The 57,671-nt window shown below is 65.5% G+C and carries 50 protein-coding genes (1 of these 50 running past the window's edge); 15 read left to right on the forward strand and 35 right to left on the reverse strand.

Going from position 1 to position 57,671, the window contains the following annotated elements:
- Window positions 1–84: 84 nt before the first annotated feature.
- The 3 genes from A5740_RS20310 to A5740_RS20320 all read right to left on the reverse strand — a co-directional run bounded on the left by A5740_RS20310 (window position 85) and on the right by A5740_RS20320 (window position 10,961).
- Window positions 85–477 carry a holo-ACP synthase gene (locus A5740_RS20310; protein ID WP_076196988.1) on the reverse strand — a complete coding sequence of 131 codons (393 nt, stop codon included), beginning with the start codon at window positions 475–477 and terminating at the stop codon, window positions 85–87.
- A 9-nt stretch (window positions 478–486) separates the two neighbouring features.
- Window positions 487–9,765 (reverse strand): type I polyketide synthase, encoded by a 9,279-nt coding sequence (locus A5740_RS20315; protein WP_076196990.1) that lies wholly within the window; start codon window positions 9,763–9,765, stop codon window positions 487–489.
- Window positions 9,766–10,334: 569 nt separating this feature from the next.
- Window positions 10,335–10,961, reverse strand: a complete 627-nt coding sequence (locus tag A5740_RS20320; protein ID WP_254849265.1) for a MerR family transcriptional regulator — start codon at window positions 10,959–10,961, stop codon at window positions 10,335–10,337.
- Window positions 10,962–11,262: 301 nt separating this feature from the next.
- Here A5740_RS20320 and A5740_RS20325 point away from each other — a divergent pair, with 301 nt between their 5' ends.
- Entirely contained in the window at window positions 11,263–12,531 is a 1,269-nt protein-coding gene (locus A5740_RS20325; protein WP_076197068.1) for a nitrate/nitrite transporter, read from the forward strand.
- On the opposite strand, the gene A5740_RS20330 is transcribed toward A5740_RS20325, so the two are convergent.
- The gene (locus tag A5740_RS20330; RefSeq protein WP_139335261.1) at window positions 12,516–13,736 is read right to left on the reverse strand and encodes a low temperature requirement protein A; all 1,221 of its coding nucleotides are present in this window, start codon (window positions 13,734–13,736) and stop codon (window positions 12,516–12,518) included. The genes A5740_RS20325 and A5740_RS20330 overlap by 16 nt on opposite strands.
- A 170-nt stretch (window positions 13,737–13,906) precedes the next feature.
- On the opposite strand from A5740_RS20330, the gene A5740_RS20335 reads away from it, so the two are divergent.
- Window positions 13,907–14,473: a transcriptional regulator gene (locus A5740_RS20335; RefSeq protein WP_076196994.1), complete on the forward strand. Its 567-nt coding sequence runs from the start codon at window positions 13,907–13,909 to the stop codon at window positions 14,471–14,473.
- 118 nt (window positions 14,474–14,591) lie between these two features.
- Here A5740_RS20335 and A5740_RS20340 read toward each other — a convergent pair whose 3' ends face one another.
- From A5740_RS20340 to A5740_RS20360, 5 genes are all read right to left on the reverse strand, one after another.
- A complete protein-coding gene (locus tag A5740_RS20340; protein ID WP_371454779.1) occupies window positions 14,592–15,248 on the reverse strand; it encodes a twin-arginine translocation pathway signal in 657 nt (218 codons plus the stop codon).
- Window positions 15,249–15,250: 2 nt separating this feature from the next.
- The gene (locus A5740_RS20345; protein WP_371454778.1) at window positions 15,251–15,961 is read right to left on the reverse strand and encodes a hypothetical protein; all 711 of its coding nucleotides are present in this window, start codon (window positions 15,959–15,961) and stop codon (window positions 15,251–15,253) included.
- Window positions 15,962–16,260: 299 nt separating this feature from the next.
- Complete coding sequence (locus A5740_RS20350; protein ID WP_217696704.1) at window positions 16,261–17,793, reverse strand: FadD3 family acyl-CoA ligase; 1,533 nt, start codon at window positions 17,791–17,793, stop codon at window positions 16,261–16,263.
- A gap of 30 nt (window positions 17,794–17,823) precedes the next feature.
- Window positions 17,824–19,014 carry an amidohydrolase family protein gene (locus A5740_RS20355; RefSeq protein WP_076197000.1) on the reverse strand — a complete coding sequence of 397 codons (1,191 nt, stop codon included), beginning with the start codon at window positions 19,012–19,014 and terminating at the stop codon, window positions 17,824–17,826.
- 79 nt (window positions 19,015–19,093) lie between these two features.
- A complete protein-coding gene (locus A5740_RS20360; RefSeq protein WP_076197002.1) occupies window positions 19,094–20,635 on the reverse strand; it encodes an AMP-binding protein in 1,542 nt (513 codons plus the stop codon).
- A gap of 58 nt (window positions 20,636–20,693) precedes the next feature.
- Here A5740_RS20360 and A5740_RS20365 point away from each other — a divergent pair, with 58 nt between their 5' ends.
- The gene (locus A5740_RS20365; protein ID WP_076197072.1) at window positions 20,694–21,410 is read left to right on the forward strand and encodes an enoyl-CoA hydratase/isomerase family protein; all 717 of its coding nucleotides are present in this window, start codon (window positions 20,694–20,696) and stop codon (window positions 21,408–21,410) included.
- Window positions 21,411–21,480: 70 nt separating this feature from the next.
- On the opposite strand, the gene A5740_RS20370 is transcribed toward A5740_RS20365, so the two are convergent.
- Window positions 21,481–21,999: a VOC family protein gene (locus A5740_RS20370; protein WP_076197004.1), complete on the reverse strand. Its 519-nt coding sequence runs from the start codon at window positions 21,997–21,999 to the stop codon at window positions 21,481–21,483.
- 66 nt (window positions 22,000–22,065) lie between these two features.
- On the opposite strand from A5740_RS20370, the gene A5740_RS20375 reads away from it, so the two are divergent.
- Complete coding sequence (locus A5740_RS20375) at window positions 22,066–22,497, forward strand: OB-fold domain-containing protein (protein ID WP_139335258.1); 432 nt, start codon at window positions 22,066–22,068, stop codon at window positions 22,495–22,497.
- 15 nt (window positions 22,498–22,512) lie between these two features.
- Window positions 22,513–23,658 carry a thiolase family protein gene (locus A5740_RS20380; RefSeq protein ID WP_076197008.1) on the forward strand — a complete coding sequence of 382 codons (1,146 nt, stop codon included), beginning with the start codon at window positions 22,513–22,515 and terminating at the stop codon, window positions 23,656–23,658.
- 80 nt (window positions 23,659–23,738) lie between these two features.
- Here A5740_RS20380 and A5740_RS20385 read toward each other — a convergent pair whose 3' ends face one another.
- Window positions 23,739–24,344 (reverse strand): TetR/AcrR family transcriptional regulator, encoded by a 606-nt coding sequence (locus A5740_RS20385; protein WP_076197010.1) that lies wholly within the window; start codon window positions 24,342–24,344, stop codon window positions 23,739–23,741.
- 187 nt (window positions 24,345–24,531) lie between these two features.
- Between A5740_RS20385 and A5740_RS20390 the strand changes: the two genes are divergently transcribed.
- From A5740_RS20390 to A5740_RS20400, 3 genes are all read left to right on the forward strand, one after another.
- Window positions 24,532–25,824 carry a cytochrome P450 gene (locus A5740_RS20390; protein ID WP_076197012.1) on the forward strand — a complete coding sequence of 431 codons (1,293 nt, stop codon included), beginning with the start codon at window positions 24,532–24,534 and terminating at the stop codon, window positions 25,822–25,824.
- A gap of 194 nt (window positions 25,825–26,018) precedes the next feature.
- Window positions 26,019–26,462 carry a hypothetical protein gene (locus tag A5740_RS20395; RefSeq protein WP_076197014.1) on the forward strand — a complete coding sequence of 148 codons (444 nt, stop codon included), beginning with the start codon at window positions 26,019–26,021 and terminating at the stop codon, window positions 26,460–26,462.
- 3 nt (window positions 26,463–26,465) lie between these two features.
- Window positions 26,466–26,894: a hypothetical protein gene (locus tag A5740_RS20400; RefSeq protein ID WP_076197016.1), complete on the forward strand. Its 429-nt coding sequence runs from the start codon at window positions 26,466–26,468 to the stop codon at window positions 26,892–26,894.
- Between the two features lie 65 nt (window positions 26,895–26,959).
- On the opposite strand, the gene A5740_RS20405 is transcribed toward A5740_RS20400, so the two are convergent.
- Window positions 26,960–27,349, reverse strand: a complete 390-nt coding sequence (locus A5740_RS20405; protein ID WP_076197074.1) for a hypothetical protein — start codon at window positions 27,347–27,349, stop codon at window positions 26,960–26,962.
- A 196-nt stretch (window positions 27,350–27,545) separates the two neighbouring features.
- On the opposite strand from A5740_RS20405, the gene A5740_RS20410 reads away from it, so the two are divergent.
- The gene (locus A5740_RS20410) at window positions 27,546–28,052 is read left to right on the forward strand and encodes a hypothetical protein (RefSeq protein ID WP_076197018.1); all 507 of its coding nucleotides are present in this window, start codon (window positions 27,546–27,548) and stop codon (window positions 28,050–28,052) included.
- Window positions 28,053–28,122: 70 nt separating this feature from the next.
- Here the strand turns inward: A5740_RS20410 and A5740_RS20415 are convergent, their stop codons facing one another.
- The 11 genes from A5740_RS20415 to A5740_RS20465 all read right to left on the reverse strand — a co-directional run bounded on the left by A5740_RS20415 (window position 28,123) and on the right by A5740_RS20465 (window position 41,047).
- Window positions 28,123–29,862 (reverse strand): MCE family protein, encoded by a 1,740-nt coding sequence (locus A5740_RS20415; protein WP_076197020.1) that lies wholly within the window; start codon window positions 29,860–29,862, stop codon window positions 28,123–28,125.
- Complete coding sequence (locus tag A5740_RS20420) at window positions 29,863–31,236, reverse strand: MCE family protein (RefSeq protein WP_076197022.1); 1,374 nt, start codon at window positions 31,234–31,236, stop codon at window positions 29,863–29,865.
- Window positions 31,233–32,732, reverse strand: a complete 1,500-nt coding sequence (locus A5740_RS20425) for an MCE family protein (protein ID WP_076197024.1) — start codon at window positions 32,730–32,732, stop codon at window positions 31,233–31,235. The genes A5740_RS20420 and A5740_RS20425 overlap by 4 nt, the downstream gene beginning before the upstream one ends.
- On the reverse strand, window positions 32,732–33,817 hold the full coding sequence (locus A5740_RS20430) for an MCE family protein (protein ID WP_076197076.1): 1,086 nt from the start codon (window positions 33,815–33,817) through the stop codon (window positions 32,732–32,734). The genes A5740_RS20425 and A5740_RS20430 overlap by 1 nt, the downstream gene beginning before the upstream one ends.
- Window positions 33,817–34,842: an MCE family protein gene (locus A5740_RS20435; protein ID WP_076197026.1), complete on the reverse strand. Its 1,026-nt coding sequence runs from the start codon at window positions 34,840–34,842 to the stop codon at window positions 33,817–33,819. Before A5740_RS20435 ends, A5740_RS20430 begins: the two co-directional genes overlap by 1 nt.
- Window positions 34,839–36,113, reverse strand: coding sequence for an MCE family protein (locus A5740_RS20440; RefSeq protein ID WP_076197028.1), 1,275 nt, complete (start codon window positions 36,111–36,113; stop codon window positions 34,839–34,841). Before A5740_RS20440 ends, A5740_RS20435 begins: the two co-directional genes overlap by 4 nt.
- A gap of 9 nt (window positions 36,114–36,122) precedes the next feature.
- Window positions 36,123–36,980: an ABC transporter permease gene (locus tag A5740_RS20445; protein ID WP_076197030.1), complete on the reverse strand. Its 858-nt coding sequence runs from the start codon at window positions 36,978–36,980 to the stop codon at window positions 36,123–36,125.
- 9 nt (window positions 36,981–36,989) lie between these two features.
- A complete protein-coding gene (locus A5740_RS20450) occupies window positions 36,990–37,787 on the reverse strand; it encodes an ABC transporter permease (RefSeq protein WP_076197032.1) in 798 nt (265 codons plus the stop codon).
- Between the two features lie 126 nt (window positions 37,788–37,913).
- Window positions 37,914–38,078, reverse strand: coding sequence for a hypothetical protein (locus A5740_RS28785; protein WP_175616303.1), 165 nt, complete (start codon window positions 38,076–38,078; stop codon window positions 37,914–37,916).
- A 282-nt stretch (window positions 38,079–38,360) separates the two neighbouring features.
- Complete coding sequence (locus tag A5740_RS20460) at window positions 38,361–39,578, reverse strand: CaiB/BaiF CoA-transferase family protein (protein WP_076197036.1); 1,218 nt, start codon at window positions 39,576–39,578, stop codon at window positions 38,361–38,363.
- Window positions 39,575–41,047: an aldehyde dehydrogenase family protein gene (locus tag A5740_RS20465; RefSeq protein ID WP_076197078.1), complete on the reverse strand. Its 1,473-nt coding sequence runs from the start codon at window positions 41,045–41,047 to the stop codon at window positions 39,575–39,577. The genes A5740_RS20460 and A5740_RS20465 overlap by 4 nt, the downstream gene beginning before the upstream one ends.
- A gap of 266 nt (window positions 41,048–41,313) precedes the next feature.
- On the opposite strand from A5740_RS20465, the gene A5740_RS20470 reads away from it, so the two are divergent.
- The 5 genes from A5740_RS20470 (at window position 41,314) to A5740_RS20490 (ending at window position 45,015) form a co-directional block, all read left to right on the forward strand.
- Window positions 41,314–42,015, forward strand: a complete 702-nt coding sequence (locus A5740_RS20470) for an SDR family NAD(P)-dependent oxidoreductase (RefSeq protein ID WP_076197038.1) — start codon at window positions 41,314–41,316, stop codon at window positions 42,013–42,015.
- 41 nt (window positions 42,016–42,056) lie between these two features.
- Window positions 42,057–42,929, forward strand: coding sequence for a mycofactocin-coupled SDR family oxidoreductase (locus tag A5740_RS20475; protein ID WP_076197040.1), 873 nt, complete (start codon window positions 42,057–42,059; stop codon window positions 42,927–42,929).
- A 34-nt stretch (window positions 42,930–42,963) separates the two neighbouring features.
- A complete protein-coding gene (locus A5740_RS20480; protein WP_067764761.1) occupies window positions 42,964–43,158 on the forward strand; it encodes a ferredoxin in 195 nt (64 codons plus the stop codon).
- Between the two features lie 31 nt (window positions 43,159–43,189).
- Window positions 43,190–44,551 carry a cytochrome P450 gene (locus tag A5740_RS20485; protein WP_076197042.1) on the forward strand — a complete coding sequence of 454 codons (1,362 nt, stop codon included), beginning with the start codon at window positions 43,190–43,192 and terminating at the stop codon, window positions 44,549–44,551.
- 125 nt (window positions 44,552–44,676) lie between these two features.
- Complete coding sequence (locus tag A5740_RS20490) at window positions 44,677–45,015, forward strand: hemophore-related protein (RefSeq protein ID WP_076197044.1); 339 nt, start codon at window positions 44,677–44,679, stop codon at window positions 45,013–45,015.
- Between the two features lie 26 nt (window positions 45,016–45,041).
- Here A5740_RS20490 and A5740_RS20495 read toward each other — a convergent pair whose 3' ends face one another.
- The 3 genes from A5740_RS20495 to A5740_RS28790 form a co-directional block, all read right to left on the reverse strand.
- The gene (locus A5740_RS20495; protein WP_371454780.1) at window positions 45,042–46,214 is read right to left on the reverse strand and encodes a cytochrome P450; all 1,173 of its coding nucleotides are present in this window, start codon (window positions 46,212–46,214) and stop codon (window positions 45,042–45,044) included.
- Between the two features lie 73 nt (window positions 46,215–46,287).
- Window positions 46,288–47,070 (reverse strand): spirocyclase AveC family protein, encoded by a 783-nt coding sequence (locus A5740_RS20500; protein WP_076197048.1) that lies wholly within the window; start codon window positions 47,068–47,070, stop codon window positions 46,288–46,290.
- Window positions 47,067–47,204: a hypothetical protein gene (locus tag A5740_RS28790; protein WP_175616302.1), complete on the reverse strand. Its 138-nt coding sequence runs from the start codon at window positions 47,202–47,204 to the stop codon at window positions 47,067–47,069. The genes A5740_RS20500 and A5740_RS28790 overlap by 4 nt, the downstream gene beginning before the upstream one ends.
- Window positions 47,205–47,329: 125 nt before the next feature.
- On the opposite strand from A5740_RS28790, the gene A5740_RS20505 reads away from it, so the two are divergent.
- Window positions 47,330–47,971 (forward strand): TetR/AcrR family transcriptional regulator, encoded by a 642-nt coding sequence (locus A5740_RS20505; RefSeq protein ID WP_076197080.1) that lies wholly within the window; start codon window positions 47,330–47,332, stop codon window positions 47,969–47,971.
- On the opposite strand, the gene A5740_RS20510 is transcribed toward A5740_RS20505, so the two are convergent.
- From A5740_RS20510 to A5740_RS20550, 9 genes are all read right to left on the reverse strand, one after another.
- Window positions 47,965–48,840 (reverse strand): mycofactocin-coupled SDR family oxidoreductase, encoded by an 876-nt coding sequence (locus tag A5740_RS20510; protein ID WP_076197050.1) that lies wholly within the window; start codon window positions 48,838–48,840, stop codon window positions 47,965–47,967. The two genes, A5740_RS20505 and A5740_RS20510, sit on opposite strands and share 7 nt — an antisense overlap.
- Before the next feature lie 31 nt (window positions 48,841–48,871).
- On the reverse strand, window positions 48,872–50,140 hold the full coding sequence (locus tag A5740_RS20515; RefSeq protein ID WP_076197052.1) for a cytochrome P450: 1,269 nt from the start codon (window positions 50,138–50,140) through the stop codon (window positions 48,872–48,874).
- Between the two features lies 1 nt (window position 50,141).
- Window positions 50,142–51,362, reverse strand: a complete 1,221-nt coding sequence (locus tag A5740_RS20520; protein ID WP_076197054.1) for a cytochrome P450 — start codon at window positions 51,360–51,362, stop codon at window positions 50,142–50,144.
- Between the two features lie 22 nt (window positions 51,363–51,384).
- Window positions 51,385–52,878 carry an aldehyde dehydrogenase family protein gene (locus tag A5740_RS20525; protein WP_076197082.1) on the reverse strand — a complete coding sequence of 498 codons (1,494 nt, stop codon included), beginning with the start codon at window positions 52,876–52,878 and terminating at the stop codon, window positions 51,385–51,387.
- Window positions 52,871–53,923 (reverse strand): SDR family oxidoreductase, encoded by a 1,053-nt coding sequence (locus tag A5740_RS20530; RefSeq protein WP_076197056.1) that lies wholly within the window; start codon window positions 53,921–53,923, stop codon window positions 52,871–52,873. The genes A5740_RS20525 and A5740_RS20530 overlap by 8 nt, the downstream gene beginning before the upstream one ends.
- Entirely contained in the window at window positions 53,916–55,058 is a 1,143-nt protein-coding gene (locus A5740_RS20535) for a spirocyclase AveC family protein (RefSeq protein WP_076197058.1), read from the reverse strand. Before A5740_RS20535 ends, A5740_RS20530 begins: the two co-directional genes overlap by 8 nt.
- Window position 55,059: 1 nt before the next feature.
- Window positions 55,060–56,175, reverse strand: coding sequence for an ABC transporter substrate-binding protein (locus tag A5740_RS20540; RefSeq protein WP_076197084.1), 1,116 nt, complete (start codon window positions 56,173–56,175; stop codon window positions 55,060–55,062).
- A gap of 89 nt (window positions 56,176–56,264) precedes the next feature.
- Entirely contained in the window at window positions 56,265–57,113 is an 849-nt protein-coding gene (locus A5740_RS20545) for a CbbQ/NirQ/NorQ/GpvN family protein (protein WP_076197060.1), read from the reverse strand.
- 149 nt (window positions 57,114–57,262) lie between these two features.
- Window positions 57,263–57,671, reverse strand: partial view of a nitric oxide reductase activation protein NorD gene (locus A5740_RS20550; protein WP_076197062.1) — the final stretch only. Its footprint extends 1,286 nt past the window's final position; the window shows 409 of its 1,695 coding nt (coding positions 1,287–1,695); the start codon falls outside the window, past its right edge; the stop codon is at window positions 57,263–57,265.

Consider the following 57,671-nt stretch of genomic DNA (forward strand, 5'->3'; position numbering starts at 1 on the left):
TACGACGAACACACCGCCTGGGCACACCGCGCACAAGCCGCCGCTTGACACTTAGCTCCCAGGGATGTCTCGCGGTGCAGGGGGTTAGAGCTCCTCGATGATCGCGACGGCGGCCGCGGTGTCGGCCTCGTGGGTCAACGACACATGGATGGTCACCGTCTCCAGATGCTTGGCGATGTCACCGGACAGTCGCACCTTGGGTCGGCCCCACATGTCGGTGACCACCTCGATGTCGCGGTGGATTCCCTCGGGCAGGGCCGGGCGCTTGGAGAACCGGGAACTCGACCAGGCCTTGATCACGGCCTCCTTGGCCGCCCACCGGGCCGCCAGGTGCCGGGCCGCCGACGAACTCTTGTCCGCGGCGTCCCGGCGCTCACCTGGTGTGAACGTCTCGGCGAACACCGTTCCCGGCCGGTCTACCTGCTCGGCAAAATCCGGAATGGAAACCAGATCGATACCTACGCCCACAATCGCCACGCCGCGACCTTAGCGGACGTAGAGATCGTCATCACCGAGCCGGGCGTCCGCGTTCAGCAACATCGCGGCTTCCTGACGCTTCTCCGGCGCGTCGTGATCGAACCGGCGGTCGGCAGGCTTCTCGTACATCGGCCGGCCACCGGCGATCGCCCCGGCCAGTCGACGCTGACCGGCCAGCGTGCGCTGTTCGGCACGCTTGCGGTACTCGTCGCGCTCGGCCGGATCCAGCGCCGCGATGAACGCCTCCGGGTGCACCAGGGCAACCAGACCCGACACGTGACCGAACCCGAGGCTGGTGACCAGACCGGCCTTGAGCGGGAACTTCCCACGCAGGTCGAGGGTTTCGCGCACCCAGACGAAGTGGCCGGAGGTGGCCAGCTCGTCGTCGACGCAGTCCAGGCTGCGGTTCGGCGGGATGACGCCGTCACGCAGAATCTGGCACAGACCCATCATCTGGAACACCGCCGCGCCGCCCTTGGCGTGCCCGGTCAGCGTCTTCTGGCTGACGATGAACAGCGGCGCGCCCGGTGAACGTCCCATCGAGTCGGCCAGCCGCTCGTGCAACTCGGTCTCGTTGGGATCGTTGGCCAGCGTCGAGGTGTCGTGCTTGGAGATCACCGCGATGTCGTCGGCGCCGACACCCAGCTTGGCCAGCGATCGGGCCAGCTGCGAATCCTTGCCGCCGCGCCCGGCGCCCAGGGCACCGAGGCCCGGAGCCGGGATCGAGGTGTGCACACCGTCGGCGAAGCTCTGCGCGTAACCGACGACCGCCAGCACCGGCAAGCCCATCTTGGCGGCGAGGTCACCGCGGGCCAGCAGGATCGTGCCACCGCCCTGAGCTTCCAGGAAGCCGAGACGACGACGGTCGTTGGCGCGGGAGAACTTCGAGTCGCTGATGCCCTTGGCACGCATCATCTCGGTGTCGGCGGTGGCCGCCATGTCACCGAAGCCGATGATGGCTTCCAGGGTCAGGTCGTCGAAGCCGCCGGCGATCACCAGGTCGGCCTTGCCGAGCCGGATCTTGTCCACGCCCTCCTCGACCGAGACGGCCGCGGTGGCGCAGGCGCCGACCGGGTGGACCATCGCGCCGTAGCCGCCGACGTAGCTCTGCATGACGTGTGCCGCAACAACGTTCGGCAACACCTCCTGCAGGATGTCGTTCGGCTTGGCCCGACCGAGCAGGTTGCCGTGGTACATGGTCTGCATCGAGGTCATGCCGCCCATGCCGGTGCCCTGCGTCGAGGCCACCAGGCTCGGGTGCACCCAACGCATCAGCTCGGTCGGGGTGAAGCCCGAGGACAGGAACGCATCCACCGTGGCGACGATGTTCCACAGCGCCACCCGGTCGATGGAATTGGCCATGTCCGGGGTGATGCCCCACACCGTCGGGTCGAAGCCCGTCGGGATCTGGGCGCCGACCGTGCGCGACAGCTTGGTCTTGCGCGGCACCCGAATTTCGGTGCCCGCCTTGCGGATCACCTGCCAGTCGGACGAGTCCGGCACCGGCCGGGCCACGGTGTGCTCCGGATCGAAGGACACGAACGCCCGGGCATCGGCCTCGCTGGACACCACGAAGCTGAAGTCCTTGTCCAGGAACACACTGACCAGCAGGGGCGAGGCGTGATCGGGGTCGATCGCGCCGTCGTCGACGAACTCCCTAATGCCACAGCGCTCCACCACGGCGTCGTGGTAGCGCTCCACGATCTCCGATTCGGGCACCAGCTCACCGGTCTGGGTGTCGTACCAGCCGGCCTTGGGATCGTCTTCCCACTTGACCAGCCCGGTGGTCCAGGCCAGCTCCAGCACACCGGCCGCCGACAGCTCGCCGGAGACCTCCATCTCGAAGCGGGTGCGCGACGAGCCGTACGGCCCGAGTTCGGCCCCACCGACGATGACCACCAGGTCGGCCGGATCGACGTCGAGGTCGGCCCACTCCGGCGCCGGTGCCGGGTTGTATCCCCGCGGCGGGGACGGCAGCGCGGCAACGGTGTTTCTGCCGCCGTCCTCCTCCTCGTCTTCTGATGCGGCGCTTGCCATGTCCTCACGCGCCTTCGCGGCCAGCTCGGCCATGTCGAGCTTGATGTCACCCAGACCACCGGTCAGGTCCACCTTGATCGGCGCGTTGGCCGCGGCCACCTTGGACTCCACCGTGCACAGGTTCAGCAGCATGGCTGCCATCTCCGCGGTGCTGTAGGTGGTGACGCCGGCCTCCTCGACCGCGCTGACGATCGCGTCGTTGTGCCCCATCAGCCCGGTGCCCTTGGTCCAGCCGATCAGGGCGTGCGCCAGGCTGACGCGCTCGGCCCACGAGGCTTCCGCACTCCAGCGGTTCACCAACGCGTCGAGCGCGGACTTGGATTCGCCGTACGCGCCGTCGCCGCCGAACATGCCTCGATTGGGCGAGCCCGGCAGCACCACGTGCAGCCGCGAGGCGATGTCACGCTCGGCGCCGATCGTCGACAGGCCGCCGATGAGCCGCTGCACGGCCCACAACAACACCTTCATCTCCATCTCGGAGCGCGAACCGGCCTCCGACAGGTCCCCGGCCACGCGCGGCGCGGCGAACGGGAACAGCAGCGTCGGTGTCTGCGCGTCCTTGAGGTGGATGGATTGCGGCCCAAGGCTTTCGATCTGCTCGCTGCCCACCCACTCGACCAGCTTGTCGATGTCGGAGTAGGACGCCATGTTGGCCGGGATCACCCACAGGGTGGCGCCGAAGCGGGCATTGTCGCGGTAGAGCGCCTTGTAGAACGCCAACCGGTCGTCGTCCAGACGCGAGGTGGTGGCGATGACGGTGGCACCGCCGTCGAGCAGCTGCCCGACGACCGACGAAGCGATCGAACCCTTCGACGCCCCGGTCACCACGGCAACCTCGCCGGAATACCGACCCGTTCCGGGATTTTCGGCACCGGCCGCGATGCGACCGAACAGCGAAGCGTGGATGGTGCGACCGGCCGCCAGCGCCTTGCCCTGCCACCAGTTCGCCTGCGTGGCAACGACATGGCCGGCGCCTTCGAAGCGCTCGGACAGCCGCGGCCAATCGGCGTCGATCTCACCCTCGTCGGCGAGCCACAGCTTGACCAGGTCCTCACGGGCGCTGGCCCAGCGGTCGTCGAATACGACGGCCTTCTTCGCGTCGAACGCCGGGGCGACCAATCGCGGCCAGTCCGAACCGAGTTCGGTGGTGACCAGGTCGATCAGCTCGGCGTCGGTCGCGACCTCGGGGGCACCCACCGGTGCGTCCAGTCCGAGCTGGCCCAGGATCGTGCGCGCGGCCGAGGCCAGCACACCGTCGGGTCCGGTGACCTTCTCGGCGAATTCACCGAGTGCAGCCGAATCCACCACTCCCCCACCGGCTCCGCCGGCCGAGGGCAGCGACACGGCCACGCCTTGACGGGCAGCGACCGCGGCGACCGCGGCGTCGATGACCTTGTCCACGCCGGCGGCGTCGGCCAGAGCCCCGGGATGCAGGCTGCCCAGATCACCACCGCGCACGCTGCTGCCCTCACGGGTGCCCAGCGCCACCTCGACGGTGACGTGCTTGGCCCAGCCCGGACCCAGCTCCCAGGTCTTGGTGACCCGCTCGGTGATGTACGCCGGGCGCTTGCCCGACGGCCCGAACACCGTGCGCAGCTGATCGTTGATGGCGTCCGAGAGCACCGGACCGAACGGCTTGTAGGTGCGGGCCAACTTGCTGACCTGTCCCTTGAGCGCACCGAGATCGGCCTCGGCGGCGCCGTCGATGGCACCCAGGTTCAGCTCTGAACCGAGGTCGACCAGCAGTTGGTTGCGCCGCGAGGATGCACCGTCGGTGATGGACTCGATGGAGTCCAACGCCTCGATCTGATCTATACGCATCTTGGCGCTCAGGGCGATGAGACCCACCGTGGCGTCGGCCGCGTCGAACGTGATGTCCTCGGGGCGCGGGCCACCCGACGGAGCGGCCGGCGCTGCCGGGGCGGCCGGTGCAGCCGGGGCGGCCGGTGCAGCCTCAGCCGCGGGCGCGGCTTCAGCGGCAGGAGCCGACGCGGGACTTTCCTCCGCCTCCGGCTCCGGCTCCGGATCGGTATCGCTGGCGAACAGCACCGCGGCATCACGCTCGGCGTTGAGCACCTCGACCGTGCTGTGGGCGTACTCGGGCAGCTTGAGGGTGTTGGTGGCCAGGCCGGCGACGGTCGGCGCGTTCTTCACGCCGATCTCGACGAACCGCTCGACACCGAGTCCGCCGGCGGCTTCTTCGATGAACAGCAGGTCCTGGGTCTCGATCCAGCGCACCGGGCTGGCGAACTGCCAGGCCAGCAACTCGATGACGATCTTGCGGCACAACTCGATCGGCCGCTCGTTACGCCACGTGTCGTAGTCGGCGAGGATCTCGTCGAGCGGCTCGGCCGGCACCAGGTCGCGGATCTCCTGGATGAAGTCGCGGTCCAGCGTGAACGGCCGGGGCACCAGGTTCGGAATGTAGCGTCCGACAACCAGTTCCGGGTCGCGGTCGCGCGGCAGCACCCGCTCCAGGCTGCGCCGGAAGTCGTCCACCCCCACCCGCAGCACGCTGGAATGGAACGGCACGTCGATGCCGGGCACCAGGATGAACGACCGCTTGCCGCCGCTGATCTCGCGACGACGCTCGACCTCTTCCTCCAACGCCTCCAGACCGCGCACGGTGCCGGCGATCGCGTACTGCGAACCACGCAGGTTGAAGTTCACGATCTGAAGAAATTCTCCAGTATTCGCCGCGATCTCGGCGACGAAGCTCTCGACGTCTTCGTCGGCCAGGTCGATCTGCGACGGCCGGATTGCTGCCAGTCGATAGTTGGACCGGCCCCGCTCGTCGCGCGGCACGATGTCGTGCATCTTGGAACCGCGGTGGAACACCGCCTCCAGCAGACCTTCGAGTTCGATCACGCCGGAAACGCATGCCAGCGCGGTGTATTCGCCGACGGAGTGACCGCACGCGATCGCGCCTTCGACGAACGCACCCTGCTCACGCATCTCGGCGACCTGGGCAGCGGCCGTGGTGGCCATGGCGACCTGGGTGAACTGGGTCAGGTACAGCACGCCTTCGGGATGCTCGTAGTGCACACCGGAGGCGATCAGCGACGTCGGGTTGTCCCGGACCACGTGCAGCACCGAGAAGCCCAGCGTCTCGCGGGTGAACTTGTCGGCGGTATCCCACACCTTGCGGGCGGCCTTGGACCGAGCACGGACCTCCATGCCCATGCCCTTGGACTGAATGCCCTGGCCGGGGAACGCATAGACGGTCTTGGGCGCAGCCAGTCGCGCGGTCGCGGCCATCACCAGCTCCGAGCCGATACGGGCCTGAACCTCGACAACCTCTGCGCCGACGTCGATTCCGACGCGGTCGACGCGGAAGTCGACCTCGTCGCCCGGCTTGACCATGCCCAGGAAACGGGCGGTCCAACCGACCAGCTTGGCCGGTGGGACCGGCTTGCCGTCGGTGGCGGTGACGACGTGCTGGGCGGCGGCCGACAGCCACATGCCGTGCACGATCGGACCTTCCAGACCGGCCAGCAACGCCGCCGCCCGGTCGGTGTGGATCGGGTTGTGGTCACCGGACACCACGGCGAACGGCCGCATGTCCACCGGGGCACCGATCGTGACATCGCGCCGACGTCGGCGCGGGGTGTCGGTGGCGTTGTCCGAGATCGCGCCACCGGCCCGGACCGGGTCGGTCAGTTCGGCGGCACCGGTGCGGCCTCGGATCGCGAACCGCTCCTCCAACTTGGCCAGCTCCGTACCGTCGGCAGAGCGAACGGTCACCGAGACCGGGACCACCCGGCCCACCTCGGTGTCGGTGGCGGCCGAAGCCGTTGCGGTGACGGTCAATTCAGCCGGATCGGTCGGCAACGGGGCCAACAGCGCAGCGGCGTGGTCGAGGTGCACCAGGCTCAGCAGGCCCTCCACGACCGGGAAACCGGAATCGGTGGCGGCGCTGCCGATCGCGGCGAACACGGCCGGCCAGCACCGGCCGACCAGAGCATCGGGAACGACGGTCAGCGTCGGCGCCAGCGGGGCACCGAAGGTGGCGGTGACACCGGTGTGATCGGCCACCTGCTCGGGGTTCCAGGCGACGGTGACCGTGGCGGTCCCGTCGACGACAGGCGGCAACGCGTCGGGACCGTCGACACCGGCGGCGATGGCGAGCACCGAACGCATGGCGGTCGCGGCGTCGGCGACCTCGACCACCGGGGCTCCGCCACTGCGGATGGCCTCGGTCAGCGTGAACCGGATCTCGATCCAGGTTCCCGACAGCGGCACCGACAGCACCACATGCCGATCGTCGGCGACCTCGAGCCGGGCGCCGGTGGACGGGTGAGAAGCCGAACGCTTTGCAGATCCTTCGCGGACCAACCACTCCGCGGCGGGAGCGATCCGGTGCACCGGGTTGACCGAGGTGCGTCCGGCCCACAACACGTCGGGCGCGTCCAGCAGCACGGCCAGTGGACCGGTGACGTCGCTGCGGCCCTGCCGGCGCGACAGGACAGCCTGCGGCTGCGCGCCCGACGCGAGCACCTCGTCGACGGCGGCCTGCTCGAACCGGTCGAGCAGCTCACCGACGGGCTCGTCGACCCGGGTGATGCCGGCCACCGCGGCGGTGCCGGGGATGATGCACACCTGATCGGCGTCGTAACGGGCATCGTGGGCCTGCCACAGCGAGTCGCTGCGCCACCAGCGGCGCACGTCCTTGTCGATCACCGGCACGAAGTTGACCGGCTTGCCCAGCGTCTTGCAGAGCTCGATGAAGAACGGGACGTCGGCCGGGTGCAGCTGCACCGAAGCAGCGTCCGGGTAGGCCGAGACCAGCGCGGTCAGCGCGGCCTTCGGGTCCTCCAACAGCTGCGAGCCGTCCGAACCGGAATCGAACACGGTCTCGATCGGGCCGAAATCCTTTGCGTGCAAACGGGCTTCGGCACGCTTGAGCATCTGCTCGAAGCGGTCGCGCCAGGTGATGTCCAGCCACGGCGAGTCGTCACGCTTGGAGTCGGCGGTGCTGTTGCCCTCACCGATGGCCAGCTCGATGTAGCGGCGCAGCCACTGCAGGTAGGTCATCTCGGCAACATCGCCGAAGTACGGCTTGGCGGTGTTGGCCATCGCGGCGATGATCTCGTCGCGACGGGCGGCCACCGCGTCGGCGTCACCGGCCACCTCGTCGAGCAACCGGCCGCAACGCGATGCCGTGTTGTCGATCTCGTGGATGTCGGCGCCGAGCTGGCTGCGCCCGGAGGCCATGCCGCCCGAGGCCTTGCCGGCGCCCACCCAGGCCTCGGTGCCCTTGGTGTCCACCAGCAGCTGCTTGACCTGTGGGCTGGTGGTGGCCTCGAGGGTGGCCATGGCAGCGGTGCCGACCAGGATGCCGTCGACCGGCATCAGCGGGTAACCGTGCGCGGCGGACCACCGGCCGGACAGGTACTCGGCCGACCGCTCCGGGGTGCCGATGCCGCCGCCGACGCAGATGGTGATGTTCGACCGACTGCGCAGCTCGGAGTACGTCGCCAACAGCAGATCGTCCAGGTCTTCCCAGGAGTGGTGGCCACCGGCGCGGCCGCCCTCGATGTGGGCGATGACCGGCTTGGTGGGCACCTCCGCGGCGATCCGGATGACCGAGCGGATCTGCTCGACGGTGCCCGGCTTGAACACCACGTGGCTGATGCCGAGGTCGTTGAGCTCCTCGATCAGCTCGACGGCCTCTTCCAGGTCGGGGATGCCGGCGGTGACCACCAGGCCGTCGATCGGCGCACCGGACTGACGGGCACGCTGCACCAGCCGCTTGCCGCCGACCTGAAGCTTCCACAGGTAGGGATCGAGGAACAACGAGTTGAACTGGATCGCCCGGCCGGGCTCGAGCAGCTCGCCCAACTCGGCGATGCGGTCGTTGAAGATGGGCTCGGTGACCTGCCCGCCGCCGGCGAGTTCGGCCCAGTGGCCGGCGTTTGCTGCGGCAGCGACGATCTTGGCGTCCACTGTGGTGGGCGTCATACCGGCCAACAGGATCGGGGATCGTCCGGTGAGCCGGGTGAACTTGGTCGAGAGTTTGACCGAGCCGTCGGACAGGCTCACCACGCTCGGGGCGTAGCTGGACCATGGCCGGGCCACCTCGGGCACCGCGCCGATGGTGAACAGGTTGCGTTGGCCACCGCGGGTGGCGGCAGGCACGATCCCGATACCCAGTCCGCGTACCACCGGAGCGGTCAGGCGGGTCAGGATGTCGCCGGGGCCCAGGTCCAGAATCCAGCGGGCGCCGGCTTCGTGAAGGTCGGTGATCTCGTCGACCCAGTCCACCTGGCTGACCAGGATGGCCTCGGTCATCTCGCGCGCGAGCTCGACGTCGATTCCGACGGCCTCGGCCCAGCGGCCGACGATGTCGATCCCGTCGGCCAGACGCGGGGTGTGGAAACCGACCTCGACCTGCACCGGGTCGAAGACCGGCGCGAAGACCGCGCCACCGCGGACTTTGCTCTTACGCTCGGCTTCTTCCTTCTCAGCGATCTGGTTGCAGTACAGCTCGAAGCGCGACAACTGCTCGGGCGTGCCGGTGATCACCACAGAACGCCGGCCGTTGCGGATGGACAGCACCGGGGGCAGCACCGTGCGGACGTCCTGGCTGAACTCCTCGAGCAGCTCATAGATGCGCTCGGGCTCGGCGTTGGTCACCGACACCATGGGCGGCCGGTCACCCAGCACGGTGATGCCGCGGCGACGCGCCACCAGCGTGCCCGCCGCGCCGATCAGCTGTGCCAGGGCCAGCAGCTGCACGTCCTTGGCGCCCTTTGCCGCCAACGCCTCGACGGCGAGCACGCCCTGGGAGTGACCGGCGACGGCGACCGGAGGGGTCGCCGCGAGGTCCATGCCCTGGCGGGCCAGCGCGCGCACGGCCGCAATCTGGGTGAGCAGCACACCGGGCACCGATACCGCGGCCGAGGTCAGCTGTTTGCCGGACGGCACGGGCTCTTCGGCAGCCAGCGCGCGGACCCACTGCAGCGGCTCGAACCCGATGGGCCGAACCACGAGGAGCTCAGCGGCAACCGGCTCGAGCAGCAACTCGGCCTCGCCGGCCAGCGTGGCGAGTTCGGACTCGATACCGGCCGAGGACACCAGCTCTTCGAGCGTTTCCAGCCAGGCGCTGCCCTGGCCCCCGAAAGCGACCGCGTAGGGCTCGCCGGCGCTGAGCCGGTCGACGAGGGCATGGGTGGAGTCGGCCTGCCGATCGTCGGATCCGGAGTCGTCGTTGCGTCCGGCGGAAACCCGGTCGTGTTCGTAGATCGTCACTGGCGCTATCTCCTCGGTGCTGCTGCGGTTCTGCGGTGAAGTTCTCGCGGGTGGCTGTCGCGGTGGTTATGCGTGTCTGTCTGGGGCGGTGTGGCTGCCCGGGCGACAGGCCAACGGCGATTCAGCGTCGAATCAGGTGCGGAACGCGGTTACACCGGACCTCTCGGGACCGTGTCTCTCGCATTCCTGCCCTACTAAGAGTGTCATAAGAGGAGGCCCGTGTTTTCCGTCCAGATTGGTTACTGGTGAGTTCTACGCATGGGTAACCGGCGGTAACGTCACGCGGTGTTCAACGGGGGCTCAACGCATTCGGGACAAACGTCCTGTTGGCAGGTGGTTACGGTCGAGTAGGCACAACTGCGCAGATCAAGGCAGTATTGTTATCGAATCGTTATCTAAATTTCTCGCCACATCTGCCGCCGCGAACGCATTGTGAACCAGCAGACAATCGGGCTGTTTCTGTCTAGCGAATCCCAACCGGCCGCGCGAAAAGTTTGCTGGATTATCTTACTTCTCGGTAACTTTTTGCCCGCGCGCATCGTCGAACGGATGGCGGTCGCGGCGCGGGGCTACTCGGCGGTGGCGAGCCCGGACCGCAATGCCCCCCGCATTCTGGCCGAGACCACCGCCTCTACCAACTCAGCCATGCCGGCACAGGATGAGCTGACCTGGCATTCGGCGAGCAGCGCAGCGGTCGACTCGGCGAGGTGGTCGATTGCCGGCGTTGTCGACCTCACGAGGTGAGCCATGATCCGGACGCAGCCCCGAGGATCGTCGGCGCCGTCGACGAACGCAGCCAAGGCCGGGTCGGTCAGCTCCACGGCGCCGTCGACGATGCGCGCCAACCCACAGGCGACGAGCGTCCGCACGTCCCCATCGCCGGGATCCAGACTCAGAGGGCGTGCACGGCGCTGCCACGCCGAGACGTGAAGCCCCAGCGCGTCCGCCAGATCCTGCCCGCGCCGCAGGCTGTCGAAAAAGTCGGCGATATGCGCCGAGTTGAAGCCCTTCGTCAATAGCTGCGTGATCGCCGCCAGCTGGGCCACGTGCCGCTCGTCGTAATAGGCCGAACGCCCGACACGACGCGGCGAGTCCAGCAGCCCGCGTTCCCGGTAGGCCCGGATATTGCGAGCGCTGACGCCGGATATGCGGGCCAGATCCTCTAGGCGGTACTCAACCAAGCCGACGTCCTCCACATCGGATCGAACAGCGATTCATGTCGCCACCCTACCCTGGGTTCAATATCACGAGCGAATTACGGACACACGCGTCGAGGTACCGGCAAATCTCAGTTCTGACGCTGCCAACTGCGGATATGCCGGATCGGACACCTCCAACTGGACGTAGCTATGCAGTTTCAGCCAACTACTTCAACCGAAGAATCCCGGCCCGAGGATCAAATTCACAACGGCGACAAAGGAGTCCGTTCGCTTCGACGCTTGCGGTGCGGGAGCATGGATGTCTGCCGACCGAGACAATTCGACGAAAGGTGCCCGCGTGCGACCCTGGATCGTCTGGGCGACCGGGCTACTCGCTTACATCATCGCGGTGCTCGACCGCACCACCCTTGGCGTCTCGGGGCTACAGGCCGCGGACAGATTTGCCGCCAGCCCCGGCGTGCTGTCCACGTTCGTCGTGCTGCAGGTCATCGTCTACGCCGCTGCCCAGGTGCCCGCCGGGCTGCTCCTGGACCGCTTCGGTTCCCGCGTGCTCATCGTCTGCGGCGCCGCCCTGATGACCAGCGGTCAGCTCGTCCTCGCGCTCAGCGAATCACTGCCCGCGGCCATCGGGGCTCGGGCCGTCGTCGGCCTGGGCGACGCACTCACGTTCATCTCGGTTCTGCGCCTGGTGCCGTACTGGTTCGAGCCGGTGCGAGTCCCGTTGGTGTCCCAGCTCACCGGTATCTGCGGTCAGCTGGGGCAGGTTCTCTCGGCGGTCCCCTTCCTGGCGATCCTCACCGGCGCCGGCTGGACGCCGGCGTATCTGTCGGTCGCGGCCTTCGGACTCCTGGTGATCGTGCTGGTGTTGGCACTGGTGCGGAACACACCGCATGGATCGACCCTCACAACCGAACCGATCTCACTGCGCGCCACCTTGTCTCGCACGAAAGCCGTCTGGCTTCGGCCGGGCACCCGACTCGGCTTCTTCACCCACATGGGCACCCAGTTCTCGGTGACGGTGTTCGCGTTGATGTGGGGGGTCCCGTATCTCACGGAGGCACAGGGTCTTTCCGAGGCCGCCGCGGGATCACTGCTGACCATCTCGGTGGTGGCGGCCATCACCGCCGGGATCATGATCGGCATCGTCACGGGCCGTCACCCTCACCGCCGGTCGCGCCTGGTGCTGTGGATCATCGCCAGTAACGCGCTGGTGTGGACCGTGGTGCTGGCCCTGCCCGGCCCGGCGCCGATGTGGCTGTTGGTCGTCCTCATCGTCGTCATCTCGGTAGGGGGCCCCGGTTCGATGGTCGGCTTCGACTTCGCGCGAACCTTCAACCCGAGCCACAACCTGGGCACTGCACAGGGCATGGTCAACATGGGTGGCTTCCTGGCGGCTCTGCTGGTGATGCAGGCCATGGGCCTGATCCTGTCCGGCGAGGACAGCTATTCCTTTGCGTCGTTCCGCCTGGCCTGGTCGGTGCAGTACGCGGTGTGGCTCTTGGCGACGATCGGAATCTTGATCACCCGCCATAAGACGCGCCGGCTGCTCGCCGCCGAACAGGAACGAATGCTGTTGGAGAGCTTCGAAACTCACCCGGGCGGGTGAGTCCCGAGACGCCGGCCGACGATCGCAGCGGCATGCCGGTGCCCGACCGCCTCGAAGCCGCCGACGACCACCACGGGCGCCGCGGTGATCACCAACAGGCACACCGTCATCGATGTGCCCTGCGCGGCCAGCACCACCGCGGCCACCAACGCCGCCGAAGCCACCACCAGCAACAGGAGGTGGACGACATCGACCTGACCGATCAGCAGCGAGTAGATGACGAACATCGACACCAGATAGATGCCGACCGGAATCGCCACCGCGAGAACGGTCCCGGTCGAACTCAGCTGCGATTCGCCGTCGACGAAGTAGGCCGCCACGTGTAACCCGGCACCGGTGGCCACGATGGCACCGAACACCGCCAGGTGCAGATAGCCATACCAGAATGACAGCGCGCGCCGCGCATGCAACAGATCACCGGCCGGCACCAGGAAGTACACCCACCACATCCCGAACGTCAGCCCGATACCCGCGGCCACCAACGCGATCGCATCAGTGGACCAACCATGCTCGCCGACCGCGGCCGTCAGGGACGCCACCGTGCCGACGACGCCTTCGCCCAGCGCGATGATCGCCAGCAACCCGTACCGCTCGGCCACATGATGGGCATGCCACGGGGTGCCGCCCATCCGCCGCTCGGCCAGAACGGGCCCGCTCACCTCCACGACCATCAGCACCAGAGCAGTACAGAAGAACACCGTGACCGAGGTCTGCACGAAGATCTGGAGCACCCACCCGATCTGGGCGACGACGACGGCGCAGGCGTAGGTCAGGCAGGCCGCACGCCGTGCCGGATCCTGGCCGGCTGCCCGTAACCACTGCCCCACCAACGCAATTCGCATCACCACATAACCGGCCACCATCACCGCGTTGTCGACGTGCCCACCGTGTTCGATCGAGCTGAACACCGGAGGGATGCCGAGCGCCAGGACGATCACGCCGACCATCTGCACCATGGTCATCACGCGGTAGATCCAGTCGTCGGTGTCGTAGGCAGAGGCGAACCAGGTGAAGTTCATCCATGCCCACCAGATCGCGAACGCGGAGAACCCGAAGCCCGCCAGCCCCGCAGATACGTGCCCGTCGGCCATCAGATGGGCGAGCTGCGAGGCAGCCACCCCGAAAGCGATCACGAACGTGAGGTCGAAGAGCAGTTCCAACGGTGTGGCCACCCGGTGCTGCTCGTGCGGGTCACGGCCGGACATCCGGCTCAGCCGGTGGGCCCGTACCTGGTGCGGGATCTCGTCGTTCAACCTGAATCGTCCCTTCGTCGCCGCCGTCGATGCATTCCATCGCATCAGAACGGACCACGTCGTCGAAACACAGGTAGTGCACTACTGATGTCACCGCCGCACCGACCGCCGACCATGAGTGTGTGTCCAAGCAATTCAGCCTGAACCTTCTCGGCGAATTCGCCGTATACCGAGACATGGAGCCGTTGGTGTTACCGCCCTCATGTCGCCGGCTGGTCGCGCTGGCCGCGGTCAAGCGCCGCGAACTACACCGTGGCTGGGTCTGCGACCTGCTGTGGCCGGACAGCCCGCCCGACAAGGCGGTGTCCTCACTGCGCTCGGCGCTGTGGCGGTTACGCCCGGTGGGCGCCGACGCGCTGCTCGTCGTGCGACACCAATACGTCAGTCTGGCACCCGAGGTGAAGGTCGACTGGCATGAGGCGATCGCACTGCACGACGCGATGGCCCCGGTCGAGGGACGCCCGGTACCGGCGATCACCCACCCGACGCTGCACCGGCTGTTGCGCAGCAGGGACCTGCTCGAAGGCTGGAGCGAACCCTGGTGCAGCGCCGAGCGCGACCGCTATCGGGCCATCCAGCGGTCCTTGTCGAACACCACCGACAGCACGACTCCGAGGCAGCTCAGCCCCCGTGCCGGACGGACACATGGCAGTAGGCACCACAACGACAGCGCGGGGTGCCGGCCGTGAGCGGCTTACTGCTCAGCCTCGCCGCGGCATGCGCGATCGTCACCGCACTTGGTGTGCATCAACTGCAGAACTGGCTGGAACGGTGGGCATATGAACGTCACGCCCAGGACTGAGTGCCCTACACCGGATCGAACGACGAGATCAGCCAGTTACCGTCGATCTTGTTCATCCCGACCTTGACGGCACTCACCGCGAATGAGCCATCCGGGAGTTCCTGACTCGTGGTGGTCTGGTTGATGAACAACAAGACCACCGCAGACTCCGGCTTCACGTCCATCGCCGCTCCCTGGACGACTTTGGCGGTCGTCTTCACCTTCTTCTGCTGCGCAGCCGGCGTGACGACCTTCGTCGTGAAGTCGGTGTAGTACGAGAGGAAATCGCCCGTGAGGTGCGACTTGGCCTTGCCGAAATCCTGATCCAGCGTTTCTGGGGCGTAGGACAACAGCGCCACGGTGCCATCGGAAGCGGCCTGTACCACTGCGTCGGCAGCCTGGGTGTCCGTCTGCTGGTCCGATTTGTACATCGTGAAGTACAAAACCAACGCCAATGCGGCCGACGCGATCAGCGCCACACCGAGGACGACTGGGACAACTCTGCGCTTCAGTGCTTGGAGAGCACCACCGAGCAGGCCGCCTGACTCGGCCGGTTCAACCTTGGTCTCGGCCTCGTCGACACCGATTTCGTCGGCGGACTGAACTGTTTCTTCGATCGTGTCCCGCTCGTCTTCGAACGTGGCGGTCGGCGACTCATCGGCCACGCCGGTGTCTTCGTCCAACGTCACGGCACAAACTCAACTTTCGACAGCTTCATCTGGTCACCATCTCTGTTCAGGGTCACGCTGAGGCGCCAGTTCCGCGGATCCTGCTTTGCGCCCGCGGCATTGGTGACCCGCGACGTCGCTGCGACCAGGACAACGGCAGAGTCGTCGGTCATCGAATCGATCGCGGTGGCATTCACCGTGGTTTCGGTGACGGCCTTCGATGATTCGGCCACCTTGATGAAATCGTCAGCTGTCGCCTGGAAGTCCTCTTTGAACTGACCGGTGGAGCTGTCGATGATGCGTTGGACGTCGTCTTTGGCGTGATTGAAGTCCAGCGACATCAAGGTGACCACACCTTGCCGGGCCGCCGCTGAGAATTCCGCTGCGCGCCGCTGATCAGCCAACGCATTGCGGTGGTGCCAGAACATGAAACCGCTGGCGGCCAGCAGCGCCAGGATGAGCACAATGGAAACGCCGAACGCCAGGAATTTCCAGATGCGGCGACTCGGCCACGAAAGACCTCGACGTGCCTTCCCGTCAGAAGCTTCTGCGGCCGGTAACTCAGATTCTTCGGCGGTCAGAAGCTCCGCTTCGGATGAGTCCACATCATCGACCGCCGACCCGGCCTCGGCGTCGTCGGGGGCTTCAGCATCATCGGGCTCGACAACTTCCGCCGCCGATCGGCCTTCGGACTCTCGTCGCGCGAGCTGGTCGGCCTCGTTGCGCAACCGGATGGCCCGAGCCCTGGCGCGCGCAGCGACCGCCACGGCCTCGGCCTCGGCGGCCTCGGCTTCAGCCTGCTCGGCCAGATCGAGGGCATCGCCATGCGATGCGTCATCTTCGCTAGTATCGATCACCGGCGACGAAGGCTTGCGGGACGGCATGCCGACCTCCTCTCCGTTCAGCAGCCTGCTTAACGAGAATTACGTTATCAGTTTGCGGTAGTGACCCGAGGGTACATCATTGACAGCGGCCCTTTAAATGTCGATTTAGCTGCGGAAATGATGTTTACGGGCTGTGCGTGCGATTAACCCGGACCGGCCGAGATCCGCGCCTCAAGCTGATTCTTCATCACCTTGCCGGTCGCATTGAGCGGCAGCTCGTCCAAAAACTCCACATAGCGGGGCACCTTGTAACCGGCCATGCGCTCGCGGCTCCAGGCGATCAGCTCCTCGGCACCGATCCCGGAAACATCCGGCTCGTCGCGTAACACCACGAACGCCTTGCCGACCTGGCCCATCCGCTCGTCGGCCACGCCGATCACCGCGATCTGCGCGATCGCCGGATGCTCCAGCAGGAACCCCTCGATCTCGGCGGGGTATGCATTGAATCCGCCGACGATGAACATGTCTTTCTTCCGGCCGACGATCCGCAGGCGGCCCGAATCGGTGAACTCGCCAAGATCTCCGGTGTGCAGCCAACCGTCATCGTCGATCGCCTCGGCGGTCGCGGCCGCATCGTCCAGGTAGCCCTGCATCACGTTGTATCCCCGGACCAACACTTCGTGATCGTCGGCAATCCGCACCTCGACGTCGGCACACGGCAGGCCGGCGGTGGTCGCGACCTCCTCGGCACTGTCACCGGGCCGGGACAACGTCACGTTGCCCGCTTCGGTGAGGCCGTAGCCGGTCATCAAGGTCTGGAACGGCAATTCGTCACGGATGCGTCGGATCAACTCCACCGGGATGTCGGCGGCCCCGGTCACGGCCGCCCGCAGCGTCGCCAGGCGGTCGCGGTCGGGAACGGCCAACAGCGAGTGATACAGCGTCGGAGGTCCCGGCAGCATGGTGATGCGCTCACGCTCGATCAGTTTCACGACGTTGTCGACGTCGAACACCGCGACCGGAAGCATCGTCGCGCCCCGCAGGAACGATGCCACCAAACCGGCCTTCAACCCGAAGGTGTGGAAATACGGGTTGATCATCAGATAGCGGTCACCCTCGCGCAGATCCGCCAGCGTGGCCCATTCCTCGTAGGCCCGCAGCGTCTGGCGATGGTTCATCATCGCCCCCTTGGGCCGGCCGGTGGTACCCGAGGTGAAGATGACATCGGCGATGTCGGTGGACTCGACCTCCCGCATGAACGGGTTGCCGCTGTCGAGGAAGTCCGACTTCAGATCGATGACCGGCACATCGAGATCGAACCCCGAGAACGCGAAATCCTGTCCCAGGAACCCTTTTTGGACCAGCACGGCTTTCGCACCGCTGCGGGCCACCACGTCGGCGGCCTCGTCGGCCTTGAATCGGGTGTTGACCGGGACCAGGATGCCGCCGGCAGCCATGATCCCGAAGGCGGAAATGATCCATTCAGCTGAATTGGGAGCCCAGACCGCAACCCGGTCCCCTTTGTCGACGCCCAACTCGGCGAATGCACCCGCGGCTTTCCGGATGCGTTCGCCGAGTTCGGTGAAAGACAGGCGCAGCGGACCGCCGACCCCGGCCACATTGTCGCCATGGCCGACCCCGGCCGAATTGTCGCCATAGTCGACCCCGGCCGAATTGTCGCCATAGTCGACGACAGCCTCCGTGTCGCCGAAGCGGTCCGCTGCACTCAAGACCATCTCGGGGATGGTCTGCCAGTTCGACACCCGTTAGGTGGTGACGAGGCGACCGAGGTTTCCACCCATGATCTTGGCCTGATCTTCGACGGCCAGATGCTCGAGCGCGGTCACGTAGTGCGTCGGCTCGGCCAAGCCCTCCGGATGCGGCCAGTCGGAGCCGTACAGCACCTGGTCCACGCCGATCAGGTTGATCAGGTCATCGATGCCCTCTTCGTAGAAGGGGCTGACGTAGATGCGGTTCTTGATCTCCTCGATCGGGTTGCCCATGAAGGCCTCGGGAGCCTTCTTGTACACCTCGGCCATCGAATCCAGCAGCGGGAACATCCATTTCGAACCGGCCTCGACGATGCCGACCTTGAGCTTCGGGTGGCGGAACAGCGCGCCGTGAATGACCCACGACGCCACGGCATCCTGGATCGGACGCCACTCGTTGAGGATCGACATGGCGTTGGTCTGGAACGGCAGCATCTCCTGCACCGTGCCGTCCCATTCCGAGGTGTAGCGCGAGTAGCCGCTGTCGGAGGAGTGCATGCCGACGAACACGTCGTACTCGACGCAGCGCTCCCAGAACGGGTCGAACTCGGGCAGCGCGAACGAGCGCGGGCCGCGGAACCCGGGCACCGGGGCCGGGCGGACCAGGATGGCGCGGGCGCCACGCTTCACACACCACTCCAGCTCTTCGATCGCCTTGTCGACGATCGGCAGAGTGATCACCGGGGTGGTGAAGATGCGGTTCTGGTAGTTGAAGCCCCACACCTCGTCCAGCCACTGGTTGAGCGAGTGGATGATGACGTGGATGGCGACCGGGTTGTCGCGCAGCCGCTCCTCGATCAGGCTGGCCAGCGTCGGGAACATCAGGCTGCGGTCGACGCCGAGCTCGTTCATCAGCTCCAGGCGCGGAGCCGGCTCGAAGAAGGCCGGGATGGACCGCATCGGCTCACCGAACAGCTCGCGCTTGCTCTTGCCGTCCGGGTTGCCGAACTTGAAGTACTCCTCCCACGCACCCGGCTTGGCGACATGCGAGAACGTCGGGTTCGGGATGTAGTTGCTGATGTGTCCGTCGATCGCAATCTTGGTGCGGCCGTTGACCTCGACGTACTGGACGATGTCCTTGTACTCCTTGGGAAGGTACTTGGTCATCGCCTCCGGCGGCTCGTACAGGTGGTTGTCCGCGTCGAACAGCGGAAACGGAATGTCGACCCTATGCGACAGTTGTCCCATGGAAAACTCCTTTGCAATTCGAGAGAATCATATTCTCACTTGGTAGCAGTCGCAATGCCCAGCTGGCCCTGAGGCCTGCCTACCGGGCGATTGCAGCAATCTGTTGACGGATGACGAACTTCTGCACCTTCCCGCTGGCCGTGCGGGGAAAGTCCTCGGCCAGATGCAACTCCTCCGGCCACTTCTGTCGGGCAACTCCGGTGGATTCGAAGTGGGCCCGCACCTGATCGAGGGTGGGCATGGTGCCGCCGTCGCGCACTCGAAGCACCGCGGCCACGCGCTCACCCAGGCGTGCGTCCGGAGCGGCCACCACGATTGCCTCGATCACGTCGGGAAGAGCCAGCAGCACCTCTTCCACCTCGAGCGCGCTGATGTTCTCGCCGCCGCGGATGATGAGATCGGTGGTGCGGTCGGTGATGGTCAGATATCCATCCTCGTCGAGAACTCCGATGTCACCGGTGCGATACCAGCCGTCGGCGTCGAAATGCTTTGCGGTCAGGGCGTCGTCGGTATAGCCGAGGCACAGGTCTGGCCCGCGACTGAAGATTTCTCCGTCCGGACCGAGCCGGATTTCCACGCCCGGACGCACGTTGCCGTCGGTGAACAGGCGCTTGGCCTCCGGCGCCCCGGCGCCCGACCCCGTGATGGACGGGTGCTCGGTGCTGCCGTAGGACCGGAACACGAACAGGCCCAGATCGGCGAGTCTGCGGGTGACCGCAGAAGGCACGGTCGAGCCACCCAGACCAACCGTGGTGAACCGGGCCAGATGCCGATCGTTGAAATTCGGATGGTCCATCAGGCTGGTGACGAAGTAGGGCGGCCCACCGCCGATCGAGAGCTCGTCGGCCTCGATCAGCTCGAGCACCTTGCCGGGATCCCAGACGTCACACAGGTCGATGGGGGCACCTTCGAGCACCGGGATGAGGAAGGCCCCGACCATGCCGATGAAGTGTCCGACGGGCGTGGCGGTGAGCTGGCGGCCCCGGTTCGGCGGGTAGTTCTCGAGCAGCTGGCGGGTTTCGAAGCCCAGCGTCTGATGACTGTGGATGACGCCTTTGGGCTCGCGGGTGGTTCCGGAGGTGAACGCGATCAGGGCCGGCGCCGCCGGATCCGTGGTCAGCGTGCCGCTCATCGGCTCGTCGGCGAGAAGCTCGGTGAAGGAAGGTTGACCGACCAGCCCGACGATCGGCACCTCGGCACACAGGTCGGGCTGGTACGTCATCCGGCCGAACTGTTCGGTGGTGATGAACACCTTCGGCTTCGCCGTGGCCATGATGTGGCCGAGTTCCCGTGGCCCGTAGAAGTGCACGATCGGCACGGTCACCGCGCCGAGGAACGCCGACGCCCAGAACGTGACGGCAGCCTCCATCCAGTTCGGCAGCTGCATGGCCAGAACGTCGCCGGGCCCGACTCCGCGGGCCTGCAGCCCGGCGGCCAGCCGCCGCGCGGCGCGCTCGACCTCGCCGAAGGTGCCCGCATACGGACGCGTTGCCGAGTGCACGTGGAAGCCGGCATCGGGGCTGGCCGCGAGCCCGTCGGCCAGCATCTGGCCCAGGGTTTCGGGCCGCCACCACCCGTTTTCGACGTACCGTTTGGTCAGCTCAACCGGGATGTCGCGCACATTGGTGATGGTATTCTCACGAAACGAGAATGCCAATCCCGAAACTGGAGAACGTTTGATGGTCGACCTCGAAATCGACGGCGAACTGGCGATCATCACGATCGACCGGCCACAGGCACGCAATGCCATCTCGCTGGACACCATGGATGCGCTCAACAAAGCGCTCGACGGTGCCGCCGGCGCGTCGGCACTGGCCATCACCGGCGGTGGCGATCGCGCGTTCGTCTCCGGGGGCGACCTCAAGGAGCTGGCCGCGCTGCGGACCGAACTGGAGGCCTCCGAGATGGCCTGGCGCATGCGCACGATCTGTGACCGCATCGCAGCTTTCGACGGACCGGTCATCGCCGCGCTCAACGGGCACGCCCTCGGCGGCGGGGCCGAGGTGGCCGTGGCCGCAGACATCCGGATCGCCGCCGACGACATCAAGATCGGCTTCAACCAGGTGGCGCTGGCGATCATGCCGGCCTGGGGCGGCGCCGAGCGGCTGGCCACACTCGTCGGACGCAGCCGCGCGCTGCTGCTGGCCGGCACCGGCCGGATTCTCGGCGCGCGGGAAGCCGAGCAGGTGGGTCTGATCGACCAGGTGGTCCCCCGCTCCGAGTTCGCCGAGACCTGGCGCTCGACGGCGCAACTCCTGGCCCGACGTCAGGCCGGTGAGGTCAAGCGGGTCATCAACGGGGTCTCCACCACCGAGGCGGTCGCGGCCTTCGCCCGGCTGTGGTGCTCGGAGGAGCACTGGACCGCCGCGGACAAGGTGATGAACAAGGGCAAGTAGCCGCCGAGTGGCCACTTGTGACACGTCATGTGCGCGAAAAGGCGTGTCACAACTGGCCATTCGACCAACATCAGCCGCTCAGTTCCCGAACGGGATCGCTGCCGTCCCAACGTTCGCTCGCCTGACGCACGAAGGCGGCCATACCGCCCGAGGCGTCCGTGAGCTCCATGATCTCGACGATGGCAGCGCCGATCGGCGGTTCGAAGTAGGAAAAGCGCACTCCCTCATCACCGCCGGCCCACACCTGCGGCCACCCGGCCTCGGCGAGGGCGGCCATGGCGTGGTCGTAATCGTCTGCCCAGTAGGCAAGTTGGTGGAATCCGCCGCCGGTGGCGGTGACGAACTCGGTGAAGATGCTCGGGCTTTCGTCGAGCTGCTGGATCAACTCGATCTGGAGGTCGCCGTTGTTGGACAGTGCCAGCGACAGTCGGACCTCACACGGTTCGCCGCGGTAGGTGACCCGCTGCGGCAGGTCGCGGATGACGAACCAGGGACCGACGCCCATCTGCAGCCAGCGTGAGATCGCATCGTCCAGATCGGTGACCACGTATCCGATCTGACGGATTTCACCGGGCAGTACATCAGCCATACCGCAAGCCTACCGAGAGCTGATTCTCACTAGACGAGAATTGCATTTCCGGTTATCGTCAGCGACGTGTCAACACAGATCGCTCTGGCGCCCGAGATCTCCACCTGGCCCGACGAGAATCCGCAGCTGATCGGCAGCAAGTGCGGCAACTGCGGGGCCGCCGTCTTCCCGGTGCAGGACCACTGCCCCAAATGCAGCAGCGCCGATACGTCCGACCTCCTGCTGCCCCGTCGGGGCACCGTCGTCGCATGGACGACGCAGGGCTTTCCGCCCGGCGCGCCGTATGCCGGTCCGACCGGCAAGGACTTCGTGCCCTTCGGCGTCGGCCTGGTCGAACTCGCCGACGACAGCGGCCCGGTCATCCGCGTCGAGGGCCGGTTGACCGAGAACGACCCGGCCAAGCTGCAGTTCGGCATGGACGCCGAGCTGACCATGATCCCGTTCACGACCGATGAAGACGGCAACCAGGTTGTCACCTTCGCCTTCCAGCCGGTGTAGAGAGAGGCCAACGACATGACCAACGACGTAGCCATCATCGGCGTCGGCCTGCATCCGTTCGGCCGGTTCGACAAGCCCGCGGTGCAGATGGGTGCCGAAGCCATCCGGTTGGCGCTGGCCGACGCCGGCGTGGAGTGGACGGACATCCAGTTCGGATTCGGCGGTAGCTATGAGGTGTCCAATCCCGACTCGGTGACCCGTCTGGTCGGGCTGACCGGCATCACCTTCACCAACGTGTTCAACGCGTGCGCCACCTCGGCCAGCGCCATCCAGCAGACCGCCGACACGATCCGGTTGGGCAAGTACGACATCGGCGTGGCCGTCGGCCTCGACAAGCATCCCCGCGGCGCGTTCACCGACGACCCGGCCAAGCTGGCCTTGCCGCAGTGGTACGCCCAGAACGGGCAGTTCGTCACCACCAAGTTCTTCGGCATGAAGGCCAACAAGTACCTCCATGACCACAACATCAGCCAGGAAACCCTGGCCCGGGTGGCCAACAAGAACTTCCGCAACGGTGCGAAGAACCCGAATGCGTTCCGGCGCAAGGAGATCTCGGTCGAGGAAATCCTGAACTCACCGGCGCTGAACTACCCGCTGACGCAGTACATGTTCTGCGCACCCGACGAGGGCGCCGCCGCGGTGATCATGTGCCGCGCCGACATCGCGCACAAATACACCGACAAGCCGGTTTTCGTGCGCGCCAGCGAGATTCGTACGCGGACGTTCGGCGCCTACGAGGTGCATGCCACCTCGGCACCGCCCGAGGCCGACGTGGCACCGACCGTGTACGCGGCGAAGGCCGCCTACGAGATCGCCGGGATCGGCCCGGAGGACGTGGACGTCGCCCAACTTCAAGACACCGATGCCGGCGCCGAGGTGATCCACATGGCCGAGACGGGACTGTGCGCCGACGGCGAGCAAGAGAAGCTGCTGGCCGACGGCGCCACCGAGATCGGCGGATCGATCCCGATCAACACCGACGGTGGCCTGATCGCCAACGGTGAGCCGATCGGCGCGTCGGGTCTGCGCCAGATGCACGAGCTGGTCCGCCAGCTACGCGGCGAGGCGGGCGAACGCCAGGTGCCGGGCAACCCGCGAGTCGGTCTGGCTCAGGTCTACGGCGCCCCCGGTACCGCTTCCGCGACCATCCTGTCGCTCTAGTTTCAGCTCGCGAGAAAGACGTGAACGCTTCCCGAAACACCGGTTTCGCAGAGCGTTCGCGTCTTGTCGGCAGAGAAGACTCAGGCCGGCATTTCGAACGGTTGCGGCTCGCCCTCGAGCTGGCGCAGCCAGCCCTCGCAGAAGGCCAGCACCTCGGCATGTCCGGCGGACATGCCCAAGGCTTGTTCCATCACCATCACTCGCGACACGCTGGCCGCCAGGAAGGTCCACACCACAGGCGGCACGTCGGTGGCGTCGACGCCGTAGCGATCCAGGGCGTCGGTGATCGCCTGGGTTTCGGCAGCGCGGAATCGCTCGGCGTAGCGAGCGATCTCGGCTCGCAGCGCCTTGCGGTGGTTGGCCAGGCCCATGATCTCCATCGTCAGCCGGGTCGCACTGGGGTCGGTACCCAACCGCCACAGCGCCCACAGCGGCTGCGGGGACTTCAACACCTCGGCCTGCACCGCCAGTCCCTCCTCGGCGCGCCGCACGAACACCGCCAGGAACAGATCGTCCATGGTGCGGAAGTAGTAGTGGACCAACTGCGGTTTGAGGCCGGCCCGCTCGGCAACCCGTCGCGAAGTCACCGCCGCATAGCCGTCCTCGATCATCAACTCTTCAGCCGCATCGAGAAGCACCACGCGGTTCTTCGCGTCCGGCGCCCCGATCCGTCGCGCCGATGCCATAGTCGACTCTCCTTCCACCCGACCACAAAGTGGGCCGGGGCCGATCGTAACGCCTCGTCCAGTGATCTTGACCACGACTCTAGCGCCGTGCTAAGCAGGTGCTCAGCAACTTCGAAAATTCTTCGCGAGGCGCAGTCCGTCGCGAAACCATCGCAGCGCATATCGATTTCGGAAGGCAGCCCACGCAATGACCGATTCCGGCACGACTGATTACGACACGGTCGATTACTTCACCGATCAGTCGTTGGTCCCCGACCCACACCCCTACTTCGACCACCTGCGCAGCAAGTGTCCGGTGGTGACGGAGCCCAACTACGGTGTCATGGCGATCACCGGGTTCGAGGAGGCCACCACGGTCCTCAAGGACACCGACACCTATTCCTCGTGCATCGCGGTGGCCGGGCCGTTTCCGCCGCTGCCCTTCACCCCGGAGGGCGACGACATCACCGGTCAGATCGCCGCCCACCGCTCGCAGATGCCGATGTTCGAGCACATGGTCACCATGGACCCGCCCGAGCACACCGATGCCCGTTCACTGCTCAACCGGTTGCTCACGCCCAAGCGGTTGAAGGAGAACGAGGACTTCATGTGGCGGCTGGCCGACCAGTGCCTCGACGATTTCATCTCCGACGGCAAGTGTGAGTTCCTCAGCGCCTACGCGAAACCCTTCTCGCTCCTGGTGATCGCCGACATGTTGGGCGTGCCAGAAGAAGACCATGAGGAATTCCGCACGGTGCTGGGCGCACCTCGGCCCGGCGCCCAGGTCGGCTCCCTCGATGGTGACCTTGTTGCCAGCAATCCGTTGGAATGGCTCGACGAGAAGTTCATCCGTTACCTCGAAGACCGCCGCAAAGAACCACGCGACGACGTGCTGACGGCACTGGCCACGGCGAACTACCCGGACGGTTCCGTACCGCCCGTCATCGAGGTGGTGCGGTCGGCGACATTCTTGTTCGCCGCCGGCCAGGAGACCACCACCAAGCTGCTGTCGGCCTCGCTGCGCGTGCTCGGCGACCGCCCGGACATCCAGCAGGCCCTGCGCGACGACCGCAGCCGGATCCCGGTCTTCGTCGAAGAGGCACTGCGGATGGACGCACCGGTCAAGAGCCAGTTCCGGCTGGCCAAGAAGAACACCAAGCTCGGTGACATCGACGTGCCGGCCGGCACCACGATGATGGTGTGCCCGGGTGCGGTGAACCGTGACCCGGTCCGGTTCGAGGACCCGCATACCTTCAGCCTGGATCGCAAGAACGTGCGTGAGCACATCGCGTTCGGCCGTGGCGTGCACAGCTGCCCGGGCGGCCCGCTCGCCCGCGTCGAGGGCCGGGTGTCGTTGGAGCGGATCCTGGACCGGATGGCCGACATCGCCATCGACGAGGAGTTCCACGGGCCCGCCGACGATCGTCACTACACCTACGAGCCGACGTTCATCCTGCGCGGCCTGACCGATCTGCACATCACGTTCAACCCCACGCGCTGAGCCGTCGGGCACGACGAATAGCATCCTCGGCCCATTGGCCGAGGATGCTATTCTCTGCGAACAAGAATGGCGCTCTCGCGGTTGAGTGCGAGATTCCGATTCCGGCTCGAGCAGGGTGCGATCAGTTCTATAGTCAGCCGAACAGCTGAATCCTGGAGGGGACGCCGTTGAAATCCGGTTTGCTGAGCACAATCATGGGCACGGTCCTGGCGGCGACGACGATCCTCCTCGCGCCACCTGCCTCCGCCGTCATGCCGTTCGGCAATTACGACCTGCGCATCCCGGATCGGCGAGACTTCCACACCTGGGCGTTGTCGGCTCTCGCTCCGTGTCGGGGCGAGAACAACGTGAAACGGCACGATTGCATCGAGATCCAGCTCCTCCCCCAGCCGATCGCCAAGGCAGTGGAGCCCGTCGGCGAGGCCAACCTCGTCGACGGTCGCTACAGCTTGACCGTCGACGATCCTTTTGGGCTGCGCTGCGGCGACATCTATTACGGTCCAACCATTCCCACCCATGATGTCTACAGCTGGGACGCCAACACGCTCGTCGGGGAAATGGTCTCGACCTTCGACGTCGGGTGCGACAACGCCCCGGGCGGTTCATTCACTTATCCCATCACCCTGACGAGGATCTGATCGATGCGGTCCGTTTCGTCCCTGGCCACAGCCGTTGCCGCCCTGACGTTGACCGGCGGCGCATTGACAGGCGCGGCCCCCGCCGGCGCCGAGGATCCCGTGTTGCATCACGTCCGCTACACCGTGACGGCAGACGCTCCTTTTTGGGCCACCATCTATTACCGCGATGTCGACCCACCTAGCTGGTCCGATTACAGCCACAACCCCTATGAATTCAGCCCTCGCGCCGACTCTGACGTCGGCCCGAACCAGCCGTGGGTCCACGACACCACTCTCGCCGACCCGAATTCGTGGGCGATGGTCACCGTGCAGAGCGGTGACGCACCGAACATCGTCCCTCCGACGTTCCACTGCACGCTCGAGGTCGACGGCAATGTCGTCAGCACCAACAGCGGCAACAAGGGTGCGCTGTGCTCGCTACGCAATTGGTGAACCGATGACCTGAACGCCAAAACGCCTGAGCCACATGGCTCAGGCGTTTTGTGTATACAGAGAAATCAGGTGTCTCCACGGCGCCACAGCGCGTCGCCGCTCATGGGAACACAGGTGAGGAACAGACCGTCCGGCGCCTGGGCGACCATGTTGAGTTCGGTTCCGCACGGAGTGTTCTCGTCTCGGATACCGGCCATCGGCGGGGACCGGAACCAGCGCGGCTCATACCGCCGCGGCGAACCGCAGAACACCAGCCGACCGGGCCGGATCGACGGTCCGGCCACCGCCACCCCGAACACGAAATAGGTCGTGTTGTCACAGGTCGAACCCAACACCACGTTCGGCCTGATGCCTGGCACGCAATACGCGTCATTGCAGGCTTGAGGTCCCGCATTCGCCTGCGGGGCACCCAACATTCCGGCGACAATAGCTGAAGCGGCCGTCGCCGCCACCATCACACGCACTTTGCCACTTTCCCACACCTGAAAACGAAATTCTCGATTTCGGAGAAGAATACTTCACCAGGATCAGCCCCAGTCACCGACCACCTCACGATGTCGGCAAACGTCCGCCGAATCCCTGGGGAGGCCCGGATGCGACTGATATTCTCCTAATCTGAGAATGACACTATCCGAGCAGAGGAGTCGTTGCATGCCGGCAACCAAGAGGATTGCGGCCGCCGGGGCCGTCGCAGCGGTGACGATGATCGGCTTCGGTGCGGCACCGGCCGGGGCCCAGGAAAACTGGGGCATCAACGGAACGTACGCCACATCGGTCAACGGTGATTGGGCGAAGGTCAACGAACGCTACGAAGACCAACCCTCCGAGCGTGCCACCTGGACGGTGAGCACCCAGTGCATCTCCCCCACCGACTGCGCCGGCACTGTCACCAGCGACCAGGGGTGGTCGGCCCCGATCTACACCGTCAACGGCCTGTACTACGTCAAGCAGACGGTCCCCGAGTGGCGGTTCTGCGCCGACGGCACGCCCATCGAAGGCCTGCGGATCTACAAGCTCTATCCGGTGGGTTTCGACGGGCACGTGGACCTGTCGTCCAGCGAATACACCGGAGAGCAACAGACCACAGGTCCCAGCGGATCTTGTGGTCGGAACCAGTGGCCGGCCATCCGCGCACCGTTCTACATGAAGAAGCTCTAGCGGAACGCTTCTGCGCCAACAAGAACCGGGCCCCGGCCACCCCCCGGGGCCCGGTTCTTGTCCAGGCCGATCAGATCGGCAGCATGTCCTGCCAAGTATTGACCTTGGTGGTCAGGCTGGCCTGCTTGTACAACTTGCCATCCTGACCCTGATACTCGCCGGTACGCGGGTTGTACTTGCTGATCGCCAATGACGGTCCGCTCGGCTGACCGCCAGAGAATCCCGACGGCACGAGGACCGGGTCCATGGACGTCGACGGAGCAGACGGATCGATCGGCGTACCTGCCGGCGGGCCGTGTGGCACCGGCACCTCCCGCGGAACATCCGCCGGCGGTACCGGCACGGTATCGAGGTCCGGCGCAGGCGGCGGGGCTACACCCGGTACCGGCGGCTCAGGGAACGTCACCGGCCCGGGGGGCATCGCACCGGGCCCCATGGCCGGGAAACTCGGTGGTTGTTGCGGTTCCGGTGGCGCGGGAGGTCCCGCCACCGCCACGCCCGGAGGCAGCGGCGTCCCCTCGAGCGGCCCGAAGGTGTTGTCGTCCAGTTCTACTCGGGAGTCCGGTGCAATCCCCTGCGAGACCAGGTTCGGATCGAAGGGGTAGGGACCGAGGGTGTGCTGGCGCTGAGCCAGTGGCTGGTAACCCTTTGGGTCGTTGCACAGTTCGACCGTGGGGGCGCGCTTACCCGGATGCTCCATACAGGGATAGTTACGGGCACCCCGCACCGCGATCGGGGAATCCTGCGGCAGCTTGCAGTAGATGTTGTCCGGGGTGTCGATCACCGAGGTGTCGGTCGGCGCTCGCCAGGCCGACGGTGGCAGGAATCCGACGGTGCACGAGTTCGGATCGCCCAGCCCCAGCGAGAATTCACCGTTCGGCATACCCGTTGGATTGTTGCCCGGCAGATAGGTCTGGGTCTGGGCAACATAGGGCGGGAAGAGCACCAGCACTTGCTCGACCGACGCATGGTAGGTCACCAGCACCTGACCGAGGGTGGTCATATTGGCCAAAAGCACCGGGAGCGTGGGCTTGATCTGGTTCAGCAGACGAGAGGTCTCCTGCGCGAACCCGGGACCGTTCTGCAGAACCGACCGGAACTGCGCGTCGTCGCTGACCATCTGACCGGTGATGCCGGCCAGACTGGCAGCCCAGGTGCGGATCGAATCGCTGGTCTGTGCCTGGGCATCCAGGAACGGGCCGGAATCGTCGATGAGTTGGCGGGTCTGGCCGGAGATCTTGTTGGCGTCGTTGGTGATGGTCGATGCCGAGTCCAGCAGAGAGCCGAAGTCGTAGCCGGTGCCGTTGAATGCGTTGTACGACTCATCGAGCAGCTTGCTCAGCGAATCCTTGGGAATGGTGTCCACCAGGGCGCTGAGCTGATCGAGCATCGGCCCGACCTGCTGGGGCACCTCGGTGTCGTCCTGGCGGATCACCGAACCGTCCTCTAGGTATGGGCCAGAATCGGTGCGTGGCAGCAGATCCACGTACTGCTCACCGACCGCCGACATGCTTCGGACGGCAGCTTTCAGGTCCGCCGGGACCTTCGGGGAACGATCCAGCGACAGCGTCGCCTCTGCGCCGTTTTCGGTCAGATCTACCGCGGTGACCTTACCGATCTGCGAACCCCGATAGGTCACATTGCTGAACTGGTAAAGCCCTCCGGTGGCGGGCAGTTCCACCTTCACCGTGATCCGGCCGATGCCGAGCAAGGTGGGGACCTGCATGTAGGCGAACAACATCACCGCCACACCGACTACCGACGCGATGGCGAACAGAATCAACTGAGTCCGGACAAAACGCGTGAGCATTTATCCGCCACCCCCTGTCGTCGGAGCCGGTGGGGCCGCAGGGGCTGGGCCCGGCGAATTTGATTGTGCCGCATAGGGTCCGGCGAAAATGGGCGTCGATCCGCCGGCGTCGGGTGTCGGCGGTGGCGCGCCACCGGCCACCGACATCGGTTGTTGCGGTACCACCGGGAGCACCGGACCTGCATACGCGGGCGGCGGACCGGCCGCAGCCGCGGTATCGACAGGTGCAGGTGCCGGCGCCGGCGGGAACGCGTCTGGCGGCGGCGGGTTCACACCCGTCTTGAGCGGGTCGTAGGTGTAGTTCAGATGGGCCGGATCGCCGGGGGCGGGCACCAGTTGGGCGCCCTCCTGCTCCCATCGGGTTCCCAGCATGAAGCTTCGCTTCAGCCGCGGGATGGTGAGGTCGATGGTGGCGAACAGGTTGAAGTAGTCACCGCGGATATCCCGGTCGATGAAGCCCTGGGTGAACGGATAATGCGCAGCGAACTCGAGGACGCTGGGGAGCTCCGGACCCACATCGGCCAGCGCCGCCAGCGCCGGCTCCAGGTTGCGCAAGTTGCGCACCAGGTCCGCCTGCGATTCGTTCGCCAGCTTGTTGGCCGTGTCGCTGAAGGTACCCAATTTCTGCAGGGCGGTGGTCAGCCGCGGCCGTTCCTTGATCAAGACATCCATGGCCGGCGGAATCTTCTCCAGCGCACGGGTGATGACGTCACGCTGACCAGCGAAGGTGGACGCCAACCGGTTCAGCGACTGAATCGAGTTCACGATGCTGTCACGCTGCGCGTCGAGCGTCCCGACGAAGGTGTCCAACCGGGTGAGCAGGTTGCGGAAATCGGTGTCGCGACCGTTGAGCGCGGCACTGAAGTTGTGGATGATCTCGCCGGCTTGGCCCAGGCCACCGCCGTTGACGACGGTGGCCAACGAGGACAGTGTCTGCTCGGTGGTCGGATAGGTCGACGCGGCATTGAGCGGGATCGTCGACCCCGGCGGCAGGCTGCCCTCCGCCGCCTTCCCGAGCGGTGGGTTGATCGCGAGGTGCATCGAGCCCAGCAAGCTGGTCTGTCCGATGCTGGCCACCACGTTGGCCGGCACCTCCACACCGGGTTGCACCGAGAACTCGACGTCGGCATGCCAGTCCTTGACCGACATGCTGCGCACGCTGCCCACGACGACGTCGTTCATCATCACGGGTGAGTTCGGTTCCAGTGTCGCCACATTGCCGATTTCGACGTGGTAGACGCTGGACTCCGGCCCGCGCCCCACCGCACCGGGCAGCGGCAGCGAGTTGACGCCCTGGAAGGCGCAGCCGCTGGCCGTCAAAGCGACGCAGGAGCCCGCAGCGATCGACAACCGCAGTCGTTTTCCGCTGATCATGCCGGCGGCGTCCCTTCTGCCGGAAGTGGCGGTGTATCGGCTGGGACGGGGCCCGGGGCCGAGCCGGCCGCCGGCGCCACCGGAGCCTCGGCCGGTAGCGGACCCGGGGCCGGACCCGGCGCTACAGCCGCCGGATCGAGCATGTCCCGGAGCGAGGACGGCACATTCGGCTGGACCACCGGCGGCGCACCCGGCAGCATCTGCTGGGCTCCCGGCGGCGGTGTGCCCGGCGGTCGGCCGGTGAACGGCGGTGGCGGGGTGGGGCCGGGAACGTAGGCCGATTGCGACGGCGGAATCGGGATATCGGCCGGCTCCGGCGATCCCCCGCCACCACCCGGCGCCAGGCCGGGCTCCGAATAGACGATGTTGTCCGGGTTTGCTGACGGGGCCAGGTACGGCTGAATCGGGAACGGCACGTTGTTGACGTTCAGCAGTCGCAGGGCCGGGCCGAGATACTGCGCGCACAGCTTGGCAGTCTCGGGCGCCGTGGTGTTCTCCACCGCGCCGATGGCACCGCAGATGAACTGCACCGGGTTGGAGAAACCGTGCAACACGAATTGGCCCACCGGGCTTCCGGTGTCGGGGTTGTAGATGTTGTACGCGTTGACCAAGGCGTTGGGCGTGATGTGTAACAGGTTCTCCACATTGATCTTGTTGTCGACCAGGATCTGGGTGACATTGGCCAACCGCTGCACCTGCTCGGAGGTCTGGTTGCGACTTCCCGCGACGAAGCGCCGCACCTCGACGACCGCGGTCGACAGTTCGGTCAACGCCGCATCGAGATCCGAACGGCTCCCGTCGATCACACTGGTCAACGTGGCCAAGCGGTCCTGAAAGGACACCACCTGAACGTTGCTGTCCCGCAACGCGGTGACGAAGACCTGCAGGTTCTTGATGACGTCGACGATGTTGCCGCTGCCCTCGGCGAGGATCCTCGCCACCCCGGACAGCTGCGAGATGGTCTCGTGCAACTTCACCCCGTTGCCATCCATCGCCTTGGCCGCGGTGTCGATGAAGCGCGACATCGACGTGCCGTCCACCCCGCTCTTCGGACCCAGTTCGGTGGACAAGCGCATCAGCTGCTCTTTGACCTCGTCCCATTCCACTGGAACCGCGGTGTGGTCCAGTCCGATGACCGCACCGTCTGCCATGGTCGGTCCCTCCGACCGATAGGGCGGAGTCAGCTGCACGTAACGGGCCGCGACGAGGTTCGGCGCAACGATGACGGCCTGCGCCTTGGCCGGGATCTGTACCCCACGGTCGACCTTGAGCGTCAGCCGAGTCTGAGTGCCCTCCGGCTTGATCGACTCGACGGTGCCGACCTTCACCCCGGATACCCGGACGTCGTCACCCGGGTAGATACCGGTGGCAGAGGTGAACAATGCGGAGATCGTCTTCTGGCCGAAGAAAGTCTGCCGCAACAACACTGCGGTGCCGACCACCAGCAGCGCCACCAGCGCCACCGCGAGCCACTTACCGAGACGTCGACGGTTCATCAGCGCGACCCTCCGGGAATACCGTTGTACGGGACCGGGAACTCGGCGCGCGGTCCGGCATTGTCTGGGGGCTGCCCGGCGTTGACGCCGCGCCGGAAGCCGAACGCATAATCCATGAACGGCTGCAGCATGGCCTGGCTCACCAACAGGTTCGGCACGAAGGCGTTGTAGTACGGACCATTGGCCAGAGTCTCAGCCTGTGCCAGCCAGAACTTCTTCATGTCCGGAAGCATCTTGTTGATGTTGTCGCGGTTTTTCTCCAGGATCTCGATCACCCGGTTGAGTCGCTCCAGGGTGGGCGCCAGCTCCTTCTCGTTGTCGGCGACCAGTCCGGTGAGTTGTCGCGATACCGCGGCGGTGTTGGCCAACAGGTCCACAATCGCCTGCCGCCGGTCGTTGAGCACACCGAGTAGGTCATTTGCGTTGAGAATCAAGGTATTCAGCTGCTGACTGCGCTGCGAGAGCACCCCGGTGATATCGGCAGCGCTCTTGAGCAGGCTGGACAGGCTCTCGTTGCGGCTGTTGATCGACTTCGACAGCCGGCTCAGCCCGTCGAAGGTCGGCCCCAGCTTCGGTGCCAGCCGATCGATGGTGGCAGAGAGGGTGTCCAGCGACTGGTTGAGCGATGCGGTGTCGGTACCGGCCGTGTTGGTGGTCAAATCGCTGACCGCATCGGTCAGCGAATACGGCGAGGAGGTCCGCGATGTCGGGATGACGTCGGTTGACCGGAGCCTGCCGCTGCCCTCGGACTCCAGCGTCAGCACGCGCTCACCCAGTAGCGACCCGGTGCGGATGTGCGCCGAGGTGAGCGACCCCAATGCCTGCTTCCCCTCGGTGGTGAAGGTGACCAGTGCGTCACCGTTCTGCAGCGAGATACCGGTGACAGAGCCGACTTTGATGCCCGACAGAGTGACGTCGTTGCCGACGGCGATGCCGCCGGCCTCGGTGAACAGTGCCTGGTGCCGTATCGAGCTGGCCCATTGGGTGAGGCGTTCGGGCTGCAGGCCGACGGCGATCACCAACACCATCAGAACGGTGCCGATGAGGCCGGCCTTGATCAGTTTAGATTCGCGGTACTTGAGCATCAGGGCTCTGCGCACCTCCCGCCTTCTTGTTTGAGCCAGGGGAAGACTGCGGTCCGACCCTGAAGGTCACTGACGCGCAAGTTGATTCCGCACACGTAGTACATGATCCAGCTGCCGTACGCCCCGAGCCGCGCCATCTTGCGGTAGTTGTCCGGGCCCTTCTGCAGGCCACGATCGAGGACCGCCTTGTTGTCGTCGAGCAGTGACGCGAGCCGGTTGAGCTGATCGACGGTGCCGGCCAGCGGCGGACGTGCCTGTGTGAGCAGGCTGGCCACGGATGCGGTGCCGTTGTCGATGGACGTGATGGCGTTGCCGATCGGATCGCGATCCTCCGACAGGCCGCTGACCAACTTCTCCAACCGATCGATGGTGGCCGAGAACTTATCGCCGTCCTTGTTCAGCGTGCCGACCACGTCGTTGAGATTGTCGATCAGCTGCTGGATGACCTCGTTGTTGTCACCGAGGGTGTTGGAGAACGAGGACGTCTTGCTCATCAGGGAATCCAGGGTGTCCCCCTGCCCCTGGAAGATGTTGACCAGCGAGGAGGTCAGCGCGTTGACGTCCTGCGGATTGAGCCCCTGGATCACCGGGCGCAGGCCGCCGAGCAGCAGATCCAGGTCCAGGGCGCTCTGGGTGCGGTCCACCGGAATCTGGGAACCAGCGGCCAGCAGTCGGGTGGAGTCAGGCGTGTCGAGCAACTCCAGATAACGATCACCGACCAGGTTCAGATACCGCACGGCAGCGTTGGTGCCGGTGGTCAACGCGACGCTGCGGTCGGTGTCGAACTCGACCAGCACCGACTTGTCGGATTGCAGCGACACACTTTTGACGGTGCCGACCCGGACGCCGGCGACGCGCACCGAATCCCCGGCCTCCAGTCGTGAGGCATCCTTGAAGACCGCTGAGTAGGTCGAGTAGCTGCCACCGCGATACTCAGAGAACGTCATGAACAGGAACGCGGTCAGTACTGCCATCACGACCGCGAACGCCCCGAACTTCAGGAACGTGCTTCTGCCGCGGTTCATCCTGGTTGTCCGATCTGTGCTGTGTTGCGCGGCGGACCATCCAGCGGCCCGAACAGCAGCTGTTTCAGACCGTCGGAGTTGAGCAGGATCCCCTGGTTGCCGTACTGCCACGGATTGGCATTGGTATCGGTGACAAGGTATTTCGCGCGATTTCCGAAGCCGACGTTGGGCAGGCCCATACAGTGCGGACCCCCCTTTGCCGCAACCTTGGGCAGGTTCTGTGGGAACCGGTAACGTTCGACGCCCAGGGTGAACGCCAACTGGACGACGATGCCCGGATCCATTGCGGGCGGCTGATTTTTCACGGTGACCATGCCCTGCAGCGCGCATTTGAGCCCGGGCGCGTATTCGTTGAGCAGATCAGTGGTGGGCGCCAGCAGGTTCAGGGTCTTGCTCAGCGCCGGTTGGTTGCCGCCGACAACATCGTTTCCGACATCGGCAAGTCCGATCATGCTTACCAAGAAGGTGTCGAGGTTCTTCTGCTCATCGACGATGGTGTCGCTGAGGTGGTTGGTATTGTCCACCGTCTTGAGTAGGTCCGGCGCGGCATCGCCGTACGCGTCGGACACGGCGGCCATCGCGTCGATGTCGTGGGACAAATTCGGCAGGCTCGGTTCCAGCTTGGCCAACAGCGCCTCGAAATCGGTGACAGTCTGGCCCATCTTCTCACCGCGCCCGGAGAACGCCGAGGAGATGGCGCCGAGGGTTTCGTTCAGCTTGACCGGGTCGATCTTGTCGAGCACGCGAGTGAGTTGCTGGAACAGCGTGTTGATCTCGACGGTGACATGGTCGCCTTGCAGCACCCGTCCCGGCTCGATGGTGCCCTCCGGATTACTCGGCGGCACCAAATCGACGAATTTGGCACCGAACACTGTCGAGGAAGCGATGTCGGCGGTGACGTTGGCGGGAATCAAGCGGAGTTCGGCGGGGTTCATTTCCAGGTGTAGTGCCGCCCGGCCGTCCGGCAGCGACTCGATCGAGCCGACCTTGCCGACCTGGACGCCACGCACCTTCACCTTGGCCTCCGGGTTCATCACCAAGCCGGCGCGATCCGAGATGACGGTCAATGGAACGGTTTTGGTGAAGCTACCTTGGAACAGAGCCACGGCCAGCGCCACGATGAGGCCGATCACAACCACCGTGCCGAGGCCGGCCAGGGGCCGCGCATAACCCTTGGCACCGAAGCTGCGCCCGGCGCGCGCAGCCACCGGTGCTGCGGCACTTGTTGTTTCGGACCGGTGGGCAGGGCCCGGTCCAACGTTTCGTGTCAACTCTTCTCCCTAACCCGACAGGTTGAAGTTTCCGTTGGAGCCGTAGACCGACAGTGACACCAGCAGGGTCACCGAGACCACGACGATCAGCGACGTACGAACGGCGTTGCCGACCGCCACTCCCACCCCGGACGGTCCGCCGGAGGCGAAGTATCCGAAGTAGGTGTGGATCAGCAGGATGGTGAGCGCCATCAGAATGGCCTGGAGGAACGACCACAGCAGGTCGATCGGATTGAGGAACGTGTTGAAGTAATGGTCGTAGAGGCCACCGGACTGGCCGAGCAACACCACGGTCGTGAACTGCGACGCCAGGAAGGACAGGATCACCGCGATCGCGTAGAGCGGGGTGATCGCGATCATCCCGGCGACGATGCGGGTGGAGACCAGATACTCGACCGGCCGGATGGCCATGGACTCCAGTGCGTCGATCTCCTCGTTGATCCGCATCGCGCCCAGCTGCGCGGTCACGCCCGCACCGAACGTGGCGGCCAGGCCGATGCCGGCCACCACCGGCGCGGCGATGCGCACGTTGATGAACGCCGACAAGAACCCGGTCAACGCCTCGATACCGATGTTGCCCAGTGAGGAATAGCCCTGGATGGCCAGCACCCCGCCGGTGGCCAGGGTGAGGAACCCGACGATCACCACGGTGCCGCCGATCATCGCCAATGTGCCTGCGCCCATCGAGATCTCGGCAATCAGCCGGACGAGCTCCTTGCGGTAGTGCATCGCCGCATGTGGGGTGCCGGCCAGCGCCTTGAGATAGAACAGCGTGTGATCGCCGATCCGGCTCAGCGTCGACACCGGCTTGTTGAACTGCCGGGTCACCCGCGGATACGTCGACTTCAGGATCGTCATTGTGCCCATGCTCGCCGCCTATCCCGACGTCATCCGGATGCCGATGGCCGTGACCACCACGTTGATCACGAACAACGCCATGAAGGCGTACACCACGGTCTCGTTCACCGCGTTGCCCACCGCCTTGGCGCCGCCGCCGACGATCGTTAGCCCGCGGTAGCAGGCCACCATCCCGGCGATCAGACCGAACAGCGCGGCCTTGACGCAGGAGATGATCACCTCGGGCACACCGGTCAGCAGCGTGATGCCGGCCGCGAACGCGCCCGGGTTCACATCTTGGATGAACACCGAGAACACGTAACCGCCCAGGATGCCGATGATCACCACCAGGCTGTTGAGCAGCAGGGCCACCAGACCAGAGGCCAGGATGCGCGGGGTGACCAGCCGCTGCACCGGGTTGATGCCCAGCACCTCCATGGCGTCGATCTCCTCGCGGATGGTGCGGGAGCCCAGGTCGGCGCACATCGCCGTCGCGCCGGCACCGGCCACGATCAGCACCGTGACCATCGGGCCCAGCTGGGTCACCGCGCCGAATGCCGCTCCCGCACCGGACAGATCGGCCGCGCCGAGCTCGCGAAGCAGGATGTTGAGGGTGAAGCTCACCAACACGGTGAACGGGATCGCCACCAACAGCGTCGGCGCCATCGACACCCGCGCCACAAACCAGCACTGTTCCAAGAACTCCCGTCCCTGGAACGGTCTCTTGAAGATGAACCGGATGGCGTCCAGCGACATCGCGAACAGTGCTCCGACGGCCTGCATCGGGCCCGACAGATTGCGTGCCAGCGATACTCCGGTCGACCATTTATCTGCCATTGGCGAGTGGTCCCTCCAGGCTTGTGGCTGCGGACACCGCAGTGGGTGCGCCGATGTTAGGTGCTCCAGTGTGCGGATGCTCGAACGGGTCTACTGAATGCGTACTGACCTCCGGCCCGGGCCGGCTCATGCCGCAGCCTCCGACGCAGCACGTACCAACCGGACCGCCGGGAAGTCGAAGCCGCCGATCTTGATCGAGGCATGCTGAGCCGCAACGGCTTTCAGACGCAAAGCCGCTCGTGAAGCGGTAGAGCCGCCCTGGATCGGCAAATGCGGGGTACGCTCGGACACCTGACGCACCTCCCGCTTTCTCAGGAACATCTTCACATCACCGGACCCACCGGTGATGCCGGACAGATTTGTCCACTCGACCGCCCCCTGACTGACCGATGCTATCGGACTCGGTAGTCCTCGCGAGGGCAAATACCGCAGAACTTGCTCAGCTAGTTGACAATTCGGACGGAGCTCGCCGACCGCCGGCAGCGGATGGCCGCGTTCACCGTGGGCTGCGCGGCAGGCAGCCCACGGCGGGCGGTTTCCCGTGGCGGCGACGAAGGACATGGCGACGACGAACTAAGTGACGGCGCCGGCGGTCTTGAGTTCGATGATGCGGTCCCAGTCCAGGCCGAGTTCTGCCAGGATGTCGTCGGTTTGTTCGGCGAAGCCAGGTGCCGGCCCGGCGCTCGGCGCCGTGACATCGAATTGCACCGGGTTGGCCACCAACTCGAGTTCTCCGGCCTGCACGAGATACTCGTTGGCCCGGATCTGGGTGTCCTGGGCGGCCTGCAGCGTGTCCTGCACCGGAGCCCACGGACCGGCCAGCGTGGCGAATCGCTCACTCCACTCTGGCAAAGTCCGCTTCTTCATCGCCTCGGTGAGGATCTCGACCGCGTCGGGCGTGTGCTCGGCGAACGATTCGGCGGTGGCGAACCGCGGATCATCGATGTACTGCTCCAGGTCCATGTGCCGGCAGACGTCGGCCCAGAACTTGGTCGGCTGCATCATCACGAACGAGATGTAGCGGTCGTCGGCCGTCCCGTACAACCCGACGAGCGGATTGATCGGCGAGCCGTGGACACCCGGCGGCGGGGTCACCATCTGTTGGTTGAGGTGCTGGGTCAGGGCCACGGTGTGGCCCATCGCCCACAGACCACTGCCGAGCAGTGAGACGTCGACGACCGACGGCTCCCCGGTGCGCTCACGCTTCACCAGTGCCGCGGCGATGCCCCCGGCGAGGTTGGTGCCCGAGATGGTGTCACCGTAGGCCGGCCCCGGCGGCGCGATCATTCCCGGCATCCCGGCCGGGGTGATGGTGGCAGCGGTGCCGGCCCGGCACCAGAACGCAGTCATGTCGTAGCCACCCTTGACCGATTCCTCACCGCGAGGACCCAATGCGCTGCCCCGGGCGTAGATGATGTTCGGGTTCACCGCGCGGATGTCGTCGACGTCGATACCGAACTTCTGCCGGTGCCCCGGCAGGAAGCTGGTGAGGAACACATCGGCCTTTTTCGCCAGCTCCAGCAGGATCTCGCGCCCCTCGGGCACCGACATGTCCAGACCGATGCTGCGCTTGCCGCGATTGGCGTGCTCGATGTTCGGGTTGGGGTCGCCCTCGACCTTGAGCGGTCCGGTCTGCCGCAACCCACGCTGTGGATCGCCGGTCACCGCGTGCTCGACCTTGATGACGTCGGCACCCCATTCCCGCAGTACCGCACCGGCCGACGGCACGAAGCCGTACATCGCCACCTCGAGAATCCGGATACCGGCCAACGGGCCGCTCCCGCTACTCATGACAGCACCCGTGCGAACGTCTTCGATTCCATGAATTCCTCGAGTCCCGCCGCGCCCATCTCCCGACCGATGCCCGACTGCTTGTATCCGCCGAACGGACTGTCCGGACTGAAGTAGTTGCCGCCGTTGATCGAGAACGTCCCGGTCCGGATCCGGCGGGCCACGGCCAGGGCCCGGTCCTCGCTGCCGAACACGGCGCCGGAGAGCCCGTAGATCGAGTTGTTGGCGATGCGTACCGCGTCGTCGTCGTCTTCGTAGGCGATCACGACCAGCACGGGCCCGAAGACCTCCTCCTGGGCGATCTCACTGTCCGGGTCCACGTCGGCGAGCAGCGTCGGCGCATAGAAGAAGCCGGGATCGACCTTCTCGCCGCCGGTGACCAATGTCGCTCCTGCGGCGACGGCCCTTTGGACCATGCCGTCGACCTTGTCGCGTTGCTTCTCGCTGATCAGCGGTCCCATGTAAGTCTTGGGATCGGTCGGGTCACCGAAGCGCACGTGACCGAAGTTCGTCTTGATCAGCTCGACGATCTCGTCCTTGTGCTTGGCCGGCACCAGCAGGCGCGAGGTCAACGCACAGCCCTGACCGGCGTGGGTGACCATGCTGAAGGCCGAGAACACCGCGGCGGTGTTGAAGTCCGCGTCGTCGAGGACGATGGCGGCGGACTTGCCGCCGAGTTCCAGGAAGACCTTCTTCAAGGTCTCGCTGGCGGCGGCCATGATGCGTCGGCCGGTGGGCGTGGAACCGGTGAAGGTGACCATGTCGACATCGGGGCTCGTGGTCAGCACCGCCCCCACTTCAGGGTCCGCGCCCGAGAGCACGTTGACGACGCCGGCGGGAATGTCGGTGTGGTTGGCGATGATCTCGCCGAGAGCCAGGGTGATCAGTGGGGTGTCGGGTGCGGACTTGAGCACCACGGTGCATCCGGCGGCCAGCGCCGGTGCCAGCTTGGCCAGCGCCAGCTGGTTCGGATAGTTGTAGGCGATGATCGCCGCGACGACGCCTCCGGCTTCCCTCTCCACCCAACGGTGGTGCTGCATGCCGCGGCTCTCGATGTTCCCGAGGTCCTGGGTCATCGGGTAGGTCTTGAGCAGGTCGGCGTAATACCGAACGATTTCGATCGGCCCGTCCAGCTGCGCACCGGCGCACAACGCGGCGGTAGCGCCCACCTCGGTGGTGGTCAGCGCCGCAAGGTCGTCGCGGTGCTCGACCAGCGCAGCGTGGAGCTGCTCCAGGCACCGGATCCGCAATTCGGTGTTGGTCGACCAATCGGTGTTGTCGAAAGCGTGCCGGGCCGCGGCGACCGCGGCCTGTGCGTCGGCGACCGCGGCGTCCGGCGCGTAGCCGAATATCTCGCCGGTGGCCGGATTGACGGAAGGAAACGTCCGCGGCGTCTCGCGAAGCTCTCCGTCGATCAACAACTTCCGGTCAGCCCGCTGAACTTCGGCGATGGTGGGCGCTTCCTGCATCATCCTCCTCAGGCGATTCCCTGCTGTGATGGAAACTGCATTCTCATCACCGGCGAATCATACATTCGCTCGATGAGAACTCAAGTGAAAGATAGATTGGCTAGTCATGCCCCATTCAGTGCAGATCCGCCGCCTGCGTCGCAGGTACGCACGTTGCGTGCAGATCTTGCGGTTCACGCCAGTCCGAGAGTACGGTTCTCATAATCGGAAGGATGATTCTTGAACCATGAGAAAGTCCGGCACCGCCCGGCGACCGGAGAACTGTCATGAAGAATGCCGTTGTCACCGGAGGAAGTTCAGGCATCGGGGCAGCCATCGCCGCCCGTTTGCGCGCCGACGGACTCCATGTCGCGACGCTCGATCTGCAGGCCACCGACGATGAGTTCGCTCATGTCGCCGATGTGACCGATCGGGTAGCCGTCGACAACGCACTCAACGCCATTCGCGCTCAACTCGGCCCGATCTCGGTGTTGGTCAACGCCGCCGGCCTCGACTGCTTCAAGCGCTTCAGCGACGTCTCGTTCGAGAAGTGGCAGCAGATCATCGACGTCAACCTCAACGGCGTATTCCACTGTGTGCAGGCGGTGCTGCCCGACATGCTGGAAGCCGGTTGGGGTCGCATCGTCAACATCTCGTCGTCGAGCACGCATTCGGGCCAGCCCTTCATGTCGCCGTACGTCGCGGCGAAGTCCGCGGTGAACGGCCTGACCAAGAGCCTGGCGCTGGAACTGGGCCCGAGCGGCATCACGGTCAACGCCGTGCCTCCGGGCTTCATCGATACGCCCATGCTGCGCAAGGCCGAAGGCAAGGGCTTCCTCGGCGACACCGACAGGCAGATCGAGCAGACGCCGGTGCGACGCATGGGTAAGCCTGAAGACATCGCCGCAGCCTGTGCCTTCTTCATCTCCGAGGAGGCCGGTTACATCACCGGTCAGATCCTCGGCGTCAACGGCGGCCGTAACACCTGACGCGCACCTGCGCACCAAACACCATCAGCGAAAGGACAATTGTGGGAAGCGGAGAAGGCCGGGTAGCCGGGAAAGTCGCATTCATCACCGGCGCTGGTCGGGGCCAGGGTCGCAGTCACGCGATCCGGCTGGCCGAAGAGGGCGCTGACATCATCGCGGTCGACATCTGTAAGAACTACGACACCGTCGGTTACACGATGGCGACGGCAGAAGACCTCGAAGAAACCAAGAACTACGTCGAGAAGACCGGGCGGCGCATCGTCACCGCCCAGGCTGACGTCCGCAACGAGGCCGAGCTGCGGGCCGCACTGGACGCAGGACTCGCCGAGTTCGGCAAGCTCGACATCGTCGTGGCCCAGGCCGGCATCGCCGCGATGAAGGGCCAGCCCGCCATGCAGGCCTGGACCGACGGCATCAACACCAACTTCGTCGGCACCATCAACGCCATCCAGGTCGCGCTGCCGCACCTGACCGAAGGTGCGTCGATCATCGCCACCGCGTCGGCCGCGGCCCTGATGGACGCCCACAACAAGCCCAACCCGGGCGCCGATCCGGGCGGCATGGGCTACATGATCTCCAAGCGACTCATCTCCGAATACGTCCACGCCCTGGCCACCGAACTGGCGGTGCGCGGCATCCGGGCCAACGTCATCCACCCCACGAACTGCAACACCAACATGCTGCAGAGCGAGCCGATGTACCGCTCGTTCCGGCCGGATCTGGAGAATCCCACCCGCGCCGACGCCGAGCCGGTGTTCGGGGTGCAGCAGGCCATGAAGGTGAACTTCATCGAGCCCGAGGACATCAGCAACGCCGTGCTGTGGCTGGCCTCCGACGAGGCCCGTTACGTCACCGGCATGCAGCTGCGTGTCGACGCCGGCGGCTACCTCAAGTGGTACGACTACCACGTGTGATGCTGTACCCACTGAATCGAAAGGAGTTGGCGTAGTGAAGGTTTCGGTCGATGGCAGCCGATGCCAGGGCCACACCCTGTGCTCGATGATCGCGCCGGACTCGTTCGTCCTCGACGACGTCGACGGTCACGCGTCACCGGTGTCCGAGGTGGTGCCCGCCGATCAGGAGGACGCAGTCCGCGAGGCCGCGCACTCGTGCCCCGAGCAAGCCATCGTCATCGAAGATTGACGACGACCGAATATCAAAGGGAGACAACGCCGTGAGCATCCATGATGTCACGACCGACGACGACCGCAAGAAGAACAACTACCACTTCGACCGGCACACACCGGAATACCGGTTGCAGTTCGAGAAGATCACCGAGGAGATGCAGTCCCGCTGCCCGATGGCCTGGACTGACACCTACAACGGCCACTGGGTGGCAGCCGACAGCAAGCACGTGTTCGAGTTGGCCCGATGCCCGGTGGTGTCCAACCACCACGACATCAGCGGTGAGACGCCCTATCAGGGCATCACGATCCCGAAGGCCAGCCGCGCCACGGTCGTCCGCGGCGGCATCCTGGAGATGGACGAGCCCGAGCACAGTGCCTACCGAGGGGCACTGAACCCGTATCTGTCCCCGGCGGCGATCAAGCGCTGGGTGCCGTTCGTCGACGAGATCACCCGCGCCGCACTCGACGAGCACATCGAGTCGGGCCGCATCGATTTCGTCGAGCACCTCGCCAATGTGGTACCCGCGGTGTTCACCTTGGCGATGATGGGCATCGAGCTCAAGAAGTGGAACGTCTACAGCGAGCCCACCCACGCCTCGGTCTACACCCCGGAGCACTCCCCCGATCGCGAAAAGATCAACGAGCAGCACCGCGAGATGGGCATCGACATCATCAACAACATGATGGAGATCCGGGAGAACCCGCGGCCCGGTCTGGTCAACGCGATGCTGCAATTGCGCATCGACGGAGAACCCGCGCCCGACATGGAGATCCTGGGCAACCTCGGTCTGGTGATCGGCGGCGGTTTCGACACGACCACCGCGCTCACCGCGCATGCCCTGGAATGGCTCGGCCAGCACCCCGACGAGCGCACCCGGCTCAGCGACGAGCGGGCGAGCCTGCTCGATCCGGCCACCGAGGAATTCCTGCGATTCTTCACCCCCGCTCCCGGGGATGGACGCACGTTCTCCGACGATGTCGAGGTCGAGGGGCAGCAGTTCAAACAGTACGAGCGGCTGTGGCTCTCCTGGGCGATGGCCAACCGCGACCCGTCGGTGTTCGAGAAGCCCAATGAGATCATCCTTGATCGAAAGGGCAACCGGCACTTCAGCTTCGGCATCGGTGTGCACCGGTGCGTAGGCTCCAACGTGGCCCGCACGGTGTTCAAGTCGATGCTGACCGCCGTGCTGGACCGCATGCCGGACTACGTGTGCGATCCCGAGGGCACCGTCCACTACGACACCATCGGCGTCATCCAGGGCATGCGTAACCTGCCGGCCACCTTCACCCCGAGCAAGCCACTCGGACCGGGCCTCGACGAGACCCTGGAGAAGTTGCAGCGCATCTGCAACGAGCAGGAACTTGCCCGTCCGATCACCGAGCGCAAGGAGGCCGCCGTCATCGACTGATGCGGCTTCACCAGATTTGCGGGGCACGCCTGCGCGTCTGCCGCCTGTTAACCTCGAATGAGGTCGGGTCCGGCAAACGTGCAAGGCGTCGCCTTTTACGGCGACCAACCTGGGGGTTCTCACACATGATCAAATCGTCTCGGAAGTATGTCGTCGGCGCGCTCGCCGGGCTGGCGATGGCATTTCCGCTGTCGACCGGCGTGGCCTCGGCCCAGCCCGACTTCAGCGCCGTCGTCAACACGACCTGCAGCTATGACCAGGTGATGGCAGCGCTCAACGCGCAACGTCCGGACCTGGCCCAGCAGTTCAACACCTCGCCGTTCGCCCAGGGCGCGCTACGCAACTTCCTGGCTTCCGGCCCCGCCGAGCGTCAGCAGACCGTGGCCCAGTTGCAGGCCAGCCCGGCGGCTCAGCAGTACTTCGGGCCGATCAACATGATCGCCAACAGCTGCAACAACTACTAAGTCGCTCGGTCGGTGTACCGAGGTGTTCAACCGGTCGTGACCGGCATGTGTGCCCAGCCCCGCACGCTCGACGTGCGGGCTCGGCTCGCGTGCTCGTAGTCGACTTCCCAATCGGTCCAGCGTTTCAGGACCTCTTCGAAGGCCACCCGCGCCTCCAGCCTGGCCAAGGCGGAGCCAAGGCAGAAGTGCAGGCCCTGGCCGAAGCTCAGATGACTGCCTTTGCGGTGGATGTCGTAGCGGTCCGCATCGGTGTACCGGGCGTCGTCCCGGTTGGCCGAGCCGTTGAGCAACAGCATGTAAGAGCCCTCGGTCACGGTCTGCCCGTACAGTTCGACGTCGCGCGCCACGTAGCGTGCCTGCACGGGTGACGGCGGCTCGAAACGCAGCGTCTCCTCCACCGCCGACGGGATCAGTGACGGATCGGCAGCCAACTCGTGGCGTTGGTCCGGGTGTTCGCCGAGCAGTTGTCCCATGAAGCCGATGAGCCGGGCGGTGGTCTCGCCGCCGGCACCGGCGATCATCGCCGTGTAGGCCAGCACTTCGGTGCGCTCCAGCCGTCGGAGCGTCCCGTCCGACTCTTCGACCTCAGCGTTGAGCAGTTCGGTCATCAGGTCGTCGGAGGGATGGGTGGAGCGCCACTCGATGTATTCGGCGAACTCCGCGAGCGACTCGGCGAAGACCGTGGCGCTGACGTCTCCGGCGTCTTCGCGCACCGAGATATTCTTGTCGGTGCGGTCACGGATCTTCTCCTGCCCCTCCTCGGGAATGCCGAGCAGGTAGCCGATGGTGCGCATCGGCATGATCGCGCCGAGGTCGACGACGAAGTCGAACCCGTCAGCGTCCAACAGCGGATCGAGTGCGCGCGAACAGAATCCGCGGACCAGGTCCTCGACTGCGAGCATGCGCCGGGGCGTGAAGACCCGCGACAGCAGGCGCCGGTGCAGATCGTGCAGCGGCGGGTCCTCGAACAGCAGGATGCCCGGCGGCACCTCGATCCCGCTGAACAGGATGTCGGCGGTGGTGCCGCGCCCGGACCGGTAGGTCTGCCAGTCGGGCAGGGCCGCCGCGACATCGTCGTAGCGACTCAACGCGTAGAAGTTGTACTTGTCGTTGTGGTACAGCGGGGCTTCTTCGCGCATCCGCCGCCACACCGGGTACGGGTCGTCGTCGATCGTGTAATCGAATGGGTCGTAGTACAACTCCACCGCCGGGTCGATGCTCACTGCCTACCTTCCAATCATGCTGAGTGCGCCTGTGATTCGCGGACGAATGCTATTGCGGTTGGTTCGGCACTCCGGGGAAGAACTGCTCGGTCGGGCCCACGTTCACCCAGCCACCGAGCTTGGTGATCAGATGCGGCGCGAACACCGAGGCGTAGGCAGCGTGGCCGATCACGATCACGGCGAGCACCGACAGCACGCCCGATTGCACCCTCGTCTTGGCCACCTTGTCCGACCAGATCTCGATCACGTTGCGGCCCTGGGAATCAGTGCGACCGAGCAGGTAGGTGAACAGCATCATCTGCAGGCCCATCGCGACCGCGTCGTAGATCGGGTACTGATGCTTGGTGCCCTCCCACACCGCCAGCCCCTCGATGACGTAGCCGTAGTAGAACAGGCCGAGCCGGGCACCGATGATCGCATTGAAGACGAAGGCCCACAGAAAGCCGACACCGAAGCCGACCAGCAGTAGCGTCTGCGGCCTTCTCCAGTTCAACCTCCGGCTCACCCAACGGCCAAGTGCCGCACCGATGATGGCCGGTAGCACGAAGTAGCCCATGTAGCCGACCGGAACCGCCGAGGGCAGTCCGCCGCCCCAGGTCATGTTGAGCGGCCACCACGACGGCATCCGCGGCAACTCCGGCGGGAATTGCGCGTATACCGCCCAGTCGTACGGGGCTTCGATCCAGGAGAACGAGAGCGCCGAGATACACAACAGCAGCAGCGGGTGCAGCCGTCCGCGCCGCACGCTCAGGTAGATGCCGACGGCCAGGAATCCGAGGCCGGTGATGTAGGCGAACGCGACGCCGGCGTTGATCAGGAATTGCACGCTCACCGGTCAACCTCCGGGCCCGACGCGGGCTGCTCCTCGGGCGGTGTGCGACGCGCCTCCGGATCGAAGTACAGGACCAGGCCGACGATCAGGACGATCAAGCCAAACAGGGTGCCCAACATGATGATTGCGCCCACTGCCACCTCCTCGGGAGCCGTTGTGCAAGCTTTTAATAGTGGACACTATTAATGCGCCCCGGTCAAGGTCGCCTATGGTGAAGGCGCAAGCCGGTGCCGACATGGGGAGACAGGAGAAACGCGCCATGCCCCAGCGACGTTCGGCGCCGAAACGCCCCCGGGGTGAGGCGCGCCGTCTGTTGCTCGATGCGGCGCGCGAGCTGTTCTCCCGGCAGGGCTACCGCAGCACCACCACTCGGGAGATCGCGCAGGCTGCCGCCGTCAGCGAATACCTGCTGTTCCGCCACTTCGGTTCCAAAGCCGGGTTGTTCCGGGAAGCTCTGGTGCTGCCCTTCACCGACTTCGTCGACGAATTCGGCCAGACCTGGCGGGCCGTGGTGCCGGAAGAAACCGATGAGGAAGAGCTGACCCGGCAATTCGCCGGCCGGCTCTACGACCTTCTGGTCGCCCATCAAGGCCTGCTCCTGACGCTCGTCGCGTCCGACGGGCTCAGTGCCGAAGAGCTGGAAGGTACCGGTATCGCCGACATCAGACATGCCCTCGGTCTCCTCGGTCAGATCAGCGCGGAGGGCATGCAATTGCGCGGCCTACGGTCGACACAGCCCGACCTGCCGGCCCACTCGGCGGTGGCGTTGATCGTCGGCATGGTCGCTCTGCGTTCGACATTCTTCGGCGATCGCCCCCCGTCACGGGAGGCGATCGTCGACGAACTCGTGCAGGCACTGCTGCACGGCTTCCTGCACCGCCCCGCGGGCGAGGGCTACTGAGGTCCGTTGGGCCACTTGAGCAGTGAACCGGCGTCGACCCGGATGTGTTGGCCGGTGATGTAGCGGCTGTCGTCGCCGGCCAGGAACACACCCAGATTGGCCATATCCTCCGGTTCGATGTACGGGATCGGCATGGCCTGGAACAGGTTGAACAGCGGCTCGGCATCTTCCCGGGTCACGGTCTTGCCTGCGGCCTTGAGATCCGGGCGGAACACCCCGTACATGCCCTCGTTCTGCAGCAGGTGGGTGTTGCAGTTGGTCGGATGGATGGCGTTGACCCGAATCATCCTCGGCGCCAAGTGAAGACTCATCTCGTCGACGTACTCCATCACGATGCGCTTGCTCCAGCCATAGCCCGCACCGCCGGGGCCCATGTCGGGGCTGGTGGTGGTGCCGCGGATCATCCCGGCGGTGGACCCGGTGACGATGATGGACGCGCCGTCGGGCAGATGCGGGATCGCCACCGCCACGGTGTTCATCACGCCCAGCAGGTCGACGTCGGAGGCGTCGACGAAGCCCATCGGATCGGGATTGCCCATGGCCATCGGCAGGATGCCGGCATTGGCCACCACGATATCGATCTTGCCGAGATCGGCGATCCCCGCCTCGACCGCGTCGCGCAACTCATGGCGCTCGCGGACATCGGCCACGCGGGCGACCACGCGGCGGCCGAGTTCCTTGATCTTGCGTTCGGTCTCGGCCAGGTCCTCGGGGGTGGCCAGCGGGTAGGGGTTGGACGGGATGTCGCGGCAGATGTCCACCGCGATGATGTCGGCCCCCTCCTTGGCCATCGCCACCGCATGTGCCCGGCCCTGACCGCGCGCCGCGCCGGTGATGAAAGCGACCTTGCCGTCGAGCTTTCCGGTCATGTACTACTCCTTTGTCTGGCGCCGGCCGGGTTCAGCCGAGCGGGGTGAAGGTGATGTGCAGTTCGGCGAGACCGCGCATGATGAACGTGGGCTCGTAGGCGTAATTGCGGTTGTCGAGGGGCCCGTGATCCTCTTCGGAGATCGTGATATCGCTCATCCGGTCCAGGATCCGGTTCAGCGAGATCCGGCCCTCGGCCCGTGCCAGCGGCGCCCCGGGGCAGGAGTGCACGCCGCGGATGAAGGCGATCTGTTCCCGCACATTGCCCCGGTCGGTGTGAAATGTGTTGGGATCGGGGAATTTCCGCTCGTCGCGGTTGCACGCCCCCGGCAACACCATGACCGTCGTTCCCGCCGGCACCTCGACGTCACCGATGCTGGTGGTCTTGCTGGCCATCCGGAAATGTGATTTGACCGGGCTTTCCAGCCGCAGGGTCTCCTCCAAGAAGGCGGGTATCTTGCTGCGGTCCTCGCGCAGCAGCTTCTCGAAGCCCGGGTTGTCTCCGATGAACCGCACCGCCGAACTCACCAGCTTGGTGGTGGTCTCGGTGCCGGCCGCGAACAAGAACGTCGACAGGTTCATCACGTCTTCGATGTCGGGCGTCGAGCCGTCCTCGTACTTCGCCTGCGCCAGCTCGGTCAGCACGTCCTCGCGCGGTGTGCGCCTGCGGTCCTCGATGTAGGCAAAGAACTTGTCGTTGAGCCACTGCAGGGGGTTGTGCGTGGTGGGCGCCTCCTTGCCGAGCTCACCGACGGTCTCCAGGGCGAATACCGCCTTGAACTCCTCGTGATCCTCGGCAGGGACCCCTAGCAGGTCGGCAATCACCAGCAGCGAAAACGGTTTCGCGTAGTCGGCGAGGAATTCGCAACCGCCCTTGTCGATGAAGGTGTCGAGCTGCTGATCGGCCAGCCGCCACATGAAGTCTTCGTTTTCCTTGAGCCGCTTGGGGGTGATCAGCTTGTTCATCAGGCCGCGGGTCCGGGTGTGCAGCGGTGGGTCCTGTGAGGTGATGTGCTCGCCCATCGGGACCGCCAGCCGGTGTTCCTCGATCAGGTCCGTGACATCGTCACTCTGCCCCGGCGTGATCGGCATGCCGGAGAACGGTCCAGCGACAGAGTTACAGGACGAGAACGCCGGGTCCTTGTAGACCGCGAGTGCCTCGTCGTAACCGGTCACGGTCAGGACATTGAACGGAGTCGCCTGGGTGACCGGGCATTTGGACCGCAGATGGTCGAAGTACGGATAGGGATCCGGCACAAGGGATTCGTCGGTGAAGAAATCGATGGTCTCGAAATCGGGCACTTCACACTCCTGTCGGATCAAAGAGAACGGGCAGTGCGGTCGGCGAGCGGAACACCTGCCCGCGGATGTGTGGGTCGTCCCCGTCCGGGTCAAACCGCAGGTTCGGCAGCCGGTCCAGCAGCAGGTTGATGGCGGTGCGCATTTCCAGCCGGGCCAGATGCATACCCAGACACACGTGCACCCCGTGGCCCCAACCCAGATTCGCCTTGGGAGTACGGAAGATGTCGAACTCGTCGGGGTTCTCCCAGCGGTCCTCCTGGCGATTCGTCGAACCCAGCATCGGCATCACCGAACAGCCTTCGGGGATGTGCACCCCGCCGAGTTCGGTATCGCGGGTGGTGGTGCGGGTGATGGTCAACAGGGGTGGATTCCAGCGCACCGCCTCTTCGATGGCCTGCGGCAGCAGTGACCGGTCGGCGCGCACCGCATCCAATTGCGTGGTATCCGTGAGCAATCCGAACAGCAGATTGCCCAAGGACCGATACGTGGTCTCCACACCGGCCGGCAGCAGCAGTCGCAGGAACGAGAAGATCTCCTCGTCGGTGAGCTTCTCGCCGTCGATCTCGGCCTCGCCGAGCAGGCTGATCATGTCCGCTTTGGGTTCGGCGCGGCGGGCGTCGAGGATGGGCGCGAAGTACTCACACAGCGCGGCCGCGGCGGCCAGCCCGCGCTCGGGGTTCATGATCCAACTGAGCAGCGAGATCGACCACCGCTGGAACTGTGGGTAGTCCTCCTCTGGCAGGCCCAACAAACCGGCGATGATCCGGCTCGGATAGTCGAAGGTGAACTGCTTGACCAGGTCGGCCTTGCCGTCGGCGGCGAATCTGTCGATCAGCTCGTTACCCACCCGGCCGACCAGCTCGTCCTCCCAACGCGCCAATGCCTTCTGCGAGAAGGCCTTCGACACCAGGGAACGCAGTCGGCCGTGCACCGGCTCGTCCATGCCCAACATCACCCGGTCGCCGAGCACCGGGCCGAACGCCGCGATGACCCCCGAGGACGAGAATGTCTCGTTGTCGCGCAGCATCTGCTGGGCATCCTCGTAGCGGTACACGATGAAAACGGGTTTGCCCTCCTCCCCCGGCATCGCCGACATGTCGATCCGCTGGATCGGCTCCTCACGCCGGAGCCTGGCCAGCTCTGGATAGGGGTCCCGGACGTCGCCAGAGACGGCATCGTCGAAGGAACCGAAGTCCTCCAGGTCGTCGAAAAGCTGTTCCACGCTCGAACTCCTTGTTGCTGCGCTATTGGGCCGGGTAGGCGACGGATTTGATCTCGGTGTACTGGCTGAAGCCCGCCACGCCGTTCTGGCGCCCGACGCCGCTGTCCTTGTAACCGCCGAAAGGTGTGTCGGCGCCGTAGCCCGCGGTGCCGTTGAGCCCGATGAATCCGGCCCGCAGCCGACGAGCCACGGCGAGCGAACGCTCCAGCGAGCTCGACATGACATTGCCGGCCAGTCCGTACGGACTGTCGTTGGCGATCCGGATGGCGTCCTCTTCGTCGTCGTAGGGAATGACGACGAGCACGGGCCCGAAGATTTCTTCCTGGGCGATCGTCATCGAGTTGTCCACGTCGGTGAAAAGGGTTGGTGCGACCCAGAATCCCTTGGCATACAGATCCGGTCCGGTCGGCGCCTGCGCACTGCCGACGAGCATCGTCGCGCCTTCCTCGACACCCTTGGCGACGTAGCCGAGAATGCGGGCCTGCTGCTTGGCCGAGATGACCGGTCCGCACAGCGTGCCCGGATCCCGCGGGTCGCCGGCAGCGATGTTCTCGTAAATGGCCTTCAGGATCGCCACGCCCTCGTCGTACCGGGATCGGGGCAGCAGCATCCGGGTGGGTGCGGCGCAGCCCTGCCCGGCGTGCATGAGCGGACCGATCCCGATCAGGCAGGCGCTGTTGAAATCGGCATCCTCCAACACGATCGTCGCCGACTTCCCGCCGAGCTCAAGGAACAGCCGCTTCATCGTCGCGGCGCCTTTCTCCATGATCCGCTTGCCCACCGCCGTCGAGCCGGTGAAGGAGATCATGTCGACTTTGGGCGACAGGGTGAGTTCCTCGCCGACGAGGTGGTCCGATGCGGTCACGACATTCACCACCCCCGCCGGGATATCGGTGTTCTCGGCGATGAGCCGGCCCAGCCGCGTGGCGTTGAACGGCGTGTCTGGTGCCGGTTTGAGCACCACGGTGTTTCCGGCCGCCAATGCCTGACCGAGCTTGTTGATCACAACCTCGAAGGGGAAGTTCCACGGCGTGATGGCACCGACCACGCCGACCGGTTCGTGCCACACCTTGCGCGTGGTGTTCACCCCGGTGACGGAGACGACGGTGTCGCCGAGATCGGTTTCCCACGGGAAGGTTTCGATCAGCCGGGCCGGGTAAGTGAGTCCGTCGGCGAGGGGGGCGTCCAGCTGCGGGCCGTGGGTCACGGCGCGGGGTGCGCCGACTTCGGCGATGAGTTCGTCGCGCAACTGCTCCAGTTCACCTTCGATCGCCTCGTGCAGTTGCTCAAGGCAGCGCTTGCGAAGTTGGTGATTGGTCGACCAGTCGGTCTCGTCGAATGCCCGACGGGCGGCGTCGATGGCGCGATGCATATCGGCCGTCGAGGCATCCGAGACCTCGCCGAGCATCTCCTCGTTGGCCGGATTGATGTTGGTGAAGGTACCGGCCTCGCCGTCGACGAGCTTGCCGTCGATCAGCATCCTTGATTCGAAGGTGGGCTGCGGTGGTTCAGACATCGGTCGCACTCCCTTGCTGGGGTTGGTTTTTCGCGGCTGATCGCTTCGCCGCCAGCGACGCCAGCCGGATCAGCACCGGCTGCGGAAGCACCTTGGCGGCCACCACCATCGCTTTCTGGGAAGTGGTCAACGGATACGCACCGCCGCGCATCGCGCCGTGGCGCGGGATACCCATCATCACCCGCGTCATCTGATGGAGTCCGGCCGAGGGCAGCAACCGGTTGGCGACCAACAGCATTCGAGCATCCGGCCCGACCGCGGTCTTGGCGAAGGGCTTGTCGCCGTTCAGCGCCTTGGCCAGGCCCCCGGCGAAGTCCTCGGGTGAGCGCGCGGCGTGTTTCATCATCGCCCGGCCGCGTTTGTCCATCGTGCGGTGATGGGGTGCGTAGGGCCCGTCCAGGTCCCTTTCGTCGGTGGTTCCCGCGTCGGTGATGATGTCGGTGTCGTATGTACCGGTGACCAAGATGGTGACGCCGATGCCGAAGGGTGCCACTTCCCCGGCCATCGCCTCGCCCCAGCGCTCCAGCGCCCCCTTGACCGCCGAATACGGTGCGGTGGCCGGCATTCCACGCACGCCGGCCGCACTCGAGATCAGCACGATGCGGCCACGGCCGGCCCCACGCATCGCGGGCAGCAGCGCCTTGGTGAGCGCCACCGGACCGAAGACGTTGGTGGCGAACATGCGCTCCCAGAGTTCCGACGACGTCTCCTCCACCATGCCCGCCGCCGAGATGCCGGCATTGTGGACCACCGCATACGGTGCGCCGACCGCTTCTTCGATCGTCTTGGCCGCAGCCGTGATCGAGGCCGCGTCCATCAGATCGAGCTGCACACCGATCAGCCGATCGTCGTCGTCACCGGCCCCGGTCGCTTTCCGCAACAGCGGCATGCCCTGATCCGGCGTGCGCATCGCCGCGGCCACCCGCCACCCGTCGCGATACAGGCGCACGGCTGAGGCGAACCCCAGGCCCCGCGACGCGCCGGTGATGAGGACAGTCCGAGGCTCAGAAGTGCTCTGTTCTTCGCGCAAACGCTCATCACCCATTCTGGTTCTCCGATGCGCACCGATCGCTCTTCGAACCCAACTCAACGTCGACGTTGCGGGACGGCCCCTGCTGCCACGTGGACCACTTGCCTACCGAGTACGGTCCCTCGGCCCCGTTCGCCCGGTAATACCCTTGCGGGTCATAGATCTTCGCCTCGGGATAGGGCCAGGGGCAGGCGACCGAGGTGGCCAGGCCGCTGGCCTTGATCGCCCAGAACCAACTGCCGTAGGCGAAGTACGACACGTTGATGATCGCGAACATCACCAGGAACGTGCCGAGCACCGGCTTGGACGGGAACAGCTTCGCCTTCGCAGCGAGCTTCTCCGCCACCGATTTTCCGGTGTCATCGCGATAGACCAGGATCGCGGCCGGCACCATCACGAAGGTCACCGAGAGCGATTCCCAGATCAGCGGGAACTGGAAGGTGCTGCCGGGGAACAGTGTGCCGAACGGGATCGCCTGGGAATAGATGTACAACCCGGTGCGCACCAGGCTGACCTCCAGGATGGCGTCGAAGATGAAGCCGATCACCAGCACCAGGGCACCCAGGCTGATCAGTGGATGCCGGCTGACGAATGCCTCCGGACCATGCTTGGCCTGCAACTTGCGCAGAATCCAGATACCCGGGAAGTACGGCCCGAAGTAGAACAACACGTAGCCGAAGACGATGAAGGGTTCCACCGTCGGCGACATCATGATCAGGTACCAATTTTCCGGCCAGTGCAACAGCATCGGGTTGTACACCGCGTACGGCGACCAGTTCATGATCGGGTCCTGCCACACGATCAGGGTTGTGCACAGCACCATCAGCAGCACGGGACTGCCGGGGTTCCTCCGCCAGCCGACGATGAACAGGACGGTGAACACCACGACGATGATCACCGCACCTACCTGCGGGATGATCTGCCAGTGATCGAACGCGGTCAGGAACTCCACCGGACGGGGCCGCCCCGCGACGTTCGGATTGGCCACCCGCGCGTCGACATCGGTGCGACCCACCGCCGCGAACAGCCCAATGAAGCCCAGCCAGGCCAACAGGGCGATCATCCGGCCCCAGTTCGGGCCCTTGCGTGGCGGCCGATCGACCGGCCGATCCACCTTGGGGTCGGACGGTACGGATTCTTTGGTCGTCATGTCATTCCTCCCCGAACCGGTCGACCAGGTGCGAGTTGACCCCGTCCTCGTCGAGGGTCCGGGCCACCAGATAGCCCGAGCCCATCCAGGCCCGGCGAGTCCACTTCCCCAGCGACACCCGGGTTCCGGGCGCACCGGAGGCGGCCGGCATCATCTTCACGCGCTCGAGGGCTTCCTTGACCCCGCGTGGGCTCAGCGGGTGCGAATCGGTGAAGGCCCGCACCAAAGTGGCCGCGACGTCGTGGTTGACGACCGATACGCAGTACTCGGGACGGCTGTCGTTGTACCGCTTGGCATAGCGGTCCAGCCACGCCTGCCCGACCGGATTGCCCTCGTCGTATTGATCCACTCCGACCCAACCCAAAAAGGCCTGCCACATGATCGGGTTGACCCAGGCGTTCTGGAATGCGGTGGTGGTGAAGCGGGGCGGATCCCAATTGACGGCCTCGAGCGCCGGGTTGATGAACACGATGCCGAAACCGAAGCCAAGGTGCACGATCGCCTCGGCCTTGGCTTCGTGCAACGTGCTCACCGCGGCGTTGATATCCTGCGCGGTCTGCGCGATGCCGGCCTCCGCGACGATGCGAATCCCCTTGCGGGCACAGGCACTTCGGAGATTCTTCAGATAGCTCTCACCGATCAGGTTCTGCTCGACCAGGACTCCGATCTCGGTCAGGCCACGCTTGGCGACGAGGTCCGCGAGGAAGATCGGCTCATCGGTCATCGACCCCTGGGGGAAGGCGAAGGTCCACTCACCGAGCCAGTCGTCGGTGCCCGTGACGCTGATCGCCGGCACCTTGAATCGTTCCTCGATCGCCTCACGGAGCGGCACACAGTTGTCGGTGATGTTCGGCCCGAACACCACCAGGCAGCCCTCGTCGACGAGCTCGCCGTAGGCGTCGATGACCGCCTTGACCGAACCCTTCGGCAACCCTTCCACCTCGCGGTAGATCATCTGCACCGGCCGATCCATCAGGCCCTGCGCGACCGCCTCTTCGAAGACCAGGTCGAAAGTCTGGGTGAAGGAGGCCTTCAGTTCGTCCGGGAAGCCCGGCGGCAACGTGAAGTCCATCAGGTAGCCCACCTTGATGGGCTCGGCAGTGCTCTCGTAGGACATCTGACCTCCGGTATCCGGCATTCATCGCGAGGAATGCCGCGCATACGACCTAATATTTGTTCTGAACCTAATGCGGGCCGAGGGCAGCGTCAATCACCAAATCCGGATTGGCCCAGGTACACCTCGATCAGCTCATGCAGACCACGGCTGACGGCAACGTCATCGGTCAACGGTGCCGCGACCGCCACCTGCGCTGCCACGGCGATCGGGAGTCCTTCGGCGATCAACCGTCCGGCGGCGATCAGAACCCGGGTGGACGCCACCTCGCGCAGTCCGCCGGTCTCCAGACGCCGGATCGCCTGCCCGAACCGCACCAACTCGACCGCGGTCGAATGGTCCACCCCCGCCTCGTGGGCGATGATGCCCTCTTCCACCTCGGGTTCGGGAAAGCCGAACTCAATGGCCACCATCCGCTGGCGGGTGGAGTCCTTGAGATCTTTGAGAACGCTCTGGTAGCCGGGGTTGTAGGACATCACCAGACCGAATCCCGGTGCGGCATCCAGCGTGATTCCGAGCCGCTCAATGGGCAGCTGACGCCGATAGTCCGACAGCGGGTGCAGTACCACGGTGGTGTCCTGGCGGGCTTCTACCACCTCGTCGAGGTAACAGATCGCCCCCTCGCGCACGGCGCGGGTCAGCGGTCCGTCGGTCCAGACCGTCTCGTCACCGCGCAGCAGGTAGCGACCGACGAGGTCAGCGGTGGTGAGATCGTCGTGACAGGAGACGGTGATCAGTGGCCGTCTGAGATCGTGCGCCATCGCCTCGACGAATCGCGTCTTGCCGCAGCCCGTCGGCCCTTTCAACACCAGGGCGAGGCCTTGGCGGTACGCCGCCTTGAACACCGTCTCCTCGTTGCCGACCGGCTTGTAATAGGGTCGCTCGCCCAGGGCCTGCGAACCGGCTCCGTTCTGGTGCGCGAGTCCGGACTGGTTAGCCATAACACACCTTTCGTCGTATCCGCCACGCTGCGGTACTCATCGCAGCGTAACCGGAACAGATGTTTGTTTCAACCGCCTGGCACAATTCTCGCCACCCCTTTCGCACCCAATGTCGTTCTGCGGCTTGGTATCACGTGGGCCGTCATCCGTCACGACACCCGGCGACGCACCTCACCGGAACGGATGGCCGAGCGGAACATCGGCCCGATCACGCCGGCGAGCTGATCGGGGTTGGAGATGGTGGCGTGCGCGGCGCTACCGAACACCCGCCGCAGCGACTCCACGTCGGTGCTGGCCCCGATGGTCAGGCACACGCAGCCGGTACCCCGGCGCCGGGCCTCGGTCAGGGCGCGACGCGCGTCGGCGGCGCCGTAGGCTCGCTCGTAACCATGGTCGTAGGCCAGGCCGTCGGACAGTACGACCAGCAGCCGCCGCGACGTACCACCGCGCTCTTCCAAGACCGCCGACCCGTGCCGGATGGCGGCGCCGAGTCGCGAATACGCCCCAGGTTCCAGGCTGTTCAGCCGCCGGAAAACCTGCGCATCGAGGTGGTCGTTG

The organism is Mycobacterium sp. GA-1841 (genome assembly GCF_001954135.1).
Classification (GTDB): domain Bacteria; phylum Actinomycetota; class Actinomycetes; order Mycobacteriales; family Mycobacteriaceae; genus Mycobacterium.

Bases quoted from the DNA above. Each gene is read 5' to 3' on its own strand.
- A5740_RS20395 (WP_076197014.1), top strand. From the start codon at position 26,019: ATGGGCACGGTCCTGGCGGCGACGACGATCCTCCTCGCGCCACCTGCC.
- A5740_RS20525 (WP_076197082.1), bottom strand. From the start codon at position 52,878: ATGTCTGAACCACCGCAGCCCACCTTCGAATCAAGGATGCTGATCGAC.
- A5740_RS20385 (WP_076197010.1), bottom strand. From the start codon at position 24,344: ATGGCATCGGCGCGACGGATCGGGGCGCCGGACGCGAAGAACCGCGTG.
- A5740_RS20460 (WP_076197036.1), bottom strand. From the start codon at position 39,578: ATGAGTAGCGGGAGCGGCCCGTTGGCCGGTATCCGGATTCTCGAGGTG.
- A5740_RS20430 (WP_076197076.1), bottom strand. From the start codon at position 33,817: ATGCTCAAGTACCGCGAATCTAAACTGATCAAGGCCGGCCTCATCGGC.
- A5740_RS20535 (WP_076197058.1), bottom strand. From the start codon at position 55,058: ATGACGACCAAAGAATCCGTACCGTCCGACCCCAAGGTGGATCGGCCG.
- A5740_RS20505 (WP_076197080.1), top strand. From the start codon at position 47,330: ATGCCCCAGCGACGTTCGGCGCCGAAACGCCCCCGGGGTGAGGCGCGC.
- A5740_RS20355 (WP_076197000.1), bottom strand. From the start codon at position 19,014: ATGGGACAACTGTCGCATAGGGTCGACATTCCGTTTCCGCTGTTCGAC.
- A5740_RS20490 (WP_076197044.1), top strand. From the start codon at position 44,677: ATGATCAAATCGTCTCGGAAGTATGTCGTCGGCGCGCTCGCCGGGCTG.
- A5740_RS20510 (WP_076197050.1), bottom strand. From the start codon at position 48,840: ATGACCGGAAAGCTCGACGGCAAGGTCGCTTTCATCACCGGCGCGGCG.
- A5740_RS20445 (WP_076197030.1), bottom strand. From the start codon at position 36,980: ATGGGCACAATGACGATCCTGAAGTCGACGTATCCGCGGGTGACCCGG.
- A5740_RS20400 (WP_076197016.1), top strand. From the start codon at position 26,466: ATGCGGTCCGTTTCGTCCCTGGCCACAGCCGTTGCCGCCCTGACGTTG.
- A5740_RS20415 (WP_076197020.1), bottom strand. From the start codon at position 29,862: ATGCTCACGCGTTTTGTCCGGACTCAGTTGATTCTGTTCGCCATCGCG.
- A5740_RS20350 (WP_217696704.1), bottom strand. From the start codon at position 17,793: ATGGTCTTGAGTGCAGCGGACCGCTTCGGCGACACGGAGGCTGTCGTC.
- A5740_RS20465 (WP_076197078.1), bottom strand. From the start codon at position 41,047: ATGCAGGAAGCGCCCACCATCGCCGAAGTTCAGCGGGCTGACCGGAAG.
- A5740_RS20370 (WP_076197004.1), bottom strand. From the start codon at position 21,999: ATGGCTGATGTACTGCCCGGTGAAATCCGTCAGATCGGATACGTGGTC.
- A5740_RS20545 (WP_076197060.1), bottom strand. From the start codon at position 57,113: ATGGCTAACCAGTCCGGACTCGCGCACCAGAACGGAGCCGGTTCGCAG.
- A5740_RS20420 (WP_076197022.1), bottom strand. From the start codon at position 31,236: ATGATCAGCGGAAAACGACTGCGGTTGTCGATCGCTGCGGGCTCCTGC.
- A5740_RS20405 (WP_076197074.1), bottom strand. From the start codon at position 27,349: ATGGTGGCGGCGACGGCCGCTTCAGCTATTGTCGCCGGAATGTTGGGT.
- A5740_RS20390 (WP_076197012.1), top strand. From the start codon at position 24,532: ATGACCGATTCCGGCACGACTGATTACGACACGGTCGATTACTTCACC.
- A5740_RS20435 (WP_076197026.1), bottom strand. From the start codon at position 34,842: ATGAACCGCGGCAGAAGCACGTTCCTGAAGTTCGGGGCGTTCGCGGTC.
- A5740_RS20425 (WP_076197024.1), bottom strand. From the start codon at position 32,732: ATGAACCGTCGACGTCTCGGTAAGTGGCTCGCGGTGGCGCTGGTGGCG.
- A5740_RS20530 (WP_076197056.1), bottom strand. From the start codon at position 53,923: ATGGGTGATGAGCGTTTGCGCGAAGAACAGAGCACTTCTGAGCCTCGG.
- A5740_RS20540 (WP_076197084.1), bottom strand. From the start codon at position 56,175: ATGTCCTACGAGAGCACTGCCGAGCCCATCAAGGTGGGCTACCTGATG.
- A5740_RS20450 (WP_076197032.1), bottom strand. From the start codon at position 37,787: ATGGCAGATAAATGGTCGACCGGAGTATCGCTGGCACGCAATCTGTCG.
- A5740_RS20330 (WP_139335261.1), bottom strand. From the start codon at position 13,736: ATGTCCGGCCGTGACCCGCACGAGCAGCACCGGGTGGCCACACCGTTG.
- A5740_RS20380 (WP_076197008.1), top strand. From the start codon at position 22,513: ATGACCAACGACGTAGCCATCATCGGCGTCGGCCTGCATCCGTTCGGC.
- A5740_RS20470 (WP_076197038.1), top strand. From the start codon at position 41,314: ATGAAGAATGCCGTTGTCACCGGAGGAAGTTCAGGCATCGGGGCAGCC.
- A5740_RS20365 (WP_076197072.1), top strand. From the start codon at position 20,694: ATGGTCGACCTCGAAATCGACGGCGAACTGGCGATCATCACGATCGAC.
- A5740_RS20410 (WP_076197018.1), top strand. From the start codon at position 27,546: ATGCCGGCAACCAAGAGGATTGCGGCCGCCGGGGCCGTCGCAGCGGTG.